This is a genomic window from Caulobacter endophyticus, from assembly GCF_029543245.1.
Classification (GTDB): domain Bacteria; phylum Pseudomonadota; class Alphaproteobacteria; order Caulobacterales; family Caulobacteraceae; genus Caulobacter; species Caulobacter endophyticus_A.
Window position 1 is genome coordinate 1 of record NZ_JARQWV010000035.1, and the last position, 51,114, is coordinate 51,114.

General features: G+C 69.8%; 48 protein-coding genes and 1 pseudogene. 21 read left to right on the forward strand and 28 right to left on the reverse strand.

Annotated elements, in window-relative coordinates; all coding sequences use genetic code 11:
- Positions 1-213: 213 nt before the first annotated feature.
- From P7A99_RS23340 to P7A99_RS23355, 4 genes are all read right to left on the reverse strand, one after another.
- A complete protein-coding gene (locus P7A99_RS23340; RefSeq protein ID WP_277796115.1) occupies positions 214-1,062 on the reverse strand; it encodes a pirin family protein in 849 nt (282 codons plus the stop codon).
- Between the two features lie 194 nt (positions 1,063-1,256).
- Positions 1,257-2,603: an ABC1 kinase family protein gene (locus P7A99_RS23345; RefSeq protein WP_277796116.1), complete on the reverse strand. Its 1,347-nt coding sequence runs from the start codon at positions 2,601-2,603 to the stop codon at positions 1,257-1,259.
- A 165-nt stretch (positions 2,604-2,768) separates the two neighbouring features.
- On the reverse strand, positions 2,769-4,559 hold the full coding sequence (locus P7A99_RS23350) for a M3 family oligoendopeptidase (protein ID WP_277796117.1): 1,791 nt from the start codon (positions 4,557-4,559) through the stop codon (positions 2,769-2,771).
- Positions 4,560-4,781: 222 nt separating this feature from the next.
- Positions 4,782-5,198 (reverse strand): MerR family transcriptional regulator, encoded by a 417-nt coding sequence (locus P7A99_RS23355; RefSeq protein WP_277796118.1) that lies wholly within the window; start codon positions 5,196-5,198, stop codon positions 4,782-4,784.
- Positions 5,199-5,267: 69 nt separating this feature from the next.
- On the opposite strand from P7A99_RS23355, the gene P7A99_RS23360 reads away from it, so the two are divergent.
- Both P7A99_RS23360 and P7A99_RS23365 read left to right on the forward strand, forming a co-directional pair.
- Positions 5,268-6,017 (forward strand): glutaredoxin, encoded by a 750-nt coding sequence (locus tag P7A99_RS23360; RefSeq protein WP_277796119.1) that lies wholly within the window; start codon positions 5,268-5,270, stop codon positions 6,015-6,017.
- Positions 6,018-6,251: 234 nt separating this feature from the next.
- A complete protein-coding gene (locus P7A99_RS23365) occupies positions 6,252-12,170 on the forward strand; it encodes a hypothetical protein (protein WP_277796120.1) in 5,919 nt (1,972 codons plus the stop codon).
- Between the two features lie 78 nt (positions 12,171-12,248).
- Here the strand turns inward: P7A99_RS23365 and P7A99_RS23370 are convergent, their stop codons facing one another.
- Positions 12,249-13,994, reverse strand: coding sequence for an acyl-CoA dehydrogenase (locus tag P7A99_RS23370; protein WP_277796121.1), 1,746 nt, complete (start codon positions 13,992-13,994; stop codon positions 12,249-12,251).
- 196 nt (positions 13,995-14,190) lie between these two features.
- On the opposite strand from P7A99_RS23370, the gene P7A99_RS23375 reads away from it, so the two are divergent.
- From P7A99_RS23375 to P7A99_RS23400, 6 genes and pseudogenes are all read left to right on the forward strand, one after another.
- Positions 14,191-14,814, forward strand: a complete 624-nt coding sequence (locus tag P7A99_RS23375) for a YceI family protein (protein WP_277796122.1) — start codon at positions 14,191-14,193, stop codon at positions 14,812-14,814.
- 26 nt (positions 14,815-14,840) lie between these two features.
- Positions 14,841-16,193 (forward strand): YceI family protein, encoded by a 1,353-nt coding sequence (locus P7A99_RS23380; protein WP_277796123.1) that lies wholly within the window; start codon positions 14,841-14,843, stop codon positions 16,191-16,193.
- Complete coding sequence (locus P7A99_RS23385; protein WP_277796124.1) at positions 16,124-17,101, forward strand: L-threonylcarbamoyladenylate synthase; 978 nt, start codon at positions 16,124-16,126, stop codon at positions 17,099-17,101. The genes P7A99_RS23380 and P7A99_RS23385 overlap by 70 nt, the downstream gene beginning before the upstream one ends.
- Before the next feature lie 63 nt (positions 17,102-17,164).
- Entirely contained in the window at positions 17,165-17,677 is a 513-nt protein-coding gene (locus tag P7A99_RS23390) for a hypothetical protein (protein ID WP_277796125.1), read from the forward strand.
- Positions 17,678-17,783: 106 nt separating this feature from the next.
- The gene (locus P7A99_RS23395) at positions 17,784-18,362 is read left to right on the forward strand and encodes a TetR/AcrR family transcriptional regulator (protein ID WP_277796126.1); all 579 of its coding nucleotides are present in this window, start codon (positions 17,784-17,786) and stop codon (positions 18,360-18,362) included.
- 58 nt (positions 18,363-18,420) lie between these two features.
- Positions 18,421-18,528, forward strand: a pseudogene (locus tag P7A99_RS23400) (hypothetical protein); the annotation flags it as partial.
- A gap of 39 nt (positions 18,529-18,567) precedes the next feature.
- On the opposite strand, the gene P7A99_RS23405 reads toward P7A99_RS23400, so the two are convergent.
- From P7A99_RS23405 to P7A99_RS23435, 7 genes are all read right to left on the reverse strand, one after another.
- Positions 18,568-19,329, reverse strand: coding sequence for an ABC transporter permease (locus P7A99_RS23405; RefSeq protein WP_101711545.1), 762 nt, complete (start codon positions 19,327-19,329; stop codon positions 18,568-18,570).
- Entirely contained in the window at positions 19,326-20,252 is a 927-nt protein-coding gene (locus P7A99_RS23410; RefSeq protein WP_277796127.1) for an ABC transporter ATP-binding protein, read from the reverse strand. The genes P7A99_RS23405 and P7A99_RS23410 overlap by 4 nt, the downstream gene beginning before the upstream one ends.
- Positions 20,253-20,331: 79 nt before the next feature.
- The gene (locus tag P7A99_RS23415) at positions 20,332-20,691 is read right to left on the reverse strand and encodes a hypothetical protein (RefSeq protein WP_277796128.1); all 360 of its coding nucleotides are present in this window, start codon (positions 20,689-20,691) and stop codon (positions 20,332-20,334) included.
- A gap of 73 nt (positions 20,692-20,764) precedes the next feature.
- Complete coding sequence (locus P7A99_RS23420; protein WP_277796129.1) at positions 20,765-22,621, reverse strand: ATP-binding protein; 1,857 nt, start codon at positions 22,619-22,621, stop codon at positions 20,765-20,767.
- Positions 22,622-22,777: 156 nt separating this feature from the next.
- Positions 22,778-23,242 carry an NfeD family protein gene (locus tag P7A99_RS23425; protein ID WP_277796130.1) on the reverse strand — a complete coding sequence of 155 codons (465 nt, stop codon included), beginning with the start codon at positions 23,240-23,242 and terminating at the stop codon, positions 22,778-22,780.
- A gap of 5 nt (positions 23,243-23,247) precedes the next feature.
- Positions 23,248-24,207 carry an SPFH domain-containing protein gene (locus P7A99_RS23430; protein ID WP_277796160.1) on the reverse strand — a complete coding sequence of 320 codons (960 nt, stop codon included), beginning with the start codon at positions 24,205-24,207 and terminating at the stop codon, positions 23,248-23,250.
- Between the two features lie 79 nt (positions 24,208-24,286).
- A complete protein-coding gene (locus tag P7A99_RS23435; RefSeq protein WP_277796131.1) occupies positions 24,287-24,733 on the reverse strand; it encodes a TIGR02301 family protein in 447 nt (148 codons plus the stop codon).
- 211 nt (positions 24,734-24,944) lie between these two features.
- Between P7A99_RS23435 and P7A99_RS23440 the strand changes: the two genes are divergently transcribed.
- From P7A99_RS23440 to P7A99_RS23465, 6 genes are all read left to right on the forward strand, one after another.
- Complete coding sequence (locus P7A99_RS23440) at positions 24,945-25,154, forward strand: hypothetical protein (RefSeq protein WP_101717194.1); 210 nt, start codon at positions 24,945-24,947, stop codon at positions 25,152-25,154.
- A gap of 70 nt (positions 25,155-25,224) precedes the next feature.
- On the forward strand, positions 25,225-25,986 hold the full coding sequence (locus P7A99_RS23445) for a Crp/Fnr family transcriptional regulator (RefSeq protein ID WP_277796132.1): 762 nt from the start codon (positions 25,225-25,227) through the stop codon (positions 25,984-25,986).
- Between the two features lie 262 nt (positions 25,987-26,248).
- On the forward strand, positions 26,249-27,385 hold the full coding sequence (locus P7A99_RS23450) for a helix-turn-helix domain-containing protein (RefSeq protein WP_277796133.1): 1,137 nt from the start codon (positions 26,249-26,251) through the stop codon (positions 27,383-27,385).
- 127 nt (positions 27,386-27,512) lie between these two features.
- Positions 27,513-28,295 carry a MipA/OmpV family protein gene (locus tag P7A99_RS23455; RefSeq protein ID WP_277796134.1) on the forward strand — a complete coding sequence of 261 codons (783 nt, stop codon included), beginning with the start codon at positions 27,513-27,515 and terminating at the stop codon, positions 28,293-28,295.
- 2 nt (positions 28,296-28,297) lie between these two features.
- Complete coding sequence (locus P7A99_RS23460) at positions 28,298-29,101, forward strand: CPBP family intramembrane glutamic endopeptidase (protein WP_277796135.1); 804 nt, start codon at positions 28,298-28,300, stop codon at positions 29,099-29,101.
- Positions 29,102-29,267: 166 nt separating this feature from the next.
- A complete protein-coding gene (locus P7A99_RS23465; RefSeq protein WP_277796136.1) occupies positions 29,268-29,528 on the forward strand; it encodes a YjhX family toxin in 261 nt (86 codons plus the stop codon).
- A 101-nt stretch (positions 29,529-29,629) separates the two neighbouring features.
- On the opposite strand, the gene P7A99_RS23470 is transcribed toward P7A99_RS23465, so the two are convergent.
- The 5 genes from P7A99_RS23470 to P7A99_RS23490 all read right to left on the reverse strand — a co-directional run bounded on the left by P7A99_RS23470 (position 29,630) and on the right by P7A99_RS23490 (position 33,319).
- Positions 29,630-30,157 carry a hypothetical protein gene (locus P7A99_RS23470; protein WP_277796137.1) on the reverse strand — a complete coding sequence of 176 codons (528 nt, stop codon included), beginning with the start codon at positions 30,155-30,157 and terminating at the stop codon, positions 29,630-29,632.
- A gap of 18 nt (positions 30,158-30,175) precedes the next feature.
- A complete protein-coding gene (locus P7A99_RS23475) occupies positions 30,176-30,706 on the reverse strand; it encodes a hypothetical protein (protein ID WP_277796138.1) in 531 nt (176 codons plus the stop codon).
- Positions 30,707-30,734: 28 nt separating this feature from the next.
- Entirely contained in the window at positions 30,735-31,337 is a 603-nt protein-coding gene (locus tag P7A99_RS23480) for an RcnB family protein (RefSeq protein ID WP_277796139.1), read from the reverse strand.
- A gap of 153 nt (positions 31,338-31,490) precedes the next feature.
- Entirely contained in the window at positions 31,491-32,306 is an 816-nt protein-coding gene (locus P7A99_RS23485; RefSeq protein ID WP_277796140.1) for a hypothetical protein, read from the reverse strand.
- On the reverse strand, positions 32,303-33,319 hold the full coding sequence (locus P7A99_RS23490) for a 2-hydroxyacid dehydrogenase (RefSeq protein ID WP_277796141.1): 1,017 nt from the start codon (positions 33,317-33,319) through the stop codon (positions 32,303-32,305). Before P7A99_RS23490 ends, P7A99_RS23485 begins: the two co-directional genes overlap by 4 nt.
- A gap of 112 nt (positions 33,320-33,431) precedes the next feature.
- On the opposite strand from P7A99_RS23490, the gene P7A99_RS23495 reads away from it, so the two are divergent.
- On the forward strand, positions 33,432-33,827 hold the full coding sequence (locus P7A99_RS23495; RefSeq protein ID WP_277796142.1) for a hypothetical protein: 396 nt from the start codon (positions 33,432-33,434) through the stop codon (positions 33,825-33,827).
- A complete protein-coding gene (locus P7A99_RS23500; RefSeq protein WP_277796143.1) occupies positions 33,824-34,813 on the forward strand; it encodes a L,D-transpeptidase in 990 nt (329 codons plus the stop codon). Before P7A99_RS23495 ends, P7A99_RS23500 begins: the two co-directional genes overlap by 4 nt.
- A 160-nt stretch (positions 34,814-34,973) precedes the next feature.
- Here the strand turns inward: P7A99_RS23500 and P7A99_RS23505 are convergent, their stop codons facing one another.
- Entirely contained in the window at positions 34,974-35,939 is a 966-nt protein-coding gene (locus P7A99_RS23505; RefSeq protein ID WP_277796144.1) for an NAD(P)H-dependent flavin oxidoreductase, read from the reverse strand.
- 193 nt (positions 35,940-36,132) lie between these two features.
- Here P7A99_RS23505 and P7A99_RS23510 point away from each other — a divergent pair, with 193 nt between their 5' ends.
- Positions 36,133-37,188, forward strand: a complete 1,056-nt coding sequence (locus tag P7A99_RS23510; RefSeq protein WP_277796145.1) for a hypothetical protein — start codon at positions 36,133-36,135, stop codon at positions 37,186-37,188.
- Positions 37,189-37,427: 239 nt separating this feature from the next.
- Positions 37,428-38,588 (forward strand): OpgC domain-containing protein, encoded by a 1,161-nt coding sequence (gene opgC, locus P7A99_RS23515; RefSeq protein ID WP_277796146.1) that lies wholly within the window; start codon positions 37,428-37,430, stop codon positions 38,586-38,588.
- 4 nt (positions 38,589-38,592) lie between these two features.
- On the opposite strand, the gene P7A99_RS23520 is transcribed toward opgC, so the two are convergent.
- From P7A99_RS23520 to P7A99_RS23550, 7 genes are all read right to left on the reverse strand, one after another.
- Entirely contained in the window at positions 38,593-38,730 is a 138-nt protein-coding gene (locus P7A99_RS23520) for a hypothetical protein (RefSeq protein WP_277796147.1), read from the reverse strand.
- Positions 38,731-38,873: 143 nt separating this feature from the next.
- Positions 38,874-40,799, reverse strand: coding sequence for an alkaline phosphatase family protein (locus P7A99_RS23525; RefSeq protein ID WP_277796148.1), 1,926 nt, complete (start codon positions 40,797-40,799; stop codon positions 38,874-38,876).
- An 88-nt stretch (positions 40,800-40,887) separates the two neighbouring features.
- Positions 40,888-41,328 (reverse strand): NUDIX hydrolase, encoded by a 441-nt coding sequence (locus P7A99_RS23530; protein ID WP_277796149.1) that lies wholly within the window; start codon positions 41,326-41,328, stop codon positions 40,888-40,890.
- Positions 41,325-42,398 carry a patatin-like phospholipase family protein gene (locus P7A99_RS23535; protein ID WP_277796150.1) on the reverse strand — a complete coding sequence of 358 codons (1,074 nt, stop codon included), beginning with the start codon at positions 42,396-42,398 and terminating at the stop codon, positions 41,325-41,327. The genes P7A99_RS23530 and P7A99_RS23535 overlap by 4 nt, the downstream gene beginning before the upstream one ends.
- Before the next feature lie 166 nt (positions 42,399-42,564).
- Positions 42,565-43,362: a 3-hydroxybutyrate dehydrogenase gene (locus P7A99_RS23540; protein ID WP_277796151.1), complete on the reverse strand. Its 798-nt coding sequence runs from the start codon at positions 43,360-43,362 to the stop codon at positions 42,565-42,567.
- Positions 43,363-43,458: 96 nt separating this feature from the next.
- Positions 43,459-44,226 carry a peroxide stress protein YaaA gene (gene yaaA / locus P7A99_RS23545; protein WP_277796152.1) on the reverse strand — a complete coding sequence of 256 codons (768 nt, stop codon included), beginning with the start codon at positions 44,224-44,226 and terminating at the stop codon, positions 43,459-43,461.
- A 93-nt stretch (positions 44,227-44,319) separates the two neighbouring features.
- Entirely contained in the window at positions 44,320-45,474 is a 1,155-nt protein-coding gene (locus tag P7A99_RS23550) for a lipase family protein (protein ID WP_277796153.1), read from the reverse strand.
- A gap of 138 nt (positions 45,475-45,612) precedes the next feature.
- Between P7A99_RS23550 and P7A99_RS23555 the strand changes: the two genes are divergently transcribed.
- Positions 45,613-45,930, forward strand: a complete 318-nt coding sequence (locus P7A99_RS23555) for a hypothetical protein (protein ID WP_277796154.1) — start codon at positions 45,613-45,615, stop codon at positions 45,928-45,930.
- Here P7A99_RS23555 and P7A99_RS23560 read toward each other — a convergent pair.
- The 3 genes from P7A99_RS23560 to P7A99_RS23570 form a co-directional block, all read right to left on the reverse strand.
- Complete coding sequence (locus P7A99_RS23560; RefSeq protein WP_277796155.1) at positions 45,927-47,336, reverse strand: FAD-binding oxidoreductase; 1,410 nt, start codon at positions 47,334-47,336, stop codon at positions 45,927-45,929. The two genes, P7A99_RS23555 and P7A99_RS23560, sit on opposite strands and share 4 nt — an antisense overlap.
- A gap of 213 nt (positions 47,337-47,549) precedes the next feature.
- A complete protein-coding gene (locus P7A99_RS23565) occupies positions 47,550-48,398 on the reverse strand; it encodes a prephenate dehydratase (RefSeq protein WP_277796156.1) in 849 nt (282 codons plus the stop codon).
- An 8-nt stretch (positions 48,399-48,406) separates the two neighbouring features.
- Positions 48,407-49,141 (reverse strand): 3-deoxy-manno-octulosonate cytidylyltransferase, encoded by a 735-nt coding sequence (locus P7A99_RS23570; protein WP_277796157.1) that lies wholly within the window; start codon positions 49,139-49,141, stop codon positions 48,407-48,409.
- 169 nt (positions 49,142-49,310) lie between these two features.
- On the opposite strand from P7A99_RS23570, the gene P7A99_RS23575 reads away from it, so the two are divergent.
- Entirely contained in the window at positions 49,311-50,015 is a 705-nt protein-coding gene (locus tag P7A99_RS23575; RefSeq protein ID WP_277796158.1) for a c-type cytochrome, read from the forward strand.
- Positions 50,016-50,123: 108 nt separating this feature from the next.
- Complete coding sequence (locus tag P7A99_RS23580; protein WP_277796159.1) at positions 50,124-51,035, forward strand: DUF4350 domain-containing protein; 912 nt, start codon at positions 50,124-50,126, stop codon at positions 51,033-51,035.
- Positions 51,036-51,114 lie beyond the last annotated feature (79 nt).

Genomic DNA, 51,114 nt, shown 5'->3' on the forward strand with positions numbered 1-51,114 from the left:
CGCCCCGCCCTCGCCGCGCCCCCCCCGGCCCGGCGCGCGCCCCCCCGCGCCGCCGCCGCCCCGCCCCCCCCCCCCCCCCCCCCCCCCCCCCCCCAGACCGGGCTCGGCGCTCTGTCCCTCGCCCCCTCCGTCACGGCGCGTATCCGCACCGCGCCACCTCCCCCGTTTCTCGGGGGAGGAGTAGGGAGCTATCGGCGAAGCCGACTGAGGGGGCTACGCCCGAACCTCGCCGAACTTGCCCGCCTGGTAGTCCTGGATCGCCTGGACGATCTCCTCGCGCGTCGTCATCACGAACGGCCCGTGCGAGACGACCGGTTCGCGGATCGGGTCGGCGTGGCCCAGCAGCAGCACCGCGCCGTCGGCCGACACCAGGTCCAGCCCGTCGCCGTCGGTCAGTTCCACCAGGTTGAAGGCGCCGGCCGTCTTGTCGTCGATCGTGATCGACCCCCGCACCACATAGAGGAAGACCGCCCGTCCGGCCGGGATCGGCAGCGCCAGCTGCGCGCCCGCCTCCAGCCGCACGACGCTCATCGCCACGCCGGTCAGCGACTGGATGGGGCCGGCGACGCCGTCGGCCTCGCCCGAGATCAGCTCGATGGTCGCGCCGTCCTTCTCGACCTTGGGGATGTCGGGCGCCTGAAGGCCGACATAGCGCGGCGCGGTCATCTTCAGGCGGCTGGGCAGGTTGACCCACAGCTGCAGGATCTCCAGCGGCCCGCCGCTTTTCTTGAAGGCCTCGGGCGAAAGCTCGGCGTGGACCAGGCCGCTGCCGGCCGTCATCCACTGCACGCCGCCGGCGTCGATGACGCTCTCGTGGCCGCCGCTGTCCAGGTGCGACAGTTGGCCCTCGAGGATGAAGGTCACGGTCTCGAAGCCGCGATGCGGGTGCGGCCCGAACGGCAGGCCATGGTTGCCGGGGCGGTAGGTCTGCGGGCCGTGGTGATTGAGGAACAGGAACGGGTCCAGCTGGCCGATCGCCGGGCCGGGCAGGGGACGACGGGTGGTCAGGTCGCCGATGTCGTCGCGATAGGCGCTGTGCAGGCGGGCGATGGTGCGGGTCATTTGAGCTTCCTTACGCCTTCGCGCCTTCGCCTTCACGCGCTTCTCTTCATCGCCTTCCTCGCCCCTGTGGCGAGGACCCATGCCGGCGACCGCTCAGACCTCGGTCGTCCTGAAAGGTCTGAGCCGCTGAACGATGGGCCCTAGGCACGGGGCCTAGGGAGGCGGACTAATTTTGCTCGACGTCGGGAGCTGGACTACGCGATCCCCGCCGCGCCCAGCACCTTGGCCTGCCGCTGCGCCAGCGCCTCTTCCGAGAACCCCTCCAGCGAGGCCTCGAACAGGGCGCGCCAGTTGTGGCGGGCGCCCAGGTGCAGGAAGGCGGCCCCGAGGCCGATGGCGGCGCGGTCCATGAACACGAACTCGCGCGGGATGACGATGCCGCCCACCGACTTCAGCGCCTGGCGCACCTTGAAGGCCTCGCGGCGGCCGTACTCGCCGGGCGGCACGTCGTCGGCCACCGTGCGCACGCGGTCGTCGAGCAGCGGGCCGTAGATGAACCGGGCCCAGACGTTCAGAACGTCGACCAGCTCGTCGGTCAGGTTGGTGAAGCCCCAGCTGCGATAGGCCTCGACCTGGCCGGCGCGGTCGTCCTCGGAAAGCGCGCGATAGAGCCGCACCACCCCGCCCACGAAATGCGGCGGAAACACCCGGATGCAGCCGAAGTCGAGCAGGTTGAGGTGCGCCGCCCCTTCGCCGCCGAAGGTGTAGTTGCCCAGGTGCGGGTCGCCGTGGATCACGCCGATGTGGGTCATCGGACCCCACCAGGCCTCGAACAGCAGGGCGGCGATGCGGTCGCGGGTCTCCTGGCTGGCGGACTTGAAGGCCATCAGCCCCTGGCCGTCCAGCCAGGTCATGGACAGCAGGCGCCGGGTCGAAAGCTCGCGGACCGGCTCTGGCGTGCGGATGTCGTCGCGGCCGGCGAAGAAGCCGCCATAGACGGCCATCATCCGGGCTTCGCGGTCGTAATCCAGCTCCTCGCGCAGCCGGTCGCCGACCTCCTCGATCATCTGGGTGGGGTCGATCGAGCCGTCCATCTTCCTGAACAGGCCGACCAGGGCGCGCAGCTGGCCAAGGTCGCTTTCGACGGCGCTCTGCATGTCGGGATACTGCAGCTTCACGGCCAGGGCGCGGCCGTCGGGGGCGACGGCGCGGTGCACCTGGCCCAGCGAGGCGGCCGCGGCGGCCTCGTGCTCGAAGCTTTCGAACTTGCCGGCCCAGTCGGGGCCAAGCTCGGCGGCCATCCGCCGGCGCACGAACGGCCAGCCCATGGCGGGGGCGTTGGTCTGCAGTTCCGCCAGTTCCTTGGCGAACTCGGGCGGCAGGAGGTCGGGCACGGTGGCGAACATCTGGGCCGCCTTCATCAGCGGCCCTTTGAGGTTCCCCAGCGCGGCCTTCAGCGCCTTGGCGTTACGGGCGTCCGCGTCGTCGCCGGCGAAGACGCGATTGGCGCCATAGCTGACGGCCGCGCCGGAGAGGCCCGCGCCGACCTTGGCGAAGCGCGCCAGGCGGCCGGACAGGCGGTCGCGTTCGGGGTCAGACATGAGTTCTCCTTCTCCCCTTGTGGGAGAAGGTGTCGCGAAGCGACGGATGAGGGGTCGATAGGCCTGTCGGCTCGCGCGCAACGGCGCCGGCGGCGCGACCCCTCATCCGACCGCCTGCGGCGGCCACCTTCTCCCGCAAGGGGAGAAGGAAGCGGCTTTGCTTGCTCACACCAACGCCTCGAACTCGTCCACCAGCCGTTCCAGCTGCCGGCAGCCCGCCGCCCAGAAGGCCTTGTCGCGCGGATTGAGGCCGAAGGGCTTGAGCGCCTCGACATAGGTGCGGGTGCCGCCGGCGGCCAGCAGGTCCTCGTAGAGGGGGGCGAAGCTTTCCGGATTTTCGCGGCGCTTTTCCATCAGGCCGCGCACCAGCAGGTCGCCGAACGCGTAGGCGTAGACGTAGAACGGCGCGTGCACGAAATGGCTGACATAGGCCCAGTAGTGCTCGTAGCCCTCGTTGAGCACGACGGCCGGGCCCAGGCTCTCGGCCATGGTCTCCATCCACAGCGCGCCGATCTGGTCGGGCGACAGCTCGCCGTCCTGGCGGGCGGCGTGGAACCTGCGCTCGAAGCGGTGGAAGGCGATCTGGCGGACGACCGTGTTGAGCCCGTCCTCGATCTTGCCGGCCAGCAAGCCCTTGCGGTCGGCGGGGGTGGCCTCGGCCAGCAGGCGGTCGAACACCAGGCCCTCGCCGAAGATCGAGGCCGTCTCGGCCAGGGTCAGGGGCGTGTCGGCCAGCAGGGTGCCCAGCGGCGCGCACAGGGTCTGGTGCACGGCGTGGCCCAGCTCGTGGGCCAGGGTCAGCACGTCGCGCCGCTCGCCCATATAGTTCATGAAGACGTAGGGGTGGCGGTCGGCGGTGACCGGGTGCGAATAGGCGCCCGACTGCTTGCCGGCGCGCGGGCGGGCGTCGATCCAGGGCTGGGCGAAGAAGGTTTCGGCCGTATCGGCGAACTTCGGGGCCAGGGCCTGGAAGCTTTCCAGCACCACGTCCTTGGCCTCAGACCACGGATAGGTGCGCGGCTGGGCCGCGTCGAGCGGGGCGTTGCGGTCCCAGTAGTCGAGGGTCTTGCGGCCCATGGCCTTGGCCTTCAGCGCATAATAGCGATGCGACAGGCGCGGATAGGCCTCGACCACGGCGGCTTCGAGGGCGTCGACCGCGTCGGCGTCGACCTCGTTGGCCAGGTGGCGCGAGTGGGCCGGGTCGTCATAGCGCCGCCAGCGGTCCTCGACCTGCTTTTCGAAGGCCAGGGTGTTCATCACCAGGGCCTGGGTCGAGGCGCGTTCGGACAGGGCCTGGGCCAGGCCGTCGGCGGCGGCCTTGCGGCGGCGCAGGTCCGGATCCGACAGGCGGTTCAGCGCCTCTGGCAGGGTCAGTTGTTCCTTGCCGACCTTGGCGCTCAGTTTGGCCAGGGTCTCGTCATAGAGCCGCACCCAGTTGGCCACGGCCGGGCCGCGATCTACGATGTAGCGCTCCAGCTCGGCCGACAGCTCGTGCGGGCGCGACAGGCGCAGCCGGCGCAGCCACGGCGCCCAGCGGCGGGTCGGCTCATGGGCCTCCAGCGCCGCGTTCAGTTCGGCGTCCTCCAGCTGGTTCAGCTCCAGCGAGAAGAACAGGCTCTCGGCGGCGATCTGCGAGGAGCGGGCGCGCAGGTCGGCCTCGAACTTGGCCCAGGCCGGGTCGTCGCGGGCGGTCGAGGCGGCCAGGCCGGCATAGGCGCCCACGCCCCACAGGCCGTTGACGGCCTCCTCATAGAGCCGGATGCCGCGATCGAGCAGTCTGCCCAGGCGCGCCGGCTCGCCGCGCGCTTCCAGGAACATGCCCTCCAGCGAGGCCAGTTCGTCGTTGGCGGCCTTGGCGGCGGCCAGGTCGGTTTCGATCTTCGGGTCCTCGCGGCCGGCATAGAGGTCGGCGAGGTTCCACTCGGGGAGGGCGTCGGGCTTGAAGGGCGCGTTCATGGCAGCAAGGGATATGGCGTCGCGCAGGGGCTAGGCAATCGGCGTCGCAGCTTTCTCATGATCGGAAACATCGTCCCTTAGTCCGAGTTCCCCGCGAAGGCGGGGATCCAAGCCGAGCCGGCGGGACGAATACGAAAAGCGCTGACGGCTGAAAGTCAGCTTGGGTCCCCGCCTTCGCGGGGATTGAGCGGAGTTTTAGAGCGGCAAAATCTTGAGCAGGGCTCAGGTCTCGAACGCGGCGATGATCGGACAGGGTCCATGATCGTCGGCGCTACACGTGTGGAGCAGGCGCGAGAGGCCCGCGCGGGCGGCCTGCAACTCCTCGATCTTGCGGTCGAGATCGGCGATGCGCTCGCGGGCCAGCTCGCGGGCCCGCACCCGGTCCTCGCCGGCGTCGAGCGCCAGAAGCTCGCCGATCTGCTCCAGGGTGAAGCCGGCGGCTTGAGCCGAGCGGATGAAGCGCAGCCGCCGCACCGCCTCGTCGCCATAGCGCCGCACGCCGCCCGAAAGGCCAAGGCCCTCGCCACGCTGCGGGGTCTCCAGAAGGCCCCGGCGCTGGTAGTAGCGGACCGTCTCCACCCCCACGCCGCCGGCCTTGGCCAGGCCTGCGATCGTCGTCGCGGCGTTCGTCGTCGTCATCGCTTGACTCCGTACCATGGTACGGAATCCATATGAGGCGGGTCCCGGTCGCGTACAAGGAGATCCGCCGTGAGCAGCGCCCCCAAGAAGGCCGTCCTCTACCGCATGGTGATGGAAAAGCACGTCTGTCCGTATGGGCTGAAGGCCAGGCATCTGCTGCGGTCCAAGGGCTACGAGGTCGAGGACCATCACCTGACCACCCGCGAGGCCACCGACGCCTTCAAGGCGCAGCATGGCGTGAAGACCACGCCGCAGGTGTTCATTGGCGGCGAGCGGATCGGCGGGTTCGACGACCTGCGGCGCTGGTTCGGCGAGAGGCCCCGCGATCCAAAGGCCAAGACCTACAAGCCCGTGATCGCCCTCTTCGCCATGACCGCCCTGATGGCCCTGGCGGCGACCTACGCCGTCGACGGAACGCCCTTCACGGCGCGGGCGATCGAGTGGTTCATCAGCTTCTCGATGGTGGTGCTGGCCATCCAGAAGCTGCGCGACGTCGAGAGTTTTTCTTCGATGTTCCTGGGCTACGATCTGCTGGCCAAGCGCTGGGTGCCGTATGCTTACGTCTATCCGTTCGCCGAAGGCCTGGCGGGTGTGCTGATGACGGCCGGCGTGCTGACCTGGTTTTCCGCGCCGCTGGCTTTGGTGATCGGCGGGATCGGCGCGGTGTCGGTGTTCAAGGCGGTCTATATCGACAGGCGCGACCTGAAATGCGCCTGCGTCGGCGGCGACAGCAACGTGCCGCTGGGCTTCATCTCGCTGACCGAGAACGTGATGATGGTGGCGATGGCGGCATGGATGCTGCTCAAGCCAGGGCATTGAGGCCAGCAACGTCGCTGCTGCAATCTCACTACGATCATGTTGATCAAGGTCGCTCGACGTTTCGTTACAGCAAAGCTAAACGACTTATAGTTTATCTTTCTGGGGGCGATGGTGTTTCAGTTGAGCGTCTCGAGGCCGCATGCGGTCCGTCGTTATCTTATGGGTTGCAGCCTGGTCGTTCTGGCGGCCGCGAGTGCGGGATCAGCGTGGGCGGACTGCTCGCCCAACCCCGTCGTGGCCGGGACGCCGACGGTGTGCACGGGAACCACCGTCGGAGGCGTGGTCGCCTCCAACAGCGGTGTGATCAGCATCGAGGCCGGCGCCAGCCTGACCCGGGGAACGACCGATCCCGCCGCCGTGCTGATCACCTCGACCGGCGTCTATCCGTCACCGCCCTCGACTGTGACGCTGAACGTACAGGGCGAGGTGGACGGCGGGTCCGGAGTCGGCGTGCTGCTGCGCAACGAGATGACCGGCGTCTATTACAGCAACACGACCGCCAACATCTTGGTCGGCGCCGACGGGGTCATCACCGGGTCGACGGCCATCCTTCTCGACGGGGCCGGCGCGTCCAGCTACCTGACGGGAACCTTCGCCAGCCTGGACAACAGCGGCGAGATCCGTTCGACCTCGGGCGGGCCGGCCATCGTGGCCCTGCCCGTTGATCGGGTGGCCCTGCGGACGGTGACCAATCGGGCCAGCGGCTTCATCGGCGGTATCCAGGGCACGGTCCAGACCCTCGACAACGCCGGCGTCATCGACGGCGGTACGGGGTCGGCCTACAGCTATCCCACGGCGAACAGCTACATCGGCTCGGTCGGCACGGTGACCAACACCGGCACGATGCGTTCGGCCAGCGCTTCGGCGACGGTCGACGCGGGGGGCTATCTGTCGCTCGTCAACAGCGGCCTGATCGCCAACACGTCCGGCGTGGCCCTCGCCGCCACCCGCGGCTTCAATGTGGAGAACAAGGCCGGCGGGATCATCCAGGGCGGCGGCGCGGTGGCCATCGACGGCGGCGACGGCGGCTGGGGCTTCACCCTCGTAAACCGCGGGACCATCAACGGCTCGGTCCTGGCCTCTTCGCTCGGCGATGCGGGCGCCAATGTCGACAACGTGGGCGGCACGATCAACGGCGACCTGCTGTTCGGTAGCGGCCGCGACACCCTGATCGCCGGCTACGGCCAGAACGGCGTGGACTATGGCGTGGTCACCGGGCGGATCGACGGCGGCGGCGGCGTCAACACCGTCCGTGTCGTGATCTCGCAGGACCGGACCGCCGACGCGTGGCTCTCCAGCCCCGTTCTGCCGACCAACTTCCAGCGCGCTCAGCTCGCCCTGAGCAATGACGTGACCCTGACCTTCAACGGCGACATCGGCGACGGCCTGTACTTCGCCGGCCAAGGGACGGTGCTCACCACCGGCGTGGTCCAGACCACGGGCACGGCCTTCTCGAGCCTCTATGCGCCGTTCGACACCGGCCTGAAGTTCAAGAACACCGGCGAGATCACCGCGCAGCTCGGCGCGCCGCTCGGCGGCGGCGCCGGCGCCGGTCTCGAGACCGGCTATGCGGTCTATTTCACCGGCCTGGCGGGGTTCACCAACACCGGCAAGATCACCGGCGTCAACGGCTATGGCGTCTACGCTTCGATCGCGCCGCAGAACTTCCTGAACACCGGTGAGATCACGGCCAGCGGCTACGCGCTGACCGTCAGCGGGGGCTTCGTCAACGACGGCCTGGTGCAGTCGACCCAGGACACGGGGGTGTGGCTGACCCTGGGCGGCGGCACGGTCCGCAGCATCACCTCGACCAACAACGGCAAGATCCTCGGCGTCACCAACGGCGCGGTCCTGTCGTCCGTCACCCTGGCCAATAACGGCCAGATCACCGCTTCCAGCGGCGTGGGCGTGGCGATGGGCCACTCCTCGACGCTGTTCAACGGCGCGAAGGGGGTGATCACCGGCACGACGAACTCCCTCACCGCCAGCAGCAGCGCCATCGTGCGCAACGCCGGCGTCCTGAACGGCGACGTCAATCTGGTCGGGGTGTTCTCGGATTCCACCGACATCTATTTCGACGACGGCGGCGTGCTGAACGGTTCGCTGTACCTGGGCAGCGGCTACGACTTCTTCATCACCGATCTTAGCCGCTTCAAGGACGGCAAGTTCGTCGGCGTGACCGGCGTGGTCGATGGCGGCGCCGGCAATGCCGACACCCTGCTGCTGCGGGTGGCCAGCGACACGACCAACACGATCGCAGACGCGGCCGGCTTCGAACGGCTGGCCCTGTCCCTGGAGAACGGGGCGGCGGCCAAGCTGACGATCAACAAGCCCTGGAACGACACGCTCTACCTCAGCGGCAAGGGTTCGCTCGATCTGACGGCCGACATCAACGCCAACAGCGGGACGAGCCCGATCCTCACGACCAGCGGCCCGCTCGTCAGCCTTACCAACGGCTACAGCTATGCCTGGGACACGGTCGCCCAGCTGTCGATCGTCAGCCGCGGCGCGCTGGTCATGCGCCAGCCGGTGACGGGCTACATCAGCTCCGCCATCCAGCTCTCCGCCGCGTCGAGCTTCGAGAACGCCGGCTCGTTGACCGTGCAGGGCCAGAAGACCAGCTACAGCCCCGTCATCGCGATCGACGGCGGCGACCGGGTGGTCAACTCCGGCACGATCTCGGTCGAGAACGCCACGGCCGTGTCGGGCGCCAAGTCGTTCCTCAACACCGGCTCCCTGACCCAGACCGCCGCCAGCAGCTTCGACTACGGCGTCAACAACGTCCTGACCGTCGAGAACCGCGGGACCATCTCCACCGTCGGCACGTCGGTCAGGCGCACCGGCTGGACGGACCAGCCCTTCACCGTCACCAACAGCGGCGCGATCACAAGCTCCGCGGGGACCGCGATCGAGTCCGCGAACAGCTATACGAACACCGTGGTGACCAACGTGAAGGGCGCCACGATCTCGGGCGCGGTCGCGGCCATCGACACCGGCTCGGGCGCCGACGTCATCCGCAATGACGGCACGATCACCGGCCTGATCCGCACGGGCTACGGCGACGACCGCATCGAGAACTACGGCTCGATCACCGGCCGCGTCGAACTGGGCGACGGCAACGACACTTTCGTCCAGTGGGTCGGCGGTTCGATGACCGGCGTGGTCGACGGCGGCTTCGGCCTCGACACCCTGACGATCGACTCCACCGGCGGCGGCAAGGTCACCGGCGCCCAGTTCCTCAACTTCGAGCGCTTCACCCAGATCGGCGACGGCGGCATCACCTATGCAGGCGCCTTCTCGGCCGACACCATCCGCCTCGAGGGCGGCAAGGCCATCGTCGAGGCCGGGACCACGGTCTCGACCACCGGCTACACCTCGGTGTTCAGTGGCGGCGACGGCAGCGAGCAGGTCGAGAACGCGGGCGTCATCGCCGGCAGCGTCAGCCTGGGCGGCGGCGCCGATGCGGTGGTCAACCGCGGAACCATCAACGGTTCGCTCCTGCTCGGCGCCGGCGACGACGTCTTCACCGAGGGGGCGGGCTCGACGGTGCTGGGCGCGATCGACGGCGGCACGGGTTCCGACACCTACATCGTCGAACTGGCCGGCGACCGCGCCGGCCTGACCGCGCGCACCAGCTTCGAGCGCCTCGGCGTTCAGGGCGCGGGCCGCCTGACCCTGACCCTCGACCAGAACTGGGAGAGCGTCAGCCTCGACGGCGCCGGGCTGGCCCTGACCAGCGCGGGCTACACGGTCGGCGCGGTGTCGGGCGGCGGCAAGGCCGACGCCCTGACGTCGGACATCGACATCGCCTCGATCAATCTCGGGGCCGGCGACGACAGCCTGACCCTGGCCGGCGCCAGCTTCACCGGGCTCAAGCTCGGCGGTGCGGGGGCCGACGTCCTGACCTTCACCAGCACCGCTCCGGTGACCCTGGGCGGTCAGGTCAGCGGCTTCGAGACGATCAACCTGGCCGGCGGCGCCCTGTCGGTGACCGGCTCGCTCGGCGCGGCCGGCGACACCATCGCCTTCGGGGCCGGGAACCAGACCCTGACCGTCCTGGGCGGCGCCGTTCTGGACGGAACCGTCGATCTGGGCGCGGGCGACGATGTGCTGCAACTGGCGGCCGGCGGCGTTCTGGCCGGCACGGTCCTGGGCGGCGCGGGCTCGGACCAGGTCAGCATCGACCTGGTTTCGGACCTGTCCCTGCGCGGCGACCAGCTGCAGCAGTTCGAGATCCTCGAGGTCACCGGCACGGGCGCGCTGAACTTCACCGGCGGCGCGGCCAAGTTCGATCGTCTGGTCACCTCCAGCCTGACCCTGTCGGTCGGTGCGGGATCGAGCCTGGCGTCGGGTGATGTCGTGCTGGGGGCCGACAACAACACGGTCACCGTCGGCGGCGCGTTCCAGGGCCGTCTGGACCTGGGCGCGGGCGACGATGTGCTGCGCCTGACCTCGGGCGGCAGCTTCTCCGGTTCCGCCGAGGGCGGCTTGGGTCGCGACCGCGTCGAGCTGGCCGTGGGGGGCACGGACGCGGCCCCGACCGCGTTCGGGACGACGGGCTTCACCGGCTTCGAAACCCTCGCCATGCAGTCGGGCGTGGCCAGCCTGGCCGGCGCCTACGGCTTCGAGACCATCCAGGTCTCGGGCGGCCGCCTGATCGGCCTGGCCGGTTCGCGCCTGACGGGTTCGGTCACGGTCGCTCAGGGCGCGACCTTCGGTTCGGCCGGGGCGGTGGTCGGCGACGTCGTCGTCAACGGCACGCTCAGCCCGGGCGCCTCGCCGGGCACGATGACGGTGACGGGCAACCTCGCCCTCGGCGCGGCCTCGACCAGCCTGTTCGAGCTCAGCCCGTCGGCCAGCGACAAGCTGGTGGTCTCGGGCAAGGTGACGATCGCCCAGGGCGCGACCCTGAAGCTGACCGGCGCGGCGGCTACCCTGACGCCGGGCCGTCGCCTCGACTTGATCGTCGCCGGCGGCGGCATCACCGGATCCTACGCCACGATCCAGGGCGGCGAGGGCCTGAACCTGCGCTTCAACCAGTCGGCCACCCGCCTGGAAGCGCTGGGCCTGTTCACGACCAACGCCTCGTTCTCGCGCGAAGTGTCGGGCCTGGTGGAGACGCTGAACAGCGCCTTCATCGCCGACAAGGCCGGCGCCGCCGCCGTGGCGGCGATGCCGCTGCTGGTCGACCAGACCACCGGCGCCAGCAACGCCGCCGCCTTGGCCCGGGTTACGCCGCAGGCCTACGCCTCGGCCGCCCAGCTGGCGGCGGAAGACGGCCTGGCCATCGTTGATACGCTGCGGGCCCAGTCACGGTTCGCCCCTGAAGAGGCGGGGCTGTTCGGCTTCGGTCAGGCCTTCACCGGCCGTCGCGACTTCGACGGCGACGCCCAGGCGGGCGTGGCCGCGGGCAAGACCGACGGTACGGGCGTGATCGGCGGCGTCGGCTACGGCCTGGCCTCGGCCTGGGGTGGCGCCTTCGTCGGCTATGTCGATGGCCGTCAGCGGATCGGGGCCCTCGATGCGCGCACCGAGCTCGACAGCTTCGTGGTCGGGGTCACCGGCCGGGTGGAGCTGGGCGGTCTGGCGCTGGCGGGTACGGCGGCCCATGATCGGGCCGACACTCAGACCCGTCGCATGGCGCCGGGCGGCGTCCAGGCCACCGGCGACTACAAGCTCAAGAGCTGGGCCGCCGACGTGAACCTCAGCTACCCGATGGCGCTCAACGGCGACTGGGCTGTGCGCCCGAGCCTCGGCGCCAGCTATGTCCGCACCAAGCGCGGCGACCTGGTCGAGCGCGGCGGCGGCGCCTTCGCCCTGACTCTCGAAAGCGAGACGGTAGACGCCTGGTTCGTCGACGGCCAGGTGGAGCTGCGCGGCGGTCAGGCGACCGGCGCTCGGGTCCACCCCTTCGTCTCGGCAGGCTTCCGCAGCCGCGTCGGCGGCGATGCGCCGGCGGCCTCGGGCCGCATTGCGGGCCTCGACGCCGATCTGGTCGGTCAGGGCCTGCGTCGCGACAAGACGCTGGGCCTGGTGGGCGCGGGCCTGGACTACGACGTCTCCGAGCGCCTGTCGGTGTCGACCGCCTATAGCGGCGAGTTCGGCGACGGCGGCCGTCAGGCGGCTCTGGTCGGCCTGAACTGGAAGTTCTGATCCGGGCCACGGATCGGAAAAAGAAAACCCCGGGGCGCGAGCCCCGGGGTTTTTGCTTTTGACGGCGCGGCGGGGGGATCAGGCCCCCAGCGCCTCGGGCGTCACGGCCACGAGATCGGCGTCGCCCAGGGTCACCGCCGCCAGTTGGCCCGGGACCTGGGCCAGCACGCTTTCGGCATAGACCCGCAGCAGCTGGCCGCGCAGGGCTTCGGCTTCCGGGGCCAGGGCGCCCTTGGCCAGCATCCAGCCGCCGACCGTGTCGCCCAGCAGCTTGAGGTAGGCCGTCGCGCCCGACAGGGCGTCGGGCATGGCGCGGGCGCGGCGCTCGACCAGCCAGGCGGTGGCCGAGGCGGCGGCGTTGAGCGCGGCTTCCAGGCGGCCGGCGACCGGCGTCAGCGAGGCGTCGGCGCCTTTAAGGGCCTCGATGGTGTCGCGGATGTCGTCCATCAGGTCGGCCACCGCCTGGCCGTCGGCCAAGCCCAGCTTGCGGCCGATCAGGTCGATGGCCTGGATGCCGTTGGTGCCTTCGTAGATCGGGGTGATGCGGGCGTCGCGATAGTGCTGGGCCGCGCCGGTCTCCTCGATGAAGCCCATGCCGCCGTGGATCTGCACGCCCAGCGAGGCGACCTCGACGCCGACGTCGGTCGACCAGGCCTTGGCGATCGGGGTCAGCAGTTCCTCGCGCAGCTTGGCGGCCGCGCGGGTCTCCTCGTCGGCGGCCGCGTGGGCCAGGTCGGCGGCGACGGCGGTCGACAGGCAGATGCCGCGGGCGGCCTCGATCTTGGCCTTCATCAGCAGCAGCGTGCGGCGCACGTCCGGGTGGTCGAACAGGCGCGAGGGATAGGCGCCGGTCCAGGCCGAGCGGCCCTGGACGCGTTCCAGGCTGAAGTTCAGGGCCTGCTGGTAGGCGCGCTCGGCGATGGCGGTGCCCTGGGCGCCGACCTGCAGGCGGGCGGCGTTCATCATCGTGAACATGTGGGCCACGCCGTGGTGCAGCTTGCCGACCAACTCGGCCTTGGCGCCTTCGAACAGCATGACGCAGGTGGGCGAGCCGTGGATGCCCAACTTATGTTCCAAGCCGCCGACGCGCACGTCGTTGCCCGCGCCCATCTTGCCCTCGTCGTCGACCAGCACCTTGGAGGCCAGGAACAGCGAGACGCCCTTCACGCCGGCGGGGGCGTCGGGCGTGCGGGCCAGGACGAGGTGGACGATGTTGTCGGTGGCGTCGTGGTCGCCCCAGGTGATGAAGATCTTCTGGCCCGACAGGGTGTAGCCGCCCTGGCCGTCCGGCGTGGCCATGGTGGTCAGGGCCGCCAGGTCCGAACCGGCCTGCGGCTCGGTCAGGTTCATGGTGCCGGTCCATTCGCCCGAGACCAGCTTGGGCAGGAACACCGACTTGTGGCGCTCGGTCCCGTGCAGGGCCAGGGCCTCGATGGCGCCCAGGCTCAGCATCGGGCACAGGCCGAAGGCCATGTTGGCGGCCTGCACCATCTCCAGGGTGGCGATCTCCAGCGCCTTGGGCAGGCCCTGGCCGCCGTGGTCGGGCGAGGCGGCCAGCGAGGTCCAGCCGGCCTCGGCGAAGGCCTTGTAGGCGTCGGCGAAGCCAGGGGCGCTGCGCACCACGCCGTTTTCCAGCTTGGCGCCCGTAAGGTCGCCCGCCCGGTTGATCGGGGCCAGCACTTCGGAGGCGAACACGCCAGCGGCTTCCAGCACGGCGTCGACGGTGTCGGCGTCGGCCTCGGGATAGGCGTCGGCCAGGCGGCCGAAGTCGGCCACATGGCGCAGGGCGAAGGCGAGGTCGCGGACGGGAGCGCGGAAAGTCATGCGGGGGCCGATCTGTTCAAGCGTCGGGTTGGGGTATGTGATCCCTGTTTAGATCGCGCGCCTCGCTCCGCCAAGGACCGCCAGGCGATCACGGCTTCGTGAGAAGACGCCCCTTCAACTGGACGGTGAAGTTCCTAAGTCGGGGTAATCAGCAACCGTCACTATGACAGTTTTGTCAGTTTGGAGATCTGAGACCATGGCTCGCCCCTTCGCCTACGCCATTCTGGCCGGCGCCCTTCTCGCCGCTCCGCTCGCGGCCCCGGTCGCCGCCCTGGCGCAACCGGCGACGGATCCCGCCGCCGCTCCGGCCGGGACCTGGGCCCTGGACAAGCGCCACGCCAGCCTGACCCTGCGCATCAAGCACTTCGGCACCTCGAACTACACCTTCCGCCTGTCGGGCCTGGACGGCTCCTACAGCTTCGACCCGGCCAAGCCGCTGGACTCGAAGGTGTCGATCACGGTCGACCCGAAGTCGGTCGACACCGGCCTGCCGAACTTCAACAAGGAAATCTCGGACGATCCGAAGTTCTTCGACTCGGCCAAGTACCCGACCATCACCTTCGTCTCGACCAAGATCGAGCAGACCTCGCCCGGCAAGGGCAAGCTGACCGGCGACCTGACCTTCCGCGGCGTGACCAAGCCGGTGACCCTGGACGTCACCTACAACGGCTTCGCCAAGACCCCGTTCGGCTCGCAGATCATGGGCTTCTCGGCCACGGGCAAGATCAAGCGCTCGGAGTTCGGCTTCACCCACCTGGTGCCGATGGTTTCGGACGACGTCGACCTGGCGATCGAAGCCGAATTCAATCCGAAGAAGTAAGACAGTTACCTAGTTAGGACGGCCCAATGACCGCCGAGACGCTTTCCAAACCCGCCTCGGCGGCGGGTCCTGTCCGCTATTCGACGGTGGCGATCATCCTGCACTGGCTGATCGCCGCCGCTCTGATCTTCCAGGTGATCCTGGGCTGGCGGGCCGACGACGGCCCCAAGGGCGCCGAAACCTTCGCCCTCTTCCAGCTGCACAAGTCGATCGGCATCACCATCCTGGTGCTCAGCGTCGCGCGCCTGCTGTGGAAGCTGACCCACAAGTCGCCGCCGGCCCCGGCCGGCCAGCCGACCTGGGAGAAGATCGCCGCCAGCGCCGTGCACGTCGGCTTCTACGTAATCATGATCGGCCTGCCGCTGACCGGTTGGATCATCGTCTCGACCAGCCGCATCAACATTCCGACCATCCTGTTCGGCGCCATTCCCTGGCCGCACCTGCCGGGCCTGCCCGAGCTGGCCGCCGGGGCCAAGGACGCCTGGAACAATATCGGCCACCTGGGCCATGGCCTGCTGGTGAAGTTCACCTACGTGCTGCTGGCCCTGCACCTGGGCGCGGTGGCCAAGCACCAGATCCTCGACCGCGACGAGGTGTTCGGCCACATGGCCGCCGGCGCCAAGCCGGGGATCAAGGAGCCGCGCCTGTGGCTGGCCGCCGCCGGTTTCGCCGCCGTGGTCGCCGCCGGCTATCTCTACACCCCCGCCAAGGCCAAGGCGCCCCAGCCGGCGCCGGCCGAAAGCAGCGCCGACGAGCTGGCCCTGCCCGAAGAGGCGCCGGCCGCCGCCGCTGCTCCGGCCGCGACGCCGGCTGGCCCCGCGACGCCCGCCGCTCCGGCCGAAACCGCCGAAGCCGCGCCGCCTGCCGACAGCGTCCTGAAGGACCCGGTCGCCTGGGCCGTGCAGAAGGGCTCGCACCTCGACTTCAACCTGGCCTGGGCCGACACGCCGATCCAGGGCCGGTTCAGCCGCTGGACCGCCGACATCCTGTTCTCGCCCGAGGCGCTGGATCGGTCGAAGCTGACCGTCAGCATCGACCTGGCTTCGGCCGGCACGGGCGACGGCCAGCGCGACGAGAGCCTGCAAGGGCCCGACTTCTTCAACACCTCGGCCAACCCCAAGGCGACCTTCACCGCCAGCAAGTTCCGCAAGACCGCCGAGGGCCGCTATGTGGCCGACGGCACGCTGGACCTGCGCGGCGTGAAAAAGCCGCTCAGCCTGCCGTTCAGCCTGAAGATCGACGGCGACACGGCCACGGCGCGCGGTGTAACCACCCTCGACCGGACCGCGTTCGGGGTTGGACAGGGCGAATGGGCGTCGACGGATCAGATACCGGCCAAGATCAAGGTGAGCTTCGCGCTCACGGCCAAGAAGAAGTAGCCCGCGCGGCGCAGGCCCTCGCCAGTGGGGGCCTCGTCCTGCTGCCTACCGAAACCGTCTATGGCCTCGGGGCGGACGCCTCCGACCCCGCTGCCGTGGCGGCGATCTTCGAGGCCAAGGGCCGTCCGCGCTTCAACCCGCTGATCGCCCACGTCGCCGACCTCGATACGGCCGCCCGCATCGCCGCCTTCGACGAGCGGGCGCGCGCCCTGGCCCAGGCGTTCTGGCCCGGCCCTCTGACCATCGTCGCCCCGATCGTCGACGTTTCCGCCGTCTGCGACCTGGCCCGCGCGGGGCTCGAGACGGTGGCCATCCGCGTGCCCGGCCACCCGCTGGCGCGGGCCGTGCTGGCCGCGTTCGGCGGACCGGTGGTGGCCCCCTCCGCCAACCGCTCGGGCCGTCCCAGTCCCACCACCTTCCAGGACGCTTATCCCGAGACGGGCGACAAGTGCGCGGCCGTGCTCGACGGCGGGCCCTGCCAGGTCGGCCTGGAATCCACCGTCGTCGCCGTGCTCGAAGGACCCGTGCGGCTGCTGCGTCCCGGCGCCGTCACCCGCGCCCAGCTCGAGGCGGTGGTCGGCCCCTTGGCCGAGGCCGACGACGACGCCAAGCGCTCGCCCGGCCGCCTGGCCCTGCACTACGCCCCCGACGCGCCGGTGCGGATCAACGCGGCGGCGCCCGGCGAGGGCGAGGCCTTCCTGGCCTTCGGTCCGTGGCCGGCGGGGGAGGGGGTGTTCAACCTCAGCCCCACGGGCGATCTGGCGCAGGCCGCCGCCAACCTCTTTTCCCACCTGCGCGCCGCCGACCGCACCGCGCCGGTGAGCATCGCCGTGGCGCCGATCCCCGACGAGGGCCTGGGCGAAGCCATCAACGACCGCCTGCGCCGCGCGGCGGGGTTCGTGGGGTAGGCAAGACCGCTCGGCCCCGGCTAGGGTCGGCCCGAATCTCTAGTCTGGGTTGATGGGGCGCGTATGGGGGGCAAGGAACCGGTCGAGACGGCCGCCGGGCAGGAACTGGCGTGCTGGTCCCTGTGGCGCAGGCTCAAGAACGAGTTTCCGGTCTGGAGCTTCATGCCGTCCTGGTTCTATTCGCCGGGCGCCTACGGCTATCTGGGCGTCGATTTCCTCAGCGGCTTTCGCAAGAACGCCTCCACCCGGCGGGCCTTCGCCTTGCTGGAGGGGGTCGAGGACAAGACCTTCGACGCCGTGGCGGCCCTGGCCGCGCTGAACGCGCGCCGCCAGGAGCAGATGCTGCGGGCGGTGATCGTCTGCTATCTGACCGTGCCCGTTTCGGTGACGGCGCTGGTGGCCGAGATCGTCGGCGACGACCTGGGGACGTTCGTTCGCGAAAACACCGTCAACTGCCTGGGCCTGGCCCTGACCCTGGCGCTGGGGCCGCTGTCGTACCTGGTCAGCACCTGGCGGTCCCGCCAGATCGTCGGCGTGCTGGACCTGATCAAGATCGAGCGCAGCGTCGCTGACTGACCCCCGCCGAGCGCAACGGATTTCACCTGCTGTCGAACGCTTGTAGGATCGGCCCGCGCCCGGCCTCGTCGGCGCGCGTGTGTGACTGGCGTAGGGGAGGGCGAGGTTGGAGCGAGAGCGTAAGGCTTCCGCGCAGCGGCGTGACATCCTGATCGCTGCGACGAAGCACGCCCAGACGTCGGGCTTCCATTCCACCACCATGGACCAGATCGCTCGTGGCGCGGGCCTCAGCGTCGGGCAGGTCTATCGCCACTTTGAGAACAAGGACGCCATCATCGGCGCGGTGGCCCAGGCTCGGGCCCGCAAGGTGCTGGATCCGTTCGAGCACCATGCCCAGGGCGAGCCGGTGCTGGAGACCCTGCTGCGCGACGCGTCTTCCGCTCTGAGCCAGGCTCGCGAAACCAAGGTGGCGGCCCTGGATCTGGAGATCCTGGCCGAGGCCGAGCGCAACGCCGTGGTCGCCCAGGTGGTGCATGACGTCGAGACCGCCCAGCTGGAACGCGGTGTCGAGGCCCTGGCCCCGTTCCGCAAGCTGGACTGGACCGACGACGACATGGTCGCCCGCATCGCCTTCCTGGGTCTGATCCTCGACGGCTTGCAGATGCGCGGCGCGCGCGGCTCCACCGCCAGTCCGGCGGCGATGGAGCGGGCCTATCGCGACATCATCGCCGCGCTGTTCGGTTAGGGGCTGGGCTCGATTGCCCTGCGGCGAAAGGCTTGAAACTCAAAGGCCCAAAGATCGTCATCCCGGCCGCAGCGAAGCGGAGAGCCGGGACCCAGGAGCAACCGCAGTGCGCCGGCCCCTGGGTCCCGGCTCTACGGCCCGCGATGCGGGCCTTCGGCCGGGATGACGGACTTCTTCACGAGACTCCGTTTTCCGGATCTAACCATCAGTTCTTCAGGCGGTAGCCGGTCTTGAAGACCCAGGCGATGATCGCCAGGCACAGCAGCAGCACGCCGCAGGTGGCCGCCAGGCTGACCCCGACGCCCACGTCAGACGTGCCGAAGAAGCTCCAGCGGAAGCCGCTGACCAGATAGACCACCGGATTGAACAGCGAGATCGTCCGCCACACGCCCGGCAGCATGTCGATCGAATAGAAGCTGCCGCCGAGGAAGGTCAGGGGCGTGATCACCAGCAGCGGCACGATCTGCAACTTCTCGAAGCTGTCGGCCCAGATGCCCAGGATGAAGCCGAACAGGCTGAAGGTCACCGCCGTCAGCACCAGGAAGGCGGCCATGAACAGCGGGTGCTGGATCTCGAACGGTACGAACAGGCGCGCCGTGGCCAGGATGATCGTGCCCAGCAGGAGCGACTTGCTGGCCGCCGCGCCGACATAGCCCAGCACGATCTCGAACGGCGAGACGGGAGCCGACAGCACCTCGTAGATCGTGCCCGACCACTTGGGCATGTAGATGCCGAACGAGGCGTTCGACAGGCTCTCGGTCAGGATCGACAGCATGATCAGGCCCGGCACGATGAAGGCGCCGTAGGGCACCCCGTCGACGGCGGTCATGCGCGAGCCGATGGCCGCGCCGAAGACCACGAAATACAGGGACGTCGACAGCACCGGCGAGGCGATGCTCTGCAAGAGGGTGCGGAAGGTCCGCGCCATCTCGAAGCGGTAGATGGCGGCGACGGCGTGCAGGTTCATGGCCGGTCCTTCACCAGGCTGACGAAGATCTCCTCGAGGGAGCTCTGGCGGGTGTTGAGGTCGGTGAAGTCGACGCCCTCGGCCGACAGGCGGCGCAGCAAGGGGGCGATGCCGGTCTCGGCGGCCTGGGCGTCGAAGCTGTAGACCAGCTCGGCGCCATCGGCGGTCAGTTCCAGGGCATAGTCCGACAGGCCGGCGGGAACGGCTTGCAGCGGGGCTTGCAGGTGCAGGGTCAGCTGCTTCTTGCCCAGCTTCTGCATCAGGGCGGCCTTATCCTCCACCAGGATGATCTCGCCCTTGCGGATCACCCCCACCCGGTCGGCCATCTCTTCGGCCTCCTCGATGTAGTGGGTGGTCAGGATGATGGTCACGCCCGTCTCGCGCAGCTTGCGGACCATCTCCCACATGTCGCGGCGCAGCTCGACGTCGACGCCGGCGGTGGGTTCGTCGAGGAACAGGATCGACGGCTCGTGCGACAGGGCCTTGGCGATCATCACCCGCCGCTTCATGCCCCCCGACAGGGTCATGATCTTGGCGTCCTTCTTGTCCCACAGCGAAAGGTCTCTGAGGATCTTCTCGATCAGCGCGGGGTTCGGCGGCTTGCCGAACAGGCCGCGGCTGAAGGTGACGGTGGCGATCACCGTCTCGAAGGCGTCGGTGGTCAGTTCCTGCGGCACCAGGCCGATCTTGGTGCGGGCCGGGCGGTAGTCGCGAGCGATGTCGTGGCCGTCGGCGACGATCGTGCCCGTGCTCGGCCGCACGATGCCGCAGATGATGCTGATCAGCGTGGTCTTGCCCGCGCCGTTGGGGCCGAGCAGGGCGAAGATCTCGCCGCGATTGATGGTCAGGTCGACCTGCTTGAGGGCCTGGTGGCCCGAGGCGTAGGTCTTGGTCAGACCCGACACCGTGATGATGGGTTCCACCCGTCTGTTCCCTCTCGTCCGTGCGGTCCGCGCCCAGATGGGGGCGCGAGGCGAAAAGCGCCAGTGGCGAGCTATGCGCTTAGTTCGATCCCAGGGCGTCGGCCAGGTGGCACGACTTGCCCGCCTTCAGGCCTTCCAGGGCGATCACGTCCAGGGCGTTGCCGTCCTGGCCCTCGATCTCGACATACTGGCCGATCACCTCGACATAGACCGGCGCCTTCAGGGTCTGGAGCTTCTCGCGCAGCTTGGCGACCGGCTTTTCCTGCTCTTCGGCGCGATCGCGCAGGACGTAGCGGTTGGCGGCCAGGTCGCAGCGGGTGAGGATCACCTGGTCCTTCTGGACGTCCACCGTGCCGATATAGAGGTCCTGGGCCAGAGCCGCGCCGGCGCTCATGCCCAGCAGGGCCGCGCCGGCCAGCGCGCAAAGCGATCTCTTCATCGAAACTCCGTCGGACTGGCCCTGAACTGGCCCCGGCCTAGCCTGTCGCCGCGCCCGGATCTGTCAGCAGTCGTCAGCTGGCGCGGCGGGCCGAGCGGAGCATGCGTCCAAGCTCGCCGATCGCATAGGGCTTTTGCAGCACCGGGAAGCCATGGTGGGCGTCGTCGGCCAGCACCTGGCTGTAGCCGCTGGTCAGCACCACCGGCAGGCTGGGCCAGCGACCGCGGATGCGCCGGGCCAGTTCCAGGCCGCTGATGCCGGGCATGACCACGTCGGTGAAGACGTAGTCGAAGGCCTCGCCCCGCTCCTCCAGCACGGCGATGGCGCGCTGGCCGTTGGCGACCAGGCAGGTCTCGTAGCCCAGGTCTTCCAGCAGCTGGCGCGCGAAGTCGCCGACCTCGGCGTTGTCCTCGACGATCAGGATGGCGCCGTGCGCTTCGATGGGCGGCTCGGCGGCGGCGTCGTCGGCCGCCATGGCCGGGGCGTCGACGCGCGGCAGGTAGAGCGTGAAGGTCGAGCCTTCCCCCTCCCGGCTCACCACGTCCACGTCGCCGCCCGACTGCTTGGCGAAGCCGAAGACCTGCGACAGGCCAAGGCCTGTGCCCTTGCCCACATCCTTGGTGGTGAAGAACGGCTCGAAGATCCGGTCCAGCACCTGGGGCGACATGCCAGAGCCGGTATCGGTGATCGACACGGCGACGAACGGCCCCTCATGGGCGCCCTGGCCGCGCAGCGCCGGCAGCGACGAGGCTTCATAGGCGCGGATGACGAGATCGCCTTCGCCCCCCATGGCGTCGCGCGCGTTCACCGCCATGTTGACCAGCGCGGTCTCGAACTGGCTGGCGTCGGCCTCGACGAAACAGGCCGAGGGACAGTGGTCGACGACCAGGCGGATCCGTCCGCCGACGACCGCGCTCAGCATGTCGGCGGTGCTGGCGATCCTGTCGCCGACGTGGAAGGTGGTCGGCCGCAAGGTCTGGCGGCGGGCGAAGGCCAGCAGTTGCGCGGTGAGCTTGGCGGCCCGGTCGGCGGTGTCGGAGATCGCGTCCAGATACCGCTCGCGCTTCTCCTCGGGCAGCGCGGGGCGGCGCAGCAGCTCGGCCGACGAGCGGATGACGGTCAGCAGGTTGTTGAAGTCGTGCGCCACGCCGCCGGTCAGCTGGCCGATCGCCTCCAGCTTCTGCATCTGGCGGACCTGGCCCTCGGCGGCCAGCAGGGCGTTGGTGCGCTCCTGGACGTGGGTTTCCAGCGTCTCGTTGAGGCTGCGCAGCTCGCCCTGCGCCGTGCGCAGGGCCGTGACGGTTCGCGCCAGTTCCTGCTCGCGCGCGCGCAGCGCCTCGTCGGCGATGGTCCGCTCCAGCAGGTCGGCCGCCTGGCGCGCCAGGATGTCGAGCAGGCGCAGGTCGCGCTCGGACGGCCTGTGGGCCTTTGTCCAGTGGGTCGAGATCATGCCCAGCAGGCTGCCGTCGCGCGAGCGCAGCGGCGTGGTCTGGGCCGCGCGGATGCCGGTGCGCCGGAAGGCTTGCAGGTCCTCGGTCCCGGCGATCTCGTCCCAGGTCTCGTAGTCGGGGATGATCGCCCGGCGGCCCGAGCGCAGCGCCAGCGTGCAGCTGCTGTGGGCCGACGGGCTGACCCAAGCCCAGAACGCCACGGCCTCCGGCGGCAGTCCGCGATAGCTGAGGAGTTGCAGCTCGCCACCATGGCCCGACGGGTCGCCTTTGGGGCAGAGCAGCTGCATGGTGCCGAACTGCGACCGCGTGATCGCCACCGCCGCGTCGACGATCTTGCCGTACAGCTCGACGCGATCCTGCTCGCCGATCAGTTCCAGGCTGATCCCGTGCAGCAGCTCGATGTCCGCGAAGTCGTCCACCGGCGCGATCGCGCGCTTGCGGACGGGTCGTGACGGTTCCGGGTAGAAGACGTCGAGCATGGCCGTTCCTGTGGGCGCGGAAGAGTTACAGCACAGTCTGGCCGCGCCGGCCGTCTGTTAGACGACATAGCGGCCCGCGATGCGTCCGCTTCGTCCCGAAGCTTCAGCATGCGCAGGCCCTTAACGCGCGAAACACCGAAAGGCGCCGCCGGTTCCTCAACGAACCGTCAGCACGGCCCCATGCACGCCCACCACCGAGACCCGCGCCCCGGTCTCGGGCGGGGTCTGGTCCTCGGTCCCGCCCTCCGTCTGGGCGGCCCATTCCTTGCCGTCGACGAACACCCGGCCGCGACCGTTCTCGAAGGCGGCCACCACCTCGGCCGGACGGCCGAGCAGGCGCAGGGTGGGGTCGTTGAGGTCGGGATCGGGCCCGGCCAGGGCCGGCCGCAGGAAGCGGCGGGCGAAATAGGTGCTGGCGATGGTCAGCACGGCGAAGAGGGCGATCTCCACCGGCAGGTTGGTCGGCAGCAGCAGGGCTACAACCCCCACCGCCGCCGCCGAGGCGGCCGGCCACAAGAGCCAGCCGGTGCCGGTGCCCACCTCGATCGCCAGGAATACGGCCGCCGCCGACAGCCACAGCCAGAAGGGGTGGGCGACGTAGAAGTCGATCAGGCCGGTCATGGCCTTCAGCCTCCCTTGCGCGGCGCGCTGGTCGGCACGGCCGCGGTGCGCACGGGCGGGGGAGCGTCGGGTCCGCTCAGCGAGCGGATCAGTTCGCCGACCCCGGCCACCGTGCCGGTGATACCGGCGAAGTCGGCCGGCACGATCACGGTCTTGGCGTTGGGCGAACGGGCGAGATCCCCGAACGCCTCGACGTATTTCTGGGCCACGAAGTAGTTGATGGCGTTGACGTCGCCGCGGGCGATGGCTTCCGACACGAAGGCGGTGGCCTTGGCCTCGGCCTCGGCCTCCCGCTCGCGGGCCTCGGCGTCGCGGAAGGCGGCTTCGCGACGGCCCTCGGCCTCGAGAATGGCGGCCTGCTTGGAGCCCTCGGCGCGGGCGATCTGGGCCTGCTTCTCGCCTTCGGCCTCGGTGATCACGGCGCGCCGCTCGCGCTCGGCCTTCATCTGGCGGGCCATGGCGTTGGTGATGTCGGCAGGCGGGGTCAGGTCCTTGATCTCGATGCGGGCGACCTTGACCCCCCAGGGGCCGGTGGCCTCGTCGATGGTCGACAGCAGGCGCGAGTTGATGTGGTCGCGCTGTGAGAGGACTTCGTCCAGCTCCATCGAGCCGACCACCGTGCGCAGGTTGGTCTGGGCCAGCTGGGTGATGGCGTAGATCAGGTTGTCGACGCGATAGGCCGCGGCGGCCGCGTCCATCACCTGGATGAAGACGATTGCGTCGACGCTGACCGACACGTTGTCCTTGGTGATCACCTCCTGCTTGGGGACGTCGAGCACCTGCTCCATCATGTTCACCCGCCGGCCGACCGTCTCGATGAACGGGGTCAGGATGCTGATGCCGGGCTTGAGCGTGCGGGTGTAGCGGCCGAAGCGCTCGACGGTGAATTCACGGCCCTGGGGCACGATCTTGATGACGTTGACGACCAGCAGGATCGCCAGCACGAGCAGGACCAGGGGAACCAGATAAGCGGCCAAGTCTACGCCTCCCGAGAGGACCGGCCCGGCGGCCTCGCCGCCAGTCGTCCGCGCCCATAGGAAGAATTTAGCGCGGGGCTCGCTCGTCCGCCACGGAATCCGGCGAAGCTTGCGCGGGATCGTTGACCACCACCGTCTGCGACAGCTTCGAGGCGAGGGCGCGGCCGCGCTGGGCCGCTTGGCGCTCGGCGCGACGGCTCTCGGGAGAGCAGCCCTCTGGATGGCCGGCCTGGCTTGCCGCGAAGCCGCCGTTGAAGCGGTCGCGCATCTGGGCGGTGAAGCTGGCGTCGGCGGCTTCGATGTCGATCAGCCGCATCATCCGGGCGCGCCAGAACTGGTCGCCGGCGCCCTCGCAGACCTGGCGCAGGGCGTGGCTCTGACCCAGCGCATAGGCCAGGTCGAGCAGCCGCTGGCGATCGGCCGGCTCGCGCTCCTGGGCATGGACCGGCAGGGCCGCGGGTGCGGTCAGCAGCAGGGCCGCCAGGGCCGGAACGAGGGCGCGCGTGCGAAGCATGGGTTCATTATCGCCTCAAGCCCGAGAGCTGTCACCGCCGCGCCCGCGCGGCGCGAACTGCGTCGTTTCATCCACAGCCGCGCTTGCCCATTTGGAGTCGAAACTTCGACTCTTCAGGGCCTTGCTATCAACAAGGATCGGCGTCAGGCTGTGGATAAGTCAGGGGCGGCGAGAAACGACCACTCCGACAGCGCAGAAGGGAGGACGTGTCATGGCTGAAGTGCATTACGGCGTCGTCCAGGTGGGCGACCGGTGGACCATCATCGGCGACCAGCTCCGGTTCGGGGCCTACCGCAACCGCCACGAAGCCGAACGCGCCGCCACCCGGCTGGCCGAGCAGGCGACGGGCCTTGGCCTGCCGGTGCGCATGCACCTCCAGGACGAAACCGGACAGCTGCACAGGCCCACCCTGCTGAGCTGAAGGCTTCACGCAACGAAAGGCGGCCTCCGCGCGCTTTAACGGTGAGCAAGCGCCGCCGTTGGATGCCGCCATGGCCGACTCCGCAGAACCGACCGATCGTGAGACCCGCGCCGAAAGGGTCGCCCAGGCCTATGCGGGCAATCGCCTGCTACAGGCCATGCCCGAGGACGCCCGCGCGGCCCTCAAGTCGGCGATGTCGATGGTCGCCCTGTCGCGGGGACATGTGCTGTTCGACGTCGGCGAGGACGTGCGCAACACCTATCTGCCGTGCCGGCCGACCATGGTCGCCCTGCTGGTGGTGACCGCCGAGGGCCGCGAGGTCGAGGCCGCCACCATCGGCTGGGAGGGCGCGCTGGGCGGCATCGTCAGCGGCGGGCTGAAGCCCGCCTACGGCCGGGCGGTGGTGCAGGCGCCTGGGCCGGCCTTCGTCGTGCCGACCGCGCGGCTGGACGAGATGCGCCAGCGCTTTCCGGGCATGGGCGATCTCTTCACCCGCTATGCCGACGCCCTGATCGCCCAGATGATGCAGTCGGTGGCCTGCAACGCCCTGCACACCATCGAGCAGCGCTGCTGCCGGTGGCTGCTGTCGGCCCACGACCGCTCGGGCGACGACGTCGTGCGGCTGACCCAGGAGGCCCTGGCCGACATGATGGGCGTGCAGCGCACCACCGTCACCGCCGCGGCCAAGATCCTGCAGGCCGACGGCATCATCCAGACCCGCCGCGGCCGCGTCGAGATCCGCGACCGCCGCAAGCTCGAGCGCCGCGCCTGCGAATGCTACGGCCAGGTCGAGGCGCACTTCGGCCGGCTGCTGCCCGAGATCAAGGAGTAGGGGCGGGTTCGACATTCAGAGGTTTCGGTCTTTCTCTCCGAGCTTCCCCGCGAAGGCGGGGATCCAAGCTGTGTTCCAGGATGAGGCGCGGCCGTGATCGATCAGCAGGCTCCGCTTGGGTCCCCGCCTTCGCGGGGAAGGACGGACTGGGGGCGATCCGTCAGATGATTGTCAGTCCGACCTGAGGTCGCTCCCCCAGTGATTGCGTCGATCGGCGTTACGCGACAATCTCCGCGCCGTTTTCGGGCGAAGGCGGCGGGGCATGGCCGACACTGTGGTGCTGATCCTGGCCTCGGCGGCGACGGGCGTGGGGCTGTTCGCGGCCGCGCAACTGGGCGTGCGCCGCGACTGGCGCACGGCGCCCTCGACTGCGATTGCGGTGTTTCTGCTGCTCAGCGCCCTGTCGGGCCTGGACCTGATGCTGGACCGCGCCGGTGCCTATGCCGCCGCGCCCTGGGCGACGGGGATTCTGTGGACCACCTCGCTGGGCCTTGGCCCGTCGATCCTGGCCTATGTGCTGGCCATGACCGGCGACCCGGAACGGGGCTGGACGCTGGGGCGCATCGCGCGCATCGGCTGGCCGGCGGCCCTGGCCATGCTGCTGGTCCTGCCGTTCTTCCTGCTGCCGGTCTCGACGCGGCTGGCGGTCTATACCGGCGAGGGCGCGGAGGGCGATCCGCTGGCCGGACCGCTGCAGCTGGCTTTCGTGGCGCTGTTCCTGGCCGTGACCCTGGGCTATCTCGCCGCCGCCTTCCAGGTGATGAGCCGCCACGTGCGGCGGGTGCGCGACCTGTTCTCCAACCTGGAGGACCGCACGCTGAGCTGGCTGCGGGCCCTGCTGCTGGTGATGCTGGCCGCCTGGATCTGGGGGGCGGTGAAGTCGGCCCTGGCGGCCGGCGCCGCCCATGAGGGCTGGCTCGACGCGGCCGCCGCCGCCGTCGAACTGGCCTGGACCGCCGCCATCGGCCTCTTTGGCCTGTCGCAAAAGCCGATCTACACCCCCCAGACCGAGACGCCCCAGGCGCTGCCCGCCGCCGGCAAGTACGCGCGTTCCGCCTTGCCCGAGGCCCGTCAGGTCGAGATCGCCGCCCGCCTGGAGCAGGCCATGCGCGGCCAGGGCCTCTACCGCGACCCGCTGCTGTCGCTGAGCGGGCTGGCGGGGCGCATCGGCGTCACGCCCAACCACCTGTCGCAGGTGCTGAACGAGCACCTGGGCCAGAGCTTCTTCGACTACGTCAACCGCTGGCGGGTGGAGGAGGCGGTGGCGCGCATCGGCGCCTCCGACGAGCCGATCCTGGCCATCGCCTACGAGGTCGGCTTCAACTCGCGCTCGACCTTCAACGCCGCGGTGAAGAAGCACGCCGGCCGGCCGCCCAGCGCCTTCCGCCCGGCCGCCTGATCGCTCCAACCATGTCCTGACCGGCAGGATCGGACGCGTTGCGGCTCCGGGCCTGCCCGTTCGGACGACGCCTCAAGCCCTCCCGTCCAGGGTCGTGACCGTCCTCCCCGTTTCAGAGAGAACCGTCATGATCGATCGCCTGTCCGGCGCAGCCCTGCTGGCCGCCTGCCTGCTGGCCGCCCTGTCCCCGTCCGCCCGCGCCGAGGAACCCGAGCGGTTGTTCCTGCTGGGGGTCGGCGCCTATGCCGCCGCCAACCCTTATGAGAGCGCCAGGGAAAAGACCGGGACGGGCCTGCTGCCGCTGTTCTTCTACCAGGATCGCCGTTTCACGGCCGACCTCAGCGGCCTAGCCGTCAAGGCCTATGCGACCGACCGCTTCACCCTGGAGGGCCGGGTCGCGCCGCGCTTCCAGCTGGTCGACCCCAAGGAGACCCGCGACTACGCTCTCCTGCGGCGCGACGTCGGGATCGACGTCGGCGGCCGGGCCGGCGCCGCCTTCGGTCCGGCGACAGTGAGTCTCGAATACCTGGCCGACGTCTCCGGCGAGACCAAGGGCCATGAGGTCAATCTCGACCTGACCCTTGCGGCCGCGCCGACCGAGCGCCTGACGATCGAGGCCATGGCCGGCCTGTCGTGGAAGGACGAGAAGCTGGCCACCTGGCTCTACGGCCTGAAGACCGGCGAGGTCGGGGCGGCGCGCGCCTACGAGTTTGGCCGCACAGCCGGCGCGCCTTCGGGCGGGGTGGTCGTGCCGTCGCTGGGCGTGCAGGCCCGCTACCGCGTCGGCGAGCGGGCCTATGTGATCGCCGCCGCGGAGGTCGAGCTGTTCGACGACGACATCACGCAAAGCCCCCTTGTCGCCAAGAAGAGCGCCGCCGCCGGCTTCGTCGGCCTGGTTCGTCGGTTCTAGGCATGATCCCCGTGCGCGCGACCCTGATTAGGCCCGGCGTGCCGGCGCGGCTGGTCGCCGTCGGCCGTACAGTGGCGATCCTCTCGATCTGGCTGGCGGCCACGGCGCCGATGGCGGTGCTGGCCTTCGTGGTCGCGCCCCGGCTGATGGCGCCCGGCGACCCGCTGCCGGGGCTGGTCTTCTGGCGGATGGTGGTGGCGGGCATGGCCTGGCAGCTGGTGCTGTCGCTGGTGGTGCTGAAGCTGGAAGGGGTGAGCCTGCGCTGGCCCGAGCTGCGCCGCCGGCTATGGCTGACGCCGCCGGTCTGGCGCTCGACCGGGCGGCCGTTTCCGGGCGCCTTCCTGCTGGTGCCGCTGTTCGTCGCCCTGGGCTTCCTGGGCGACGAGGCCGCCACCCTGCTGTTCCAGGCCACGCCTCTGGGCGAGCGGCTGGCCGCCCTGGCGCCGGCTTTCGCGATGATCGAGCACCTGATCACGCCGGAGGCGCGGGGACGATGGGATATCCTGGGCCTCGCCCTCGTCTCCAGCCTGTTCAACTACGGCCTGGGCGAGGCGCTGCTGTTCCACGGCGTGCTGCTGCCGCGCATGGAGCGGGCCTGGGGGCGGTGGGCGTGGCTGGGCAACGGCCTGCTGTTCTCCGCCTATCACGTGCACAAGTTCTGGCTGATGCCGGGGCTGGTGATCAGCTGCCTCTGCTACGCCCTGCCGGCCCAGGCCTTCCGCTCCAACTGGCTGGCGGTGATCATCCACGGGGTGGAGGGGCTGGTGCTGATCGCCGCCGTGCTGGTGGTGATCCTGCAGCCGTGAGGTTGCGGCGAGCGCCGTTCTGCGGCATCAAACCCGGATGTTCATGCCTGAGCTTGTCTGAACGGCTGCCGCACGCCTCCGGCGCGCGGCTCGCAGCCCGAACCTAACCGCCGCTTGACGCGGCGCGTTTGGGCTTGGCCGAACTCCAGACTGGCTTTTTCCCAAAATGAATATCTCGAGAGACGAGCAGCGCGTGCTGCACGTCCTGGCCCAGGGCGGCTGCGTGCGCGCCCATCGCGACGAGGGCCGTCGCATAACCCGCGTCGAATGCATCACCCGTGACGGGCTGGTGCTCGCCAGCTGCAACCTGGCGGTCTTCGGCAAGCTGAAGCGCAAGCGTCTGATCGAGTCCCGCGCGTCGGGGCCCTATCGCATCTCCCGCCGCGGCCGCGAGGCCGTGCGTCCGCAACTGGACAACAGGGGATAGGGGCGTGGTCCTCGTCCTTCGACAAGCTCAGGATGAGGACCACACTGCAGCCTGTCCGATGGAAACCTCACCCTGAGCTCGTCGAAGGGCGAGGTTTCCATTCACGGCTTGGCCGGAGCCTCCGGCACCGGGGCGGACGAAGGATCGCTCGGCGCGCCGGCGGCGAACAGGTGGGTCTCCGAAGCGCCGCCCTTCACCTTGGCGGCGTCCTCGCAGAACTGCGCCTTGTCGTCGGCGTGCGAGCCGATCATCGCCCCGCTGGCCATGCCGAGGAACATGATCACCGCGTCGCGCTGGTGGGCCTTTTCGGCGTCGGTCTGCTCGGGCGGGCCCAGGGTCAGCACGGCGTCGACGGCACGGCCCATCTTCAGGGGATCGACCTCCAGGTCTGGGCACAGCGACGAGGCGGCCATGAAGTAGCCCATGTTGAGGATGCGGCCCTGCTGCTCGACCGTGAAGGTCGGCGTCATCAGGTCGGCCAGCAGGGCGCCGGTCTCCTGGTGGGCGGCGTCCTTGCCGACCGGGGCTGGGGCGGTTGCGGCGTCCTTCTTGGCGTCGGGCTTGGGCGTGCAGCCGGCGACGAGGACGGCGGCGGCCAGGGCGAAGGTCAGGGTGCGGAGGGTGTGCATGGTCTTTTTCCTCCGGGCTCAGTAGCGATAGCCGAATTCGCGCGACGTCCACGACGGCGAATAGCCGCGTCCGCGCTCGTAGCAGGCCCGTTGCGAGGGATAGCAGTCGACGCCCCGGGCTGGGGAGTAGGGCGGATCGCGGCGGCGGTCGTCGTCGTCGCGATAGCGGTCGTCGTCGTGCTTCTTTTTCGACGAGGCGGCGGCCGCGGCCAGTATGCCGATGGCCAGGGCCCCGGCGACGATGGCTCCGCTGTTGTCCTTCTTGCCGCCCTTGCCGGCGTTGCATTCCGAGGTCGGACGGCGGTCGATGGTGTCGTAGCGGCCGTCGTCGACGAACAGGTTGATGCATTCCCGGTTTCCCGGATGCCACCAGTACTGCACGCCGCCGTCGGTGTGGTCGAGCTGGTAGCCGCGCGAGCGCAGGCTGTTCTCGCCCTGGCCGGCGCGGGCGCCGATCAGGTCGCGGGGCTGGGCGACGGCGGCCAGCGAGGTCGCCAGCACGCTTAAGCCCGCGATGGCCGCCACGGCGGCCTTCGTCGTCTTGTTCATCGATGGCTCCGAGCCTTTGGGGGAGGGATCAGTAGAAGGCGCCGTAGATCACGTCGACGACGCGGCCGGTGCGCCACTCGACCAGCAAGAGGTCGGGTCCGTACCGCACCCAGTGATAGCCGTAGGGCGGGCCGCCCAGGCCCAGGCGCCAATAGTCGTCGTAGATGTAGCCCCTGCTCAGGAACAGGCCCGGCAGGATCCCGCCGATGGCCCAGCGGCGATAGCGCTGACCGGGCGGATAGCGCCAGCGGCCGCCCTGGACCGGGCGGAAGCCGGGCGGGCGGCCCGCGCCGGGGCGGTGCGGACCCATAGGCGGCGTCGGGCGCGGGCGGCTGGGCGGCCGTTGCGAGGACGGCGGCCGCGAGGGCGCTCCACCACCGGGACGGCCGGGTTGCGAGCCTCCGCCGCCGGGATGTCCGGGGCCGTGGCCGGGGCCTTGCCCCGGAGGACGCCCGCCGCCCGATCCGGGGCCCGAGCCCTGGCCGGGACGTCCGCCGCCCGGTCCCTGTCCGCCCGGACCCTGGCCCCCCGGACCCTGGCCTCCGGGGCCATGGTTCCCGTGGCCCTGGGCGTGCGCCAGGCTGGGCAGGACGGCCAGAAGGCCGAAGGTGAGAAGCTTGCGGCGGTCCACTGGCGGCTCCTGCGAACTGGGAGAAAGGACGTCTCGCGCCGGCCAAGGCCGGATACGTCGCCAGCAAAGACCCAATCTGGCCCAGCTTCAACCCATGGTGTTCGTGTCGCCGCACGTTTTTGCGTGAAACACGCAAGGCGTCGGCGCGCGTGTTCAATGCGGCGGCGTGACCACGTGCTGGGCCGGCGGCGGGGCGCGTTCCAGCGACAGCACCAGGCGCTGCATCGGTCCCTGGTCGATGCGGATCGAGCCGCTGCGCGCCCGGTCCAGATCCAGGATCAGCGTCAGCGCCAGGGTCAGCAGCAGGAACAGCAGGCCCGACACCAGGCGATGCTGGTGATGCGGGGCGGGCAGGGTGTAGCCGAGCACGGCGGCCACCACGAGGGCGTAGATCACCAGCACCATGATCACCGTGGTCGGCAGCGGCGCGTTGTGAGCGGCCTCGCGCTCGACCCCCACGGCCAGGGCGTCGTTGACCCCCTGCACCACCAGCGGCGCGAAGGGCCGGTCGCGCACGTTGCGGGCCGCGCGCAGGGTCTCGCCCTGGATCTCCTTGCGCAGCCGCGCCGACTGCTCGGCGAAGGGCGGCTTGCGCACGGCGTCGGCCTGGCCATAGGCCAGGCGCACCTCGGCATAGGCGCGCACCAGTTCGACCAGCCGTCCCGACGCCGGCTGGTCCAGCAGCCGCACCCGCATGTCGGCGGTGTTCAGCGCCGCGGCCTCGGCCACCAGCAGGTTGTAGCGGGTCTCGTAGCGGTCTAGCGCCAGGCCGAAGGTGAAGGCGATCAACAGGGCCAGCAGGCCCAGCACCCCCGACAGCACATAGCCGGACTCACTGACCACGTGCCGCTCGCCCGACAGCCGCCGGGCCAGCCACGACGCGCCCTCCCGGGCCAGCACCAGCAGGACGAACAGCGTCGCGGCGATGACGGTCAGCGAGGTCTCGTTGAGAAAGAGGTCCATGCTCATGGCGACGGCCGCACCTGCTGGGCGGTGACGGCGTTGGCCGGGGTCTGGCCCGCATCGATCTCGGAAAGGCTGGTCAGGGTGGTCTGCGCGATCGCCGACAGCGCCTCTTCGGTCAGGAAGGCCTGGTGGCCGGTGATCAGCACGTTGGGGAAGGTCAGCAGTCGCTGGAAGACGTCGTCCTGGACGATCTCGTTCGACAGGTCCTCGAAGAACAGGTCGGCCTCCTGCTCGTAGACGTCCAGCGCCACCCCGCCGATCTTGCGGCTCTTCAGGCCGTCGATCAGGGCGGCGGTGTCGATCAGCGCGCCGCGGCTGGTGTTGACGATGGTCAGGCCGTCGCGGGCGGCGGCGATGGCGGCCGCGTCGATCAGGTAGCGGGTGTCGGGCGTCAACGGGCAGTGCAGGGTCACCACGTCGGCCTGCAGCAGCAGGGCCTCGCGGGTGACGTACTCCACCCCGATGGCGACTAGTTCGGGGTCTTCCACGACGTCGCTGGCCAGCACCCGGCAGCCAAAGCCCAGCCGCAGGGTCCGGGCCACCAGGGCGCCGATGCGGCCCGTGCCGACCACCCCGACGGTGCGGCCCGACAGGTTGCGGCCCATCAGGCCGTCGAGGGCGAAATTGTTCTCGCGCACCCGGCCCCAGGCCCGGGCGATGTTGCGGTCCAGCGCCAGCAGCAGGCCGACCGTGAACTCGGCCACGGCTTCCGGCGAATAGGCCGGCACCCGCACCACCGTGATCGACAGCCGCTCGGCCTCGGCGAGATCGACATTGTTGTAGCCGGCGCAGCGCAGGGCGATCGCCCGCGTGCCGCCCGCCGCCAGGATCCGCAGCGCCGCCGCGTCGAGCCGGTCGTTGACGAACACGCAGACCGCCGGATAGCCCGCCGCCAGGGCGGCGGTGGTCGCGTCCAGCCGGGCCTCGAAATAGTCGATGGCGTGCGCGCCGGCGGCGTTGGCCCGATCCAGGAAGCGACGATCGTAGGCCTTGGTCGAAAACACGGCGACGCGCACGGGGAAGCTCCAGACTGTGGACCGCGGCGACTATCGGTGGTTCGCGCGATTGCGCCTAGCCCGGGGCTCAACCTATCCTCGCTTCGAGGCCTTTCCCGCCCAGGAGATCGACATGCTCGCCCGCACGCTCGCCGCGCTCTGCCTGCTCGCCGCCGTTCCCGCCATGGCCCAGGACGCCGCCCGGACGGAGACAGTGCATTTCGCCAAGGGAACCTCGTCCAAGACGATCAAGGGCGCGATCAAGGGCTATGCGTCCGTGAACTACAAGGTCGGGGTCGCGGCCGGCCAGACCCTGAAGGTCGACTTCAAGCCGACCAACGCCTCAGCCTATTTCAACATCACAGCCCCGGGCGCCGATGCGGCGATGTTCATCGGCTCGACCTCGGGGAACAGCGCTGCGGTGAAGATCCCGTCCAGCGGCGACTACGTCGTGCAGGTCTACCTGATGCGCAACGCCGCGCGCCGCAACGAAACCGCCGCCTACACCCTGACCGTCGCCGCCAAATGAGCCTTTCGAGACGCGAACTCGGCTTCGTCCTGACCGCCGGCTTGCTCGCGCCCGGCGCGGCCCTGGCCCAGGGCGCCAAAGCCAGTTCGGCCGTGGAGCTGGCCCGCACGGGCGAGAGCCTCAAGCCCGGCCAATGGGTGTGGGCCCCGCAGATCGCGCCCAAGGGGCCGGTCGTGGTGCATGTCGACCTGTCGCGGCAGCTGGCCACGGTCTATCGCAACGGCGTGCGCATCGCCGTCTCCACCGTGTCGAGCGGCAAGGAGGGCCACGAGACGCCGACGGGGGTGTTCACGATCCTGCAGAAGGACGCCGACCACCGGTCCAGCCTCTACAACAGCGCCCCCATGCCCTATCAGCAGCGGCTGACCTGGGACGGGGTTGCGCTGCATGCCGGCGGCCTGCCGGGCTATCCGGAAAGCCATGGCTGCGTGCACCTGCCGATGGGCTTCGCCAAGCTCCTGTTCGGCATCACGCCGATGGGCGGCACGGTGATCGTAGTCGGCAAGGCCGGCGATCCGCCCGCCGCCATGCCGCAGGCGGCCGGAGTCGTGGGGGCGACGCCGACCGCGGACCCGGCTCCAACCGACGGCAAGGACTGGCGCTGGGCGCCGGAGGCCTCGCCGGCCGGCCCGGTCACCATCATCGCCTCGCGCAGCGACAGGCGGGCGGTGGTGCTGCGCAACGGCGTCGAGATCGGCCGCGCCGACGTCGTCTTCCCCGACGAGGACTTCCAGACCCATGTGCTGGTCTGCACCGGCGTCGAGGACGGCGTGCCGCGCTGGGCCTATGTCGGCGCGCCCGGCCATGAGGACGAGGCCGACCGGCCGCTCGATCCGGACCTGATGGCCAAGACCCGGATGCCCGACGGCTTCCGCACGGCGGTGCGCACGGTGATCGTTCCGGGCACGACGATCCTGGCCACCCAGTCGCCGCTGGCGCCCGACACGAGCGGCAAGCATCTGACGGTGCTGTCCTCGGGGCGATAGGCTCGAAGGCGCTTTTCAACCGAGTTTCCCCGCGAAGGCGGGGATCCAAGCGGCGCCAAGAGCTTGTCAAAAGAGACGCCACGCCAACCGAACGTCAGCTTGGGTCCCCGCCTTCGCGGGGATTGTACGGATAGATGGGACGGGGAAGGGAGAGATCCCCTCAGGCCACCAGCGCTGCGCTCCGACGGATGGCGTCTTCCGCCTCGGCGACCAGGTCGGCGACGATCTGTCCGGCGGGCAGCACCTGGCGAATACCGCCGGCGCTCTGGCCCATGGCCAGGCACGAGCGGTCGGGGTCCAAGCCCTCGGTCTGGCCGCCGATGCCGCCCAGCACCCCGGCCTGGACGCTGGCCATGGCCTGCAAGGGGAACGGCCGGATCTCGCCCGGCCGCGTTTCCCAGTCGTCGACATATGCGTTGGCGCGCACTCGCATCGGCTTGCCCGAATAGCAGCGGGTGCGGACGGTGTCCTCGTCGCGGGCGGCCAGTACGGCGTCGCGGTAGATATCGCCGGCGTGGGCCTCATGGCTGGCGATGAAACGGGTGCCCATCCACACGCCCTGGGCGCCCAGGGCCAGGGCGGCGGCGAGGCCCCGGCCGTCGTGCAGGCCGCCGGCGGCGATCACCGGAATGTCGACGGCCTCGACCGCCTGGGCCACCAGCGGCAGGGTCCCGACCAGGCCCGTATGGCCGCCGCCTTCGCCGCCCTGGCAGATCACGGCGTCGCAGCCGGCGTCGCGCGCCTTCTGGGCGTGGCGCACCGTGCCGCAGACCACCATCACCTTCAGGCCCGCCGCCTGCAGCCGCGCGATGATCGGCGAGGGCACGCCCAGGCCGGCGACGAAGGCGCTGGCGCCTTCCTCGATGATGACGTCGACGCTGGCGGTCAGGGCGTCGGGCGTGGCGGCCAGCAGGTCGACGCCGAACGGCTTGTCGGTCAGGTCGCGCACTTGGCGCATCTGGCGTCGGATGAAGTCGGGCGAGGTTCCGGCCATGCCCAGCACGCCGTAGCCGCCGGCGCCGGAAACCGCCGCGGCCAGCGGGGCGTAGGACACTCCGCCCATGCCGGCCAGCAGGATCGGGTGCTCGACGTGCAGCAGGTCGCACAGCGGCGTGTGCAGGGCCATGGCGGATCTCTCCCTCTTTAGTCTTCAGGCGGCCCTCGCTCGGAGCCTTCGCGGGCGAGTGTGCGCCCCATCTGCGTGGCGGCAACCCTTCCGCGAGGGCATCTGACGACCGGGTGTGATTACTCACTTACTTTTCCGTGGCGCGCGAGGCGGAGGTGTGCTCTCCTCTCTGGGTTGGATCTGGGAGGGCGGCATGCGCGGAAGGATCGGACTTGCGGCGGCTCTGGCCGTGCTTCTGGCGTCGAGCGGAGCGCGGGCCGGCGAGGCCGCCGTGGGCGAGCTCATCGGCCTTTCCCCGGTCGAGGTTCGCGCCCGGCTGACGGGGGCGGGGGCGGATACGCCGCTGCCTCGCGGCTTCGAGGTCGCCCGCGATGGCGGGGCGGACGCCTATTTCACCCTCGACGACCTGGTCGCCGATCCCCGCGCCCGGCATCGACGAATGCTCCAGCGCACGCATGGGGACGAGCCCTACGACCCCGAGGTTCCGGTTTGCCGGTCGGGCCTGGCTTCCGCTCAGAGGCCGTCGGCCGCCGGTGATCCGGTGCTGGCGTTCCGGGAGGGGCGGCTGGCGGCGGTTCTGCGGCCCGCGCGGACGCCGCCCCGGCCGCCGGCTCCTTCGCTCGACGACCGCAAGGCCTATGAGCGCTGGATACGGCAGACCTCGGTCGGACCGTTCCAGACGGGTTTCGGCCAACTGCCGCTGGAGGACGGCGCGGGCTTCCTTGGTCGCTGGGAAGCCGGCCGCCTGGCGCTGTCAGAGCGGCTGGCGGTCGACTGCGCGCCCCTGCCCAGGCGGCCGCCGATCGCGGTGGCGAGCAAGCGCCGGGCCCTGAACAACAGCGACATGCAAGGCTTGGCCCTGCTGCCGTTCGCCGTGAAGCTGCCGGGAATGAACCGCGACCGGGCGCGGGCTCGCGAGCAGGGGGCGGCGATGCTGGCGGGGCTGAGCGTCGGCGCGCGCCTGCCGCAGGATCCGCGGGCCTTTGCGCGGAGCCACGAAGGGCTGCGGTGGCACGCCTCGGGGCGGCCGGGCTACGGCGTGCTCACCGTCGACCTGGGCGGCGGCAGGACCCGCAACCTGTCCGACGCCCGCGACGCGGTCCTGGTCGGGGTACAGGACGGGACGGTCGCCTGGATCTCGCCGCCGGCGGGCGCGGGGCCGGGCGCGGGCCTGCTGTGCGTCGACGCCGAGGGCCTGGCCGGAGCGCCGCGCCCGGGATGCCACGGGTGGGGGATGTATCGGCCGTGAGCAGGCGTTCGCAGGCATTGGTCGACATCGAGCTTGCGCCTTTGCAGATTTTACGTGTCTAGAGTTGTCGTTTGGGCTGCGAGCTGCGCCTTGAGATTGTGTCTTGAGTGAAGCATTTCGATGTGTGCTGTTATCTTTTGAATCCTGTCGGCTTTCGGCGGAATCCGCCCGCGATGTTCACTGTCGATTAGTGACGAGGCGCGCAACCTTCACCGGAAGCTGAGCGGGAGCCGGACGTGGTGAGCGGGCGCATACATCTGATCGATGCGGTCCGCGGCTATTGCCTGGTCAACATCTTCGTCAATCACATCGGCGCCGGGGTCCTGAACCATCTGTCGCCGTCGAACGTGGGCTTTTCCGACAGCGCCGAACTCTTCGTGTTCCTGGCCGGCATGTCGGCCTATCTGTCGTCGAGCGACCTTTCGCCGGCGCAGAGGCTTGGAAAGTTCTGGCGGCGCGCCGGCGGGCTCTATCTGTGCAATCTGGCGCTCATCGCCCTAAGCCTCTGCGGGCTGCTGATGCTGGGCAGGTTCGTCGATCCGGCCCTGATGCGGGCGTGGCCGGTGCTGGACGCGCTGGCCTCCAACAGCGTGGCGGTGGATGTCGCGCATCTGGCGGGGCTGAGGCAGTCGGTCGGGTTCTCGATGGTGCTGCGCCTGTACGTGGCCCTGATGCTGGTAGCGCCCCTGCTGGTCTGGGCGGCGTCGCGGCGGTGGTGGTGGGCGGTGGCGCTCGCCCTGCCGGTCTGGGCGCTGGCGGGTCATTTCAAGCTGGTGCTGCATGAAAGCCTGACCGGCGCGCCGCTCGCCCTGACCATCCTGCCCTGGACGCTGATCTTCGCGTGCGGGGTGGCGACGGCCGCCGCGTTGAAGCAGGGCGTGCGGCTTCCGCGCTCGTCCTGGCTGGTCGCCGCCGCCCTGGCGGTCGTGCTGAGCTACGGGGTCTTGATCCTGGCCGCGCCCCAGGCGCCGGCCGTCGTGGCCTGGGCGGCCGGCCGCAACGAACATTTCTGGCTGGGCGCCAGCAAGACCTTCCAGTCGCCCTTGCGGGTGCTGCACGCCCTCAGCCTGGTCTATCTGGCCATCGCCCTGGCCCGTGCGCCGGTGCTGCGGCTGCTGCACGCCGTGGGCGCAGACAACGTCCTGACCCGGCTCGGTCGGCGATCCCTGCCGGTCTTCGTGGCCAGTTCGGTCTATGCGACCCTGGCCAACGAACTGGTCAACCTCGTCAATCTGAGATGGGGGATCGCCTCGCCCGTTGCGCTGGCGACCGAGGCGGCCCTGGTGGGCGCGGGGCTGGCGGGGATGGCCTGGATCGCGGGGGAGGGCCCGGCGCGGCTGGGCCGAGCCCTGGCCGCCCTGCGCGCCGCCGGCGCCCCGGCCGAGCCGGTCCGGCCCTGAGCGCTCAGCGCTCGTCGTCGAGGATGCGTTCGGGATCCAGTTCCGGGGTCCAGAAGCAGGCGGCCATGGTCGACAGCATCAGTGCGATCATCGCCAGAAGTCCGCGCGGCGGCGCCAGGCCCACGATGTCTTGCGGGGTCATCTCTCTTTCGTTTCCTCGTGAGCCGGCGCCGCGCTCTGACGTCGAGGCTGCCGGTCACGAGGAAAGCGTCTCACCGAAGCTGCGGTGAGACAAGCACATAAATTTCAATGCCTTATTGTGGACTGGCGGGTCCAGGATTGGCGTCAGGAAGGCACGCCCGGCTGGGCGGCCTGCTGGGCCGCCAGCTGGGCGGCGCGGGCCTGCTGGGCCCTGGCCGTCACGTCCTGTGCATAGGCCTGAAGCTCGCCGCGGGTGGTGATGGCCGCCACCCGGGCCTGCACCGCCGCGGCCGCCGCCGGCGTGTCGCCCTGCAGGTCGAGGTCGATCTTGGCCAGGCTTTGCAGCAGGCCCTGGGCGTTGCCATTCTGGGGCAGGGGATCGTCGGGCGAGGCCGGCGCCGCCTGGGGCGGGGCCGGCGCGGACACCGGCTGGGGCAGGACGGTCGGGCAGTCGGTGCGCGGCGTGGCCTCTTTCAGAAGCGACAGCACCGTATTGGCGCCCTTGTCGCGCTGGGTGAGGTAGGGCAGGCCGAACAGAGCCTCCAGCGTCGCCGGCACCGAGGCATGGTCATAGGGCGTGTGGTCCACGGTTCCCTTGGCGACCAGCGGCGAAACTACCACGGCAGGCACCCGCACGCCGTACCAGTCGAACAGGAAGCCGCCTTTGTTGATCGAGCTGTCCTGCTTGGCGCCGTCGTTGGGCGGCGGGGCCGCGCCCGGCGCGACGCTGTCGTAGAAGCCGCCGTGCTCGTCATAGGTGACGATCAGCAGGCTGCGGTCCCAGACGGGCGAGTTCCTGATCGCCTCGTAGGTCGCCTTGATCAGGGCCTCGCCGCGGGTCATCGAGTCCATCGGATGCTGCGACGAGCCGCCGGCGTAGGTGTTGAAGATGATGTCGCCGTAGTTGGGCTCGATGAAGGTGTAGGCGTACGGATAGGGGCCCTGGAGGTCGGTGGCGAACGAGGTGAACGGCTTGATGTCGGTGACGTAGACCCGCTTGATCGCCGAGACCTGCGGCGTGCCGCCGAAGGGCGGCCCTTCCTGGTCGGCATAGACCACCCAGTTGAGCTTGGCGTCCGACAGCCGGTCGAAGATCGACGCGCCGCTGGGGTATTCGAAGCCCAGGCCCTTGGTCCATTCGGCCGATTGCGGGCCGCTGGGCGAGTCGGTCCAGCCCCCTGACGAAGCGCCGTGCACGAAGAAACGGTTGGGCCAGGTCGGTCCGGGCAGGGACGAATGCCAGGCGTCGCAGACGGCGAAGTTGGTCGCCAGGGCGTGGATCACCGGCAGCTGGTTGGGCGTGTCGAAGCCCAGCATGATGTCGCCGATCTGGCCGGCCGTGGGCAGGTCCTGGCCGAAGACCGGCTTCTCCGAAGTGCTGGTCGAATAGTTCGAGGCGAAGCCGGAATTGAGGATCGGCTGATTGTAGGGAACCCACAGGGTCTGGCGCTGGGCGTTGCCCGAGCCGCAGAGCTGCTCCAGCACGTCGAAGAATTCGTGGCCAGGATCGGTCGGCATGGCGATCGGCGCGGGCGAGGCGACGGGATAGGTCTGGTCGTTGATCTTGTTGAAGTCGGCCGTGGTGGCCACCTGAAGGCCGTCAATGCCCGAGAAGGCGAAGATGTTGTCGAACGAATGGTTCTCCAGCATCAGCACGAAGACGTGGTCGACGGCGGTGTAGGGGCCGGTTCGGACCATGCTTCCCTGGCAGCCGCCGGAAGGCAGGGCGATGTCGAGCGAGGTCGTCGTCACCGTCAGGGTGATGGTCTGGCCCGCGTCGTCCGAACGCAGCTGGCACTCCTTCCAGCTGCTGAACGGGCCGCTGCTCATGTAGACGCCGGCCGACGGCCCGCTCTGCACCGCCAGCTTCACGCCCCAGTAGTCTTGGACGGTGAGCGAGCCGAGGCCGGTGTTGAAGTGCACGGTCATCGGGCCGACCGTGCCCTGGGGCGGGGCGGTCCAGGTCTGGCTCTCGGTCCCGTAGTCGGAATTGTTGTGCCACAAGGTGACGATGGCGGGCCCGTCGGTGGCGTTCTTCACCAGGATCTGGGCGGTCTGGGGCGTCGACATGGCTGGCCTCGCGCTGGGGATCGCGCAGGCAACAATGACGGCGCGGATCGACGGTTCCGCGAAGTGGGGTAAAAAATCAACCTTAAGTTTAAATTCTGCGCGGCCGGAACAGCTCGTAGGTCTGGGCGATGACCTGCCGCGTCAGGTCCCATTCGACGGCGGCCATGGCCTCTTCCCGGGTGAAGAAGCGGGCGTCGGCGGCGTCGTCGCCGGCGTGGGGCTCGCCGCCTGTCCATTCGGCGGCGTAGTCGAACATCACGAAGTGGCGGGTGGTCTCGCCGGTCTCGCGCGAGGTGAAGACACCGTCGACCACGTCGATCAGGCCCAGCAGCCGGGCCTCGACGCCGGTTTCCTCGCGCAGTTCACGCAAGGCCGCGGCCTCGGCCGTCTCGCCGAACTCGATGCGCCCGCCCGGCAGGCTCCATTGGCCCAGGCGGGGCGGCGTGCCGCGCTTGATCAGCAGCACCTCATGCCCCCGCAGGCAGATGACGCCGGCGGTGGGGGATGGGGTCGGGGCGGGGGTAATCATGCGAAACCAGACTTCAGATCTACCGTCGAGCGCTCGCCCACCTGGGACATGCACTCGCCGAGCCAGTCTTCCGCCGCCTTGCGCCCACGGGCCTTGAGGTCGGTCAGAAAGCTCCACTCGGTATTGAACTTGGACGCCAGCGACAGGTCGGCCAGCGGCCCGTCGGCCTTGATGGCGTGAACGAGCATGCGCCGATAGCGCCCCCGGGCATTGTCTTTCAAGAGGCCTTCGTCGAGCAGCTTCTGCACGAAGCCGATGGCGCGAAGCTCCGAGGACAACGCCGCGTTGAAGGTGATCTCGTTCAGGCGGTCCATGATCTCGCCCGGGCTCCTGGGCGTCTCGTCGCGGACGAAGGGGTTGAGACTGACCAGCAGGATGTCGTCGGGGGTCTGGTCGTAGAAGAGGGGCCACAAGGGCGGGTTGGCCAGGAAGCCGCCGTCCCAGTAGGGCTCGCCGTCGATCTCGACCGCCTGGAACACCTGCGGCAGGCAGGCGCTGGCCATCACGTGGCGGGCGGTCAGCTCGGTCTCGCGGAACACCTTGGCCTTGCTGGTCCGCACCGCCGTGGCCGCGATGTAGAGCTTGACCGGCGAGCGCTCGCGCAGGGCCGCAAAATCGATCGCCTCCTCGAGGATGTCGTGCAGCGGGTTCAGGTTGAACGGGTTGAACTCGTAAGGGCTCATCGACAGGGCCAAGGTCTCGGCCATGCGCCAGCCGGGCGTGTTCTTGATCCAGTCGGCGGCGCCCCCGAAGGCGCCTCCGAACGCGCTCGTCCAGATGCTGGTGTCGCCGAAGACGTTGCGGCCGCCCTTGCGGTTGACCTGCTTCCAGAAGTCGTCGAGCGCGGCCCTGGCGCCGTCGCGGCCGCCGCCGATCAGGCCCGAGGTGAAGGCGACCGCGTTCATGGCCCCGGCCGAGGCGGCGGTGATCGCCTGGATCTCCAGGCCCTCCTCCTCCAGCAGCCGGTCGATGACGCCCCATTCGAAGGCGCCGTGCGCCCCGCCGCCTTGCAGCGCCAGGCTGATCGGGCGCGGACCCTTGGGCTTCTTCCTCAGCGGCGCGATGGGCATGGGGGCCTCTTCCCGAGAGCGATCGAAGCTCAGGATTTCCCCCTGCTCCGAGCTTCCCCGCGAAGGCGGGGATCCAAGCCGAGCCGGCGGGTCTGTCTGGGAGCGTACTCCATCCTGAACGTCAGCTTGGGTCCCCGCCTTCGCGGGGATTGAGCGGAGTTAAAGGCTACTGCGCGGTCCAGCCGCCATCGACGGTGAAGGCCGCGCCGTTGGCCGAGGCCCCCAGGTCGCTGACCAGATAGAGCAGCTGGCCGGCCAGCTGCTCGACGGTGACGAACTGCTTGGTCGGCTGGGCGGCCAGGATCACGTCCTTCATCACCGCCTCTTCGCTGATGCCGCGGGCCTTGGCCTGATCGGCGATCTGGGCCTCGACCAGCGGGGTCTTCACGAAGCCGGGGCAGATGGCGTTGCAGGTGATGCCCGCTTGCGCCACTTCCAGCGCGATGGTCTTGGTCAGGCCCAGGATGCCGTGCTTGGCGGCGACATAGGCCGACTTGTAGGGCGAGGCGACCAGCCCATGAGCCGAGGCGATGTTGACGATCCGCCCGCGGCCCTGCTCCTTCATGATCGGGATCGCCGCCTTGGCGGCGTGGAACGCCGACGACAGGTTGATGGCGATGATCAGGTCCCACTTGTCGTCGGGAAACTCGTCGACCGGGGCCACGTGCTGGACGCCGGCGTTGTTGACCAGGATGTCCAGCTCGCCGAACTCGGCCTTGGCGGCGCGCACCATGTCGGCGATCTCGACCGGCTTGGTCATGTCGGCGCTGTGATACAGCACCTCGACGCCATGCTTCTCGGCCATTTCGGCGCGGGTGCGCTCGATGGCGTTCATCTCGCCCAGGCCGTTGAGCACGATGTTGACGCCCTGGGCGGCCATGGCGTCGGCGAGCGCGTGCCCGATGCCGCTGGTCGAGCCCGTGACGATGGCGACTTGACCCTGCAACCCGAAATCCACGGCCATCGGCGCGCTCCTGCTGTCCTGCCCGACTTGCTGCATTGCAGCATATAGCTCGCTATCGCGAAGAGCGAGCGCTTATAAATTCATCGATAGATGAAATTATGGCTGCGGGCGAGCGAAAACCCAGTCGGCCTCCGTCGAGAGGTCGGGGCGGAAGCGATAGCCGTCGAGATCGAAGGCCTTCAGGTCCTGCGCCTTCTCGACGCGGCCCTCGATGGCGTAGCGCGCCATGCGGCCGCGCGCCTTCTTGGCGTAGAAGCCCAGCACCTTCAGCGCCCCGGCCTTCTCTTCCTTGAAGTGGCAGGTGACGACCGGCAGCTTCAGGGCCTTGGCGTCGACGGCGCCGAAATATTCCTGGCTGGCCAGGTTCACCAGCGTCGGGTCGGCGTGGTCGGCGGCGGCCTCGTTGAGCGTCTTGGCGATCGTCTCGCCCCAGAAGTCGTAGAGGTTGGCGCCGCGCTTGGTCTTGAGGCGGGTGCCCATTTCAAGGCGATAGGGCTGCAGGGCGTCCAGCGGCCGCAGCACGCCGTAGAGGCCCGACAGGATCCGCAAGGTTCCTTGCGCCCATTCCAGCGAGGGGCGGTCAAGCTCGCGCGCGGCCAAGCCGGCATAGACGTCGCCGTTGAAGGCGATCACGGCCTGGAGCCCGTCTTCGACCTCGGGGTCGAAGTGCTGGAACCGCTCGCGGTTCAGGTCGGCCAGCTTCTCGGAGATGTGCATCAGCCGGCGCAGGTCGGCGGCCGTCAGCTTGCGAGTGACCTTGGCCAGCTCCGCGATCTGCGGCTTCAGGGCCGGGGTGGTCAGGGGCAGAACCTGATCCGGGGCGGTGAAGTCTAGCGACTTGGCGGGAGAGATGACCATCAGCATGGGGGTGCAGATAGAGGCTTTGGTCTCGCTTCGCCAGCGGCGGAGGCGCGTAAGGGGCGTCTCGCGTCGCTCCGCCTCGCTCGTGGGCGGGGTCTAGGCGGTGGTCGCCGGCGGGGTCTGGGCCTTGGCCGCGGCGGTCAGGCGCTTGGCGTGGGTCTGCACCTGGCGCAGCGTGGCGCGGGTCATGGCCGCCGTGGTGTCGGTGAGGGCGTCGTCGACCCCGACATAGGTCGGATAGGCCGCCAGGTGGTTGGCGACGATCAGGCCGAAATAGCCCTGCAGGCTGTCGTAATCGACGTCCGGCGTATCGGCCGCGAAGGTCTGGTGGGCGATCGGCGCGTAGGTGTTGAAGCCGATCAGGCCATGGGCCAGGCCGTCCAGCGACGCCAGCAGGGCGTCCATGGCCAGCTTGAAGGCGATGTCGCCGGTGTTGGTGAAGAAGCCCGTCAGCTTCACGTCGTTCCAGGCCGTGGGCACGATGTCATGGGCGTTCACCAGGTCGGTATTGAACGGGACCGGCCCGCCGTCAGCCGAGTCCGGGGCGGGCGCCGGGAAGAAGTGGGTGTAGAGCGCGGCGAAGTCCGGATTGCCCGGCGTCGGCCCGGCGCTGGGCAGGGTCAGCGTCGTGGTGTTTGCGAACGGGCCGCCGTTCTGGGCCAGCGTCGCCATGGCCAGGCTGGGCGACAGGGCGCCGCCCAGGCTGTGGCCGGTGAAGATCACCGTCCCGCCGGGATTGGCCTTGGTCCAGCCGGTGACGAAGGCCTGGACGCCGCCGGCCTTGGGGTCCCTCATCGCCAGCAGGTCGGCGATCCCGGTCGCCGTGGCGTGCGAGATCTTCGGCGTGGCCGCGCCGTCGAAGCCGCCGTTGCCGTAGGGCCAGTCGATCTGGCGGACGATCGAGAAGTCCTCGGCCAGCCAGTCGTAGGCGTCGTCCTCGTTGGTGCCCGCCATGGCCACCACCAGGCAGGGCGCGCCGGCGACCGTGGCGCTCGCCGCGTAGAGCATGTTGTCGGCGTAGTAGAGCGCGGTCGGGTCCGAGCCCTCGTGGCTGGAGGCGACGGGACCCCAGGCGATCGACCAGTCGGCGATCTTGCCGGCGTTGTCGGCGAGGAAGGTTCCGACCGACTGGCGCACGTGGGTTTCGAGATTGGCCAGGGTGTCGACCTTGTCGGAAGCCGCGTTCGACAGCCACGACAGGCAGAAGGCCTGTTGCTGCAGGGTCAGGCTGGTCGCGGCGGTCTGCGGCATGGTCGCCTCCTGGGGCTGGTGGTTCCCGACGTCGAAGGCGACCCTATCACGGCTTCAACTTCAAGATGTGACCGGCCGCACATGCGCCTGGCGCATCGGAGGCTTGAGCTTGCGCAGGCTATCGCTAGGAAGGAGGCCATGAACGAGACCCTCGCCCTCGCGGCCGCCCTGGCCTGGCCGCTGCCGATGATCGTGGCCCTCTATTTCGTGGCCCGCACCAGGACCCTGAAGCTGCGGCTGATCTGGGCCGTGCTGTGCTTCGTCGGCGTCGGGGTGCTGTGGATGCACACGGCCAGCGGCAAGTGGGGCGTCGTGCCTCTCGCGGTCAACATACTGGGTCCCGGCCAGCAGCCGGGCGTGCTGAAGTCGACCTTCCCGGCCGGCGCGGTGCTGTCGCTGATCGCCGTCTACTTCGCCCGCCGCAAGGCCAAGGCGGCTGCGGCCGACGCCGCCTAGAACAGCACCCGCGGGTTCATGATCCGCTGCGGGTCGAGCGCGGCGCGGATGGCGCGCAGGGCGGCGACCTCGACGGGGTCCTTGTAGGCCAGGGCCTCGACCGACTTCATCGCGCCCAGGCCGTGCTCGGCGCTGATCGAGCCGTGGAAGCCGGCGGCGATGTCGTGGACGATGTGGGCGCCGGCCTCGCGGGCGGCGTCATGGGCGTCGTCGTCGCCGCCCTGGGGCTTCAGCACATCGTAGTGGACGTTGCCGTCGCCCACGTGGCCGAAGGCGACGATGCGGGTTCCGGGGAAGGCCTTCTCGATCGCCGCGTCGGCCTGGCCGATGAAGTCGGGGATCTTGGAGACGGGCACGGAAACGTCGTGCTTCCATACCGCGCCCTCCGGCTTCTGGCCGGCCGAATGGCCCTCGCGGATGTGCCAGAAGGCCTTCATCTGGGTTTCGGTCTGGGCCACCGCGGCGTCGGTGATCAGGCCGCTTTCCAGGGCGCCGGCCAGCAGGCGCTCCAGCGCCGCCTCGGCCGCGCCGGGCTCGCCGCTGGCGATCTCGATCAGCACGTACCAGGGGTGCTCCGTGGGCAGAGGATCGCGCAGGCCCGGCACGTTCTTCACGGTCAGCGCAAAGCCCAGGCGGCCCATCAGTTCGAAGGCCTCGACCGCACCGCCGGTCTCGTCCTTGGCCCGGGCCAGCAGCTGGATCGCCTCGGCGGGGGAGGAAAGGCCGACGATCGCCACGGCCCGCGAGGCCAGCGGCGCGTGCAGCTTCAGGGCCGCGGCGGTGACGATCCCCAGCGTGCCTTCGGCCCCGATCAGCAGCTGCTTGAGGTCATAGCCGGTGTTGTCCTTGCGCAGGCGTTTCAGCCCGTTCCAGATCTCGCCATTGGGCAGCACCGCCTCGATCCCCAGCACCTGCTCGCGCATCATGCCGTAGCGCAGCACGGCCGTGCCGCCGGCGTTGGTCGAGATCAGTCCGCCGATCGTGCACGAGCCTTCCGAGGCCACGCCCACGGTGAACCGGCGGCCGACGGCGGCGGCCTGCTGGTGGGCCTCGTAGAGGGTGACGCCGGCTTCCAGCACCATCACGTCGTCGAGCGCATCGACATCGCGCACGGCGCGCAGCTTCTCGGTCGACAGCAGGATCTCGCCCTGCGGGATCTGGCCTGCGACCAGACCGGTGTTGCCGCCCTGCGGCGTGATCGCCACGCCCTCGACCGCGCAGATCCCCACGACGGCGGCGACCTCGGCGGTAGTGCGCGGCGTGACCAGCAGCGGCGTCTCGCCCTTCCAGCGCCCCCGCCATTCGACCAGCTTGGGCGCCAGCCGCTCGGGATCCTGGCTCCATCCGCCCTCGCCCAGCACGGACTTCAGGCGCGAAACGACATCAGCGGGAACGGGCTTGGTCATGCCGCCAGGATAGGGCGGAACGGGGAGGGGGTGAAGGCTCGTCCCGGATCCCTCTCCCCTTGCGGGAGAGGGTGGCCTCCGAAGGAGGTCGGGTGAGGGGTTGCACGAACAGAAACGCCGCGAAAGCCGATCAGCTTTCGCGGCGTCCTGTGTCTGAGAGACCCCTCATCCGTCAGCTTCGCTGACACCTTCTCCCGCAAGGGGAGAAGGAGGTTACTTCCCGTCGCGGAACGGGTCGGCCGGGTAGACGCCCAGGATCTCGAAGCGTTCGGAGAAGAACTTCAGCTCGTCGAAGGCCAGGGCCAGGCTGCGGTCCTCGGGGCGGCCGTCGACCTCGGCGTAGAAGAAGGTGGCCGTGAAGGCGCCGTTCTCCATGTAGCTTTCCAGCTTGGTCATGTTGACGCCGTTGGTGGCGAAGCCGCCCAGCGCCTTGTAGAGCGCGGCCGGCAGGTTGCGCACCCGGAACACGAAGCTGGTCACGCAGCGGTGGGTGAACGACGGAGCCGGCGGGGCCGGGTCGGCGGTCATCACCAGGAAGCGGGTGGTGTTGTGGCGCTCGTCCTCGATGTCGCGCGCCAGGATGTCGAGATCGTAGATCTCGGCGGCCAGGGCGGGCGCGACGGCGGCGCGGGTCGGGTCGGGCTTGGCCGCCAGGGCCTTGGCCGCGCCGGCGGTGTCGCCCGCGCCCTCGGTGGCGAGACCCAGGCGCTTGAGGCTGTGCCGGCACTGCGACAGCGCGATCGGCATCGAGACGGCGGTCTTCACGCTATCGAGGCCGACGCCCTTGTTGGCCATCAGCTGGAAGCGGATCGGCTTGAAGCGCTCGCCGATGATCTTCAGGCCCGACGCCGGCAGCAGGTGGTGCACGTCGGCGACGCGGCCGGCGATCGAGTTCTCGATCGGGATCATGCCCAGCTGGGCAGCCCCGGTCTTGATGGCCTCGAACGCCTCCTCGAAGGTGGCGCAGGGCAGGACCTGGTAGTCGGGGAAGTAGGTGCGGCACGCCTCATGGCTGTTGGCGCCGAGTTCGCCCTGGAAGGCGATGGTCTTGAGGGTGCTCATCTAACTCTTCAGTTCTTTTCGGCGTGGTCGCGGGCGGCCTGCAGGTCGGACGGATTGTCGACGGAGATCGGAGCCTCGTCCGCCACCGCCGCGCGGATGGTCAGGCCCAGTTCCATGGCCCGCAGCTGCTCCAGCTTCTCGCGCAATTCGAGGGCTGAGGGCGAGGCGGCGTTGAAGGCCTCCAGCGCCGCGCGGCGATAGCCGTAGATGCCGATGTGGCGCCAGACGGGCGCGTCGCCGTACAGGGTCGAGCGGGTGAAGTAGAGGGCGCGGCCGCTTTGGCCTCCGGCGTCCATGGCCAGCACGGCCTTGACCACGTCGGGGTTGGCGCGATCGGCGGCCGAGGCTTCGGGAGCGACCACGGTGGCGATGTCGGCGTCGGCGTGGGCTTCCAGCTGGCCGGCGCAGGCCGAGAGCACGGCCGGATCGACGAACGGCATGTCGCCCTGCAGGTTGATCACCACGTCGTGGGCGCCGGCCGGATCCAGCACCGCCAGGGCCGCCAGGATGCGGTCAGAGCCAGAGGGCAGGTCAGGATCGGTCAGCACGGCGCGGCCGCCGGCGGCTTCCACCGCGGCCACGATTTCCGGATCGCCGGCCGCTACGGCCACGGGGCCGATGTTCGCCGCCTGCGCCTGGCGCAGCACGCGCACGATCATCGGCAGGCCGCCGATATCAGCCAGCGGCTTGTTGGGCAGGCGGGTGGCCGCCATGCGGGCGGGGATGAGGACGATCGGGTTCATGGTGTCACGTCTGGAAGGCGAAACGCGGTTCGCCCGGGTTGCGCACGGGGCGGTAGCGTGTCAGAGACCGGAGCGCAACACGCGCGTGGGGAGACCATGGGGGGACCCGCGCTCATAAATCGGCTCCGTCCACGCAAGACGGGTCTATAAAGAGGCTGACAAGGCTGCGATGAGCGATCTTACGTTCAACAAGATTTTCGGCGGCGTGCTTCTGACCGGTCTGGTCATCTTCGGTCTGCGCGAGGCCTCCGACATCGTCTTCAAGAAGCACGACGTCGAAAAGCCCGGCTACGCGATCGCCGTCGAGGAAGACACCGGAGGCGAGGGCGCTCCGGCCGCCGAGGTGCCGCCGGACTGGGGCTCGGTCCTGCTGCTGCCGGCCAATATCGAGGCCGGCAAGACCGTCGCGGCCAAGTGCGCTTCGTGCCACACCTTCACCTCGGGCGGCCCCAACGGCACCGGCCCCAACCTCTTCGGCACCCTGGGCAAGAAGCCCGGCACGCACGGCGGCTTCACCTATTCGGGCTCGATGACCGACTTCGGCGGCAAGAACCCGGTCTGGGATTACGACCACGTCGACCAGTTCCTGAAGGCCCCGGGCAAGTACATCTCGGGCACCAAGATGACCTTCGCGGGCCTGAAGAAGCAGGAAGACCGCATCGCCATCATCGCCTACCTGCACAGCCTGGGCTCGACCCTGCCCGTGCCGGCGCCCAAGCCCGCCGCTGCGGCCGCTCCGGCCGCCGACGCCGCCGCGGCTCCGGCCGCTGAAGGCGCGGCCGCTCCCGCCGCCGGCGCTCCGGCTTCGGCCGCGGCGACCGCCCCGGCGCCGGCTGTGGCCGACAAGCCGACCGCCGCGCCCGCCAAGCCGTAGGCTGGCCGCGAGGATCGAACGACAAGGCCGCGGGGCTCGGGCTCCGCGGCCTTTCTTTGCCTGGAGGCGAGCTAGGCTCCAGGCGAAATCCCCGGGGGATCCGCGCCCATGCGCCGTCGACAGTTCCTGCTTTCCGCCGCCGTTCCGCTTCTGGGCGCCCTGGCGGCCGGCGCTGCCCAGGCCCGCCAGCAGGCGGCCGATCCGGACGCCGATCTTTCGGTCGCCAGGCCGGCCTATCCGCAGGGCAAGGGCCCGCGTCTGGCCATAGATGGCGGGCACAACAACTTCCACACGGTGGACGGCCGTTTCGCCCCGTTCGCGGCCGTGGCGCGGGCCGACGGCTACCGGGTCTCGGGCCTGACCGCGCCGCTGTCGGCCGCGAGCCTGGCCGATATCGACCTGCTGGTGGTGGCCAATCCGCTGGCCGCGGTGAATGTCGGCAACTGGAACCTGCCTACGCCCGGCGCCTACACGCCCGAGGAGGCTGCGGCCGTGCGGGCCTGGGTCGAGGCCGGCGGCGCCCTGCTGCTGATCGCCGACCACATGCCCTTCCCCGGCGGGGCCGAACCCCTGGCCAAGGCTTTCGGCTTTTCTTTCGACAACGGCTTCGCCCAGAAGACCAGCGAGGGTCCCGAGTTCTTCCAGCGCCAGGACGGCTCGCTGCTCGACCATCCGATCAACCGGGGCATCGACCGGGTGCAGAGCTTCACCGGCTCGTCATTCCGCGCCCCGCCGCAGGCCCAGCCGCTCCTGGTGTTGCGCGGCGGCTGGAGCGTGGCCATGCCGCAGAAGGCCTGGGAGTTCGACGACAAGACCCCCCGCCACGACGGCGATGGCCTGCTGCGCGGCGCGGCCCTGTCGGTGGGCCGGGGTCGGGTGGTGGTCATGGGCGAGGCGGCGATGTTCACCGCTCAGGTCGGTGGCCCCCAGAAGCGCAAGTTCGGCTTCAACGCCCCGACCGCTCCGCAGAACAAGGCATTCCTGCTGAACGTGCTGCGGTGGCTTGCTCCTCCCCCGTGAAGCGGGGGAGGGGGACCGGCGAAGCCGGTGGAGGGGGCGAGACTGGGCGCCGTGCCGGCCGGGGGGGGGGGGGGGGGGG

Excerpts from the sequence above, each read along its gene's own strand:
- P7A99_RS23575 (WP_277796158.1), top strand. The coding sequence starts at position 49,311 with ATGAGCGATCTTACGTTCAACAAGATTTTCGGCGGCGTGCTTCTGACC.
- P7A99_RS23485 (WP_277796140.1), bottom strand. The coding sequence starts at position 32,306 with ATGAGCATGGACCTCTTTCTCAACGAGACCTCGCTGACCGTCATCGCC.
- yaaA (WP_277796152.1), bottom strand. The coding sequence starts at position 44,226 with ATGCTGATGGTCATCTCTCCCGCCAAGTCGCTAGACTTCACCGCCCCG.
- P7A99_RS23470 (WP_277796137.1), bottom strand. The coding sequence starts at position 30,157 with ATGCACACCCTCCGCACCCTGACCTTCGCCCTGGCCGCCGCCGTCCTC.
- P7A99_RS23425 (WP_277796130.1), bottom strand. The coding sequence starts at position 23,242 with ATGACCGGCCTGATCGACTTCTACGTCGCCCACCCCTTCTGGCTGTGG.
- P7A99_RS23465 (WP_277796136.1), top strand. The coding sequence starts at position 29,268 with ATGAATATCTCGAGAGACGAGCAGCGCGTGCTGCACGTCCTGGCCCAG.
- P7A99_RS23525 (WP_277796148.1), bottom strand. The coding sequence starts at position 40,799 with ATGTCGACGCCCCAGACCGCCCAGATCCTGGTGAAGAACGCCACCGAC.
- P7A99_RS23440 (WP_101717194.1), top strand. The coding sequence starts at position 24,945 with ATGGCTGAAGTGCATTACGGCGTCGTCCAGGTGGGCGACCGGTGGACC.
- P7A99_RS23475 (WP_277796138.1), bottom strand. The coding sequence starts at position 30,706 with ATGAACAAGACGACGAAGGCCGCCGTGGCGGCCATCGCGGGCTTAAGC.
- P7A99_RS23405 (WP_101711545.1), bottom strand. The coding sequence starts at position 19,329 with ATGAACCTGCACGCCGTCGCCGCCATCTACCGCTTCGAGATGGCGCGG.
- P7A99_RS23455 (WP_277796134.1), top strand. The coding sequence starts at position 27,513 with ATGATCGATCGCCTGTCCGGCGCAGCCCTGCTGGCCGCCTGCCTGCTG.
- P7A99_RS23385 (WP_277796124.1), top strand. The coding sequence starts at position 16,124 with ATGGGCGTCGACGGATCAGATACCGGCCAAGATCAAGGTGAGCTTCGC.
- P7A99_RS23345 (WP_277796116.1), bottom strand. The coding sequence starts at position 2,603 with ATGTCTGACCCCGAACGCGACCGCCTGTCCGGCCGCCTGGCGCGCTTC.
- P7A99_RS23355 (WP_277796118.1), bottom strand. The coding sequence starts at position 5,198 with ATGACGACGACGAACGCCGCGACGACGATCGCAGGCCTGGCCAAGGCC.
- P7A99_RS23560 (WP_277796155.1), bottom strand. The coding sequence starts at position 47,336 with ATGACCAAGCCCGTTCCCGCTGATGTCGTTTCGCGCCTGAAGTCCGTG.
- P7A99_RS23550 (WP_277796153.1), bottom strand. The coding sequence starts at position 45,474 with ATGCCGCAGACCGCCGCGACCAGCCTGACCCTGCAGCAACAGGCCTTC.
- P7A99_RS23340 (WP_277796115.1), bottom strand. The coding sequence starts at position 1,062 with ATGACCCGCACCATCGCCCGCCTGCACAGCGCCTATCGCGACGACATC.
- P7A99_RS23390 (WP_277796125.1), top strand. The coding sequence starts at position 17,165 with ATGGGGGGCAAGGAACCGGTCGAGACGGCCGCCGGGCAGGAACTGGCG.
- P7A99_RS23555 (WP_277796154.1), top strand. The coding sequence starts at position 45,613 with ATGAACGAGACCCTCGCCCTCGCGGCCGCCCTGGCCTGGCCGCTGCCG.
- P7A99_RS23435 (WP_277796131.1), bottom strand. The coding sequence starts at position 24,733 with ATGCTTCGCACGCGCGCCCTCGTTCCGGCCCTGGCGGCCCTGCTGCTG.
- P7A99_RS23530 (WP_277796149.1), bottom strand. The coding sequence starts at position 41,328 with ATGATTACCCCCGCCCCGACCCCATCCCCCACCGCCGGCGTCATCTGC.
- P7A99_RS23510 (WP_277796145.1), top strand. The coding sequence starts at position 36,133 with ATGCGCGGAAGGATCGGACTTGCGGCGGCTCTGGCCGTGCTTCTGGCG.
- P7A99_RS23570 (WP_277796157.1), bottom strand. The coding sequence starts at position 49,141 with ATGAACCCGATCGTCCTCATCCCCGCCCGCATGGCGGCCACCCGCCTG.
- P7A99_RS23535 (WP_277796150.1), bottom strand. The coding sequence starts at position 42,398 with ATGCCCATCGCGCCGCTGAGGAAGAAGCCCAAGGGTCCGCGCCCGATC.
- P7A99_RS23350 (WP_277796117.1), bottom strand. The coding sequence starts at position 4,559 with ATGAACGCGCCCTTCAAGCCCGACGCCCTCCCCGAGTGGAACCTCGCC.
- P7A99_RS23460 (WP_277796135.1), top strand. The coding sequence starts at position 28,298 with ATGATCCCCGTGCGCGCGACCCTGATTAGGCCCGGCGTGCCGGCGCGG.
- P7A99_RS23370 (WP_277796121.1), bottom strand. The coding sequence starts at position 13,994 with ATGACTTTCCGCGCTCCCGTCCGCGACCTCGCCTTCGCCCTGCGCCAT.
- P7A99_RS23540 (WP_277796151.1), bottom strand. The coding sequence starts at position 43,362 with ATGGCCGTGGATTTCGGGTTGCAGGGTCAAGTCGCCATCGTCACGGGC.
- P7A99_RS23445 (WP_277796132.1), top strand. The coding sequence starts at position 25,225 with ATGGCCGACTCCGCAGAACCGACCGATCGTGAGACCCGCGCCGAAAGG.
- P7A99_RS23565 (WP_277796156.1), bottom strand. The coding sequence starts at position 48,398 with ATGAGCACCCTCAAGACCATCGCCTTCCAGGGCGAACTCGGCGCCAAC.
- P7A99_RS23520 (WP_277796147.1), bottom strand. The coding sequence starts at position 38,730 with ATGACCCCGCAAGACATCGTGGGCCTGGCGCCGCCGCGCGGACTTCTG.
- P7A99_RS23505 (WP_277796144.1), bottom strand. The coding sequence starts at position 35,939 with ATGGCCCTGCACACGCCGCTGTGCGACCTGCTGCACGTCGAGCACCCG.
- P7A99_RS23375 (WP_277796122.1), top strand. The coding sequence starts at position 14,191 with ATGGCTCGCCCCTTCGCCTACGCCATTCTGGCCGGCGCCCTTCTCGCC.
- P7A99_RS23580 (WP_277796159.1), top strand. The coding sequence starts at position 50,124 with ATGCGCCGTCGACAGTTCCTGCTTTCCGCCGCCGTTCCGCTTCTGGGC.
- P7A99_RS23450 (WP_277796133.1), top strand. The coding sequence starts at position 26,249 with ATGGCCGACACTGTGGTGCTGATCCTGGCCTCGGCGGCGACGGGCGTG.
- P7A99_RS23500 (WP_277796143.1), top strand. The coding sequence starts at position 33,824 with ATGAGCCTTTCGAGACGCGAACTCGGCTTCGTCCTGACCGCCGGCTTG.
- P7A99_RS23420 (WP_277796129.1), bottom strand. The coding sequence starts at position 22,621 with ATGCTCGACGTCTTCTACCCGGAACCGTCACGACCCGTCCGCAAGCGC.
- P7A99_RS23495 (WP_277796142.1), top strand. The coding sequence starts at position 33,432 with ATGCTCGCCCGCACGCTCGCCGCGCTCTGCCTGCTCGCCGCCGTTCCC.
- P7A99_RS23415 (WP_277796128.1), bottom strand. The coding sequence starts at position 20,691 with ATGAAGAGATCGCTTTGCGCGCTGGCCGGCGCGGCCCTGCTGGGCATG.
- P7A99_RS23380 (WP_277796123.1), top strand. The coding sequence starts at position 14,841 with ATGACCGCCGAGACGCTTTCCAAACCCGCCTCGGCGGCGGGTCCTGTC.